This window comes from Okeania sp. SIO2C2, from assembly GCF_010692625.1.
Lineage (GTDB): Bacteria > Cyanobacteriota > Cyanobacteriia > Cyanobacteriales > Microcoleaceae > Okeania > Okeania hirsuta.
Genome location: NZ_JAAHGM010000051.1, coordinates 1 through 52,821, shown reverse-complemented (window position 1 = coordinate 52,821; position 52,821 = coordinate 1). Strand labels below are relative to the sequence as shown.

The window sequence follows — 52,821 nt, the reverse complement described above, 5'->3', positions numbered from 1 at the left end:
TTTGGGTGCTAGCGATCGCTTCCAAGTTTAGCTGGACAGAAAAAGCTTGCAACAATTCATCAAATGCCTTACGGTTTAGTCCCGTTAATGCCCTTAAGAGTCGGTCTTCTTTTAGCACTCGATTGATGTCCAGCATTTTTTCTTCTGATCTTTAAAACACTAATCTCTAGTTTACCTTATTAAGCGACAAGTCTAGTGATAAAATTATGGCGAAGCGATCGCCTCATTATCATAATAGAGTTGTCGCTAAATAAGGGAAAAAAATTACTCTAACCTAGACAGAGCAATAATTCCCAGCATTTTGGCCTTCCAATAGGTACAATCCTTACAGAACAAGGTTTTTGGGATTTTTTTAAGTTATAAAGCGACAAGTCTAATGAATAAAATACGCGCGTAGCACCTAAATGATTTTCTAGGGCTTGTCATCAAATAGCCTAATTGATAAAATGAGGATAATATGTAGTTCCAAGTTTAGAGCAACCAGATGACAGAAGCAGCCAAGTAAATTCCACCCAAAAAGTTCACCGAACGCTTGTCGTAACGAGTCGCAATAGCTCGATCTTGCTTCGATTTTTGGAAAAAGTTCTCTACCAGATGGCGTCCTTGATACAATACGCGATCATAATTATAGGGTTTAGTTCGGTTATTTTTTGATCCCACATTCCGCACGACAAAATGTAGTATGTAACAATGATAAATGTTCTATAATTCAGAGGCCATAGGTCAGAAAGGTTTGAGGCTTAAGGTTTGACCTTTGAAATTGAAAAATGCAGTTTTAGCCCGTGCCAAGTATAATCCCACAGCAGTGCAATCGCAAATTCTATTTATAGGGACAAACAAAACATAAAACTCTACAATACAAATACTTAAAGATATAAAACTCAGAGATTGAATGTATCACGAAATAGGGTAGTAAGAATAAGACACAACTATACTTTCTATTTTTCAACATAACCGATCAGTCTGAATACCTATAAACTACTCTCTCATACTTATTTCTATCCCTGGACTCCTTCCCATTTTTATCTGAATGTAGATCCATAATCTCTTAATAATTAATTTGACAAATAGTCTCTCAAATTATCCGATACCAACTCTACAGCAAAACTTATCGATATTTAGATTGTTCTGACAAAAAAGCTTTCTAGTTTTTAAGGATATAAAAAAATGATGGTTTAACCTTCCGGAGTTACAAGAATAATTGAGAATGTTAGTATTGTATAAATCGAAAAAGGTTCTTGAATAGCCTCAAACAAATAATGTTTCGGTAAATCTAAATAAATTAAATTGAGATAAAGCAGGTCAAAAAGAAACTTTTTACTTATAATATTGTCTAGATACACAGTAGATGAATGTGTAATCCGGTCAGCTTACCCATATTCATCGTTGGTACATTGTTGCCCAATTACTGCCATTGCAGATTTTCTAAATTTGGCATTCAACCGAATCAATACTTAAATCTATATTTTAGTGCTGATGATCAAATTATCCGGAAAGTACTCCTGAATTAGTTAATAGGTGGTTGAAGAGGAGATTTAAAGAGCAGGCCTCAGAAATCTGAGACTAACATAGATGAAGAGGCAAAAAAAATGAGTGTTATCTATTAGTAACTAAGCAGTCTAAGTTACTAATAGATAACACTTCAACTAGGCGTGCAAATTGCTAGTTCTGATAATCATAACCAGCACTACTTTGAGCTTTTTGATACCAACACCTTAAGGTTGCTACATCAGGGAAACCCAACACTCCTGCACAGAGAAAGTTTCCCAAATCTAAAATCCAAAATGGTAGAACACCAAATCCACAGTCGTCATTTCTTTCCCATTTATTCATAATCAAAAGCAAAGATCGGGAGTTTTGGCGGAGTAAATTCAGCAGAAGGATAAAAAATAAGTGACACAGGAATTTCATATTTCAATTACTCCCCTGGGAGAAGACGAATACTTTGTTCGGACAGAAAAAGTACCTATTGGTGGGTTAGTGGCTGAAGAAATTGTCGAATGGCCTATAGAACAATGGTTAGCCCAAGCACGTCACCTATTTCGCGATCCATTACTCGATCTCCTAGAAGGAAAGTCCAACACTCAGGTAGTTATCCCTAGTCAGGTTGTGGCCAGGTCTGGGGAAGTGGTAAGTCCAAGTTTAGTAGCATTAGGCCAACAAATGTATCAAGAGCTATTCAAAGACACCCTGAGAGATAGCTGGAGTTGCGCTCAAGGAATAGCTCATAATCGAGGAGAGGTATTACAGTTACGTCTGGGGACTAAAGACAGACGTATATCCAGTTTGCCTTGGGAGGTACTCCATGCAGGCGATCGCCCCCTTGCTACTGGTACTGATGTAATTTTCTCTCGCTATCAACCTAATACTTGCTTACCTAAACAAACCCGGACACGAACTCCAGAAGACCCATTAAAAATCTTAATGGCGATCGCTGCTCCTAGCGATAAAGATAGTCTGCAACTAGAAAAAGAATATGAGGCGTTGCAACAAGAACTACAAAGAAATAGTGGAGAAATTCAAATCCACCTGGATATTCTCAGGCAACCTGGACGAGAACAACTTACTCAACGTTTAGAGCAAGGAAAATATCAGGTTTTCCACTATGCAGGTCATAGCAACTGGGGTATTTCTGGTGGTGAAATATCTCTAGTTAGCAATATCACAGGGTTAACAGAAAGTCTTAGTGGTCGAGACTTAGCAGGGTTGTTAGTTAACAATGGTATTCAGATGGCGGTTTTCAATTCATGTCGAGGCGCTTACAACCACTTAGTTAACCCCACTGATGATGAAGTAGCGCTCAACTTAGCAGAAGCGCTAGTTAAACGAGGTATTCCGGGAGTGCTAGCAATGGCAGAACGTATTCCAGATGAGGTTTCCCTAAGTTTGACACGGCTTTTTTATCGAAATCTCAATCAAGGTTATCCCATAGACTTAAGTTTGAGTCGGGCACGACAAGGATTGATTTCTGCTTATGGTTCACACGAACTTTATTGGGCATTACCTGTTGTTTACCTGCATCAAGAGTTTGATGGTTGTCTGATTCAAAAACCCAGCAACTTGACAAATGAAACTGTTGAACGTCAAGAGGAATTTGTTGAGGAAAAAATTGCATCACCAAAGTCGCCAGAAGATTCAACTGGTGTAAAACCAAATATCGATTTAGAGAATATGGAGGAATTTCCTAGTGAACCTCAAACAGATAATCTTAATTGGCAGAATACCAATAATCAAGCTCAAGTAAAGACTCTCCAAGAGTTATTGCAAGAAAGAGAAATAAGAGAACAATTCAGTAATCAAAACAATGAAAAACAAGAAGAAATAGTAACACCAATTCAGTCAGTATTAACCACATCAAATACTGAGAAAAAGTCTCAGAAATTTTCCTGGAAAAAAATATTAGTATCTGCAGCATCATTAGTAATGTTAACCTTTGGTACTAATACAATTACTTTCAATAGACTGTCACAAGTGAATTCTCAATTGCTTCCTAACGCCCCAGACCCAGGGATTAATTATGACTATAATAGGGTTCGACTTGTTAATGTTAATGAAAAAAATAGTAGCATCCAAGAAGCACAGATACTGGCAATTAGACAGTTTAAGCAAAATGATATTCTGGCTGGCAAAATGGTTGTAGAAATATTACTAGAAAGAGGAGAATTAGCAAAAGCAGGAGAAGCGATCGCTGCTGTGCCTACTCAACTCAACGACCATCCAGAAATTAATTTTCTTAAAGGTCGATTAGTTTGGGAAATCTTCCAAGATGGAAATCAAAATAACCTGATAGATGAAGCTATAAGTTATTGGGAAAAGGCTGCTGACAAAAGTCCAGAAAAAATTCAATATCAAAATGCTTTAGGCTTTGCTTATTACACTAAAGGAGATATGGAAAAAGCTTATGGAGCTTGGTTAAAAGTATTGCATTTGTCAGGAGAAATTACTCCAGAAATGGAAAAAGTTCGTCCTGTTTATAATCATGACCGAAGACATTTATCTGTCAAGAAAAGAGAAGCTATGAATGCTTATGCTGGTCTGGGATTAATCATGCTAAAATCAGCTCAAAATTTACAAAAAACTCCTGATCAAGCTTTAAAATATGTTAGTAAAGTTATGAGAGAAGCTGGCAAAGAGTTTCATATCCAACAATTGCAAAAAAGTTGGTTGTGGTCTCCCATGGCTCGTCAAGATTGGGGTTTATTATTGAGACTTCGATATCACAAACAGCCAGTTCAACAGAATAAGCATTTTGAAGATATTGCTTAGTAGTAGATTAAAATTAGATATACTAACGGTTTATTTTTAAATTGGCTAATGACTAATTTAAAAAAGAGTCGGAATACAAGAGTGAGCAGCTGGAAAAATAATAAAGGAGGAGGTAGGAGAAAGGGAGAATTCAAATTTCTATCCACTCCTTGCTTCTCTACTTGAAAACTTCTTTAGGCATTCTCAAAAAAAGTAGAGTATTAAGCAGGCAAAAGAGTCAGATAATTTTTATTTTCTACTCCCTTCTAACTTCTACCACCGAAGGTTGATAATTATCAAAGACATCAAAATGACACAAAATTCTGAAAAAACTATCATTTTTTTTAACTCAGTTCCCGGTAGAATAGTTTCACATCTAATTGCTGTTTTATTCACTCTAAGTGGTGTTTGGTTATTTCAAAATCGACCAATACTTTCTTCAAAAACTATATCTATAACTCCCGATCCAATTAACCTGGAAAGATATGATAAAGAGCAACCAATTAATTATAGTGCCAATACTGTAGGAGCAGACAAACAACTAGCTATTGAACAATTTAATAAAAATGATATTCAAGCTGGAAAAAAAGCTGTAGAGTCTTTATTAAATAGAGGTGCTTTTAGAGAGGCAAAAGCAGCACTTAAGATTGTGTTAAAAGCAGGTAATAATGAGCAAAATGTTGACTCAGACATACTTTTTTTACAAGGTCGATTAGTTTGGGAATTAGCCCAATATGGAAATAGAAATTATACTGTAGATGAAGCTATATATTACTGGGAAAAAGCCGTCGCTCAACTCCCTGATTCTATTCCATATCAGAATGCTATAGGTTTTGCTTACTATACCAAAGGAGACCTGAAAAAAGCTTATGATTCTTGGTTAAAAGTATTAAAATTATCAGGAGAAATTGCACCAGAAACACAAATACTGCGTAACATTTCAATTGAGGCTTTACCAACTCCAGAAGTTGAACAAAAAGATGCTATTAATGCCTATGCAGGTATTGGATTAGTAATGATGAAATCTGCTCAAACTTATCAAGGAAATGAGCAAAGAGAACGCTGGTTGAGAGCTTTACAATATCGGACAAAAGTAATGAAAGAAGCTGCAATAGAATATCATATTCCCCAACTTAGACAAAACTGGTTATGGTCACGAGAAGCACTACGAGATTGGGATTTTCTAATGAGAATAGATTGGAATATATTGCAGAAACGAACTAATTAGATTTTGCTGAAAAAGTCTTTTGGTAAGGGTAGGAGTCAAGAGTCAGTCCTCAGGAGTCGGGACGAATGGGAATTATAGAACCCATTTGGTATCTATTTAAAAATAGAGGGTGAGATGGGGAGGTCAGGAGATAAAGAAAGATTTGGCAATGGCTGAAGATAGGACATTTTTTTATACCGAGATTAAGCGGATTTGATATCACAATCATTAGACCTCTCCAAAAATCAAATTCCCTTCTGCCTTCTGCCTTCCCTCTACATATTGATAACTAGCTTCACCTAAACAGAAAAACTCTTAATTTCTATCCATTCTCTCTCAGATAAAGGTTCTGTAATTAGCTGAATTTTAAAACATTTCATAGCTGCTCTAACTAATGCTTCAATAATCCGATTAATCATAACTTCTCTCCTATCGACGGCAGATAAAACAGATGTAAAAATATCAGAAACTCCAGGAGAAGGTTGAGAGTTAAAAACATAACTAAAAAATTCAACATCAGGCGTTAAAATCATAGAACCATGTTGTAATATTGCCCTACCCTTTCTCAATTGGGCACTACCGATTAATTTTCCACCATTAGGTAATATTAAATCTGCACCAGTAGAAGTGCCAAAACAGTTAGGGTTGTGGATATAACCTCTTCCCGCACTGCCATAAACTAAGTCCACACCGAGCGATCGCCACCCCACTATTAAAAATTCACAAATAGCCTGATAAGACTCAATACGACTGCCAGGAAAACCAGAAGTTATAACACTATAAGTTAAATCTCCCTGATGCAAAACCGCCCTGCCACCAGTAGGACGACGGACAATATCTATCGGTTTGCCTTGCCAAGTCAGATTTTGCCAATATTCAGGATAACGTCGTTGATGATAACCCAGAGAAATGGTCACAGGTTGCCAGGTGTAAAAGCGGAGAGTTGGTGGAATATTTCCTTGCAGATGTTGGTGTAGCAACCATTCATCTATTGCCATTTGTAACTTGCCGGTTGTCGTTAGTAAGGGAATAAGTCGCCAAAACATGATGGAAGAAGGAAGAAGGAATAAGGAATAAGGAAAAATCTGGCGTTGTCTGAGTTTTAAGCTTTTGATATGTCAAATACAATAATGGCGACTGCTATATTTCAGCGGACCAGTCTGCTGACCTGTTTGATTTCCATTTTCGAGTTTTCTAGCTTTAACTTTAGGTATTACAAGACAGTTATTAATAATTCTCTGAAGTAATTTTTGTGGCCTCATTTCTTTGAATACATATAATATCATGTTCGTTTAATAGCATGATAAAAAACTTTCTTCTGCTCTTCCCTCTTTTTTCCTCCCGACTTCTGACTCGGTCCTCCTCCGTCGTTATTTATCAGTATTCAACCGCACATGATATAAGTACATTTTTTTTACTATACTTATCATATCAAATTATTTTTGCAACCCATAAAAATCCTTTAGAAACCTTCCGTATTTCCAGTAAAATATCTGATAAATCTGTAATCAATGTTTTTTTCACATCTACCTCTAGGTCAAAAATTAGAATTATCACCAAATCATGTTCATATTTGGAGTAAAAATCTAAAATCACCTCCATCTGAAATTGAAGAATTATCAAAAATCTTATCCTCAGACGAAATAGATAGAGCCAAAAAATTTCATTTTGAACGAGATAAAAATCGTTTTATTATTGCCAGAGGAACACTCAGAAAAATCCTTAGCTGTTACTTAAATATTGAACCTAAAAAATTACAATTTACTTATAGTGAACGAGGCAAACCCTACTTACCAGATACCTCTATATTATTTAATTTATCTCACTCTCAAGATTTAGCTTTATATGCTATTACCACAGTTAATTTAATTGGTATTGACTTAGAATATATTCGCCCAATGAATGATGCTGAAGCCTTGGCAAAACGTTTCTTTACTTCCCAAGAATACAACCTTATTAGTCAGCTTCCTCCTCAACAACAACAAGAAATTTTCTTCAAAATATGGACTTGTAAAGAAGCCTATTTAAAAGCTACTGGAGATGGATTAGCAGGAGGATTGGAAAAAGTCGAAGTTTGTTTAAAACCAGAACAACCAATACAGTTTATTAGTATTAATGGAGATTTTCAAGAAGCTTCCCGTTGGTATTTACATCAGTTTATTCCTGAATCTAATTACATTGCTGCTGTAGTAGTGGCAGGGATAAATCAAAACTTGAGTTTTTGGCAGACAATAGAATTGGGTATTGAAGCTATGTTTAAAGACTGCACTCGCAGGTGGATATAATCTAGAAGGAAGTCAAGCCAATGTACAAGGTTTGACGCGCTTTAATTTTACTGATAGCTATCGCTTATACGACTTCATGTTATCAAGGTAAAATCATCAAAAAATCCCGTTATCAAAACTATATTTGTAGATGAACACAAGGCGGGGCGAAAATATAAAAGACATAGCAATTTTGGCGTTGCTGAATCAAGGCATGAAAATAAAAATTGAACAATCTGAAATAGTTATTATTCAATAGTTTAGCAATTACCAAAAAATACAAATCATACCCAAAATCAGCAACGCCGCAATTTTTTGGTAGGGATGCACTACCAAAATTTTGATTATGGTCAATTAAAAAGCATCACTATGAAGGTAAGTACTTGCTTCAGGATTCTGTTTTAGAATGTTGGGTTTCGGAGTACCTTAACCCAACCTACTTTTACTGAATTTCTACTACTACAAATCATATTAAATACTCAATATTTTTAAGAAAGTTTTAATGCACGAGAACTAAACGTTAATTAATAAATATGGATATCTGTATAAATACCTAGCTTTTTACAAAAAGAAATATTGTATAGCAAAAAAAACCGGATTATATTAATAATAATTAACATAATAATAGCAAAAATACGGATAAATAATGCTAATCTAATAACAAGTAAAAATCAGGGAGCCACCTAAAGAAGTACCGAATTTTAGGTGAGATGATTTAGCATAGGCTAGTAGTTGAGTAATAAATTGTATTTGGTACTAAACAAATAATTAGGGTGACTCCTTAGAACTAGCGGCTCTGGATGGAGGGCTAAGGAGAATAACATGAATAATATAATAATGGGGACTCAGCTTTTAGATGAGTCTGAAATGTCTGCTTTGAATTTAGGATTATTAAGTTTAGAAGAAAGCTTGAAAGTAATTGCTACAGATGGCAGTTTATTACCAATATTTGAAGTAGCTTTTGGTAATCAATTTGAGCGAGAAAAAGCAGAAGATTTGTGAGGGAAGTGGGAAGTAGAAAATTTAGAATGGTTGCCCAAGATTGATATTCGCTCCGCAGCAGAGATTAATAGTGCGAATGGTGCTTTTGCAGGAGCTAATAATACTATTTATTGAGCGAAAGAAGATACAGAAATTTAGCGTTTAGTTGTTAAGTAATTATAAAAGTTTTACTTAATGGAAAAATATTTTCATCAATTGATAATGGATAATTACCTCTGGTTAAAACCGTTCGGGAATTGAATATAAGGAAATCTCCTAGCACTTTTTTTTTCATAGAGCGGGGTGGCTTTTAACCAAGGAATGTAATTATTAATAATTAATAATTAATTATTCAGTAATTTATACCGTTTTGAAATGAAGCGGTATTATATTTCTCCATTTCAGGCTGTTTATTTCGTTAACATCAGATCATAATTAAGGAGAATATCATGGATCAAATCGACACTACAGGCATCGATAATATTAAGGAATCTCTAGAACAGATCAAACTCTTAACTGAAACAGTTAGTAAATTCGGTACTCTGGCAGAGCCATTAGCAATATTAGAGACAAGTTTGGGAAAGGTAATTGATTTAGGAAATCAAGTTGAAGAAAATTTAATTGAGCCAATTAACGAGTATTTTTCAGCAGACCCAAATGACACAACAGAAGAACTAATTGACAGACTCAATAATCTAGTACCAAATATAGATAATGCTCAATTTGATTCAGGACTGAATTTATTAACCTTTGATTTAAGTTTGTCTCCCATTCAAACAAAATCAATTAATCTAAATGGCGGTGATTTTAAGCTAGGATTTGATGGAGAAACTCAAATCGATCTAACAACTGGTTTAGATTTTAAGGCCACTGTCGGTTTAGACCTAAATAATCAACAAAATTCCTTTATTGATATTAATAAGTTATTAGGGACAGCTAGTGTTGATAATACGAATTCTCCCCTAAATGCAGATTTAGATGTTGGTTTTTTAGGGGCAAGTATTCAAGGGGGTACAGTTGATTTAGACGCATCAATTGAAGCGACCTTTAATGACCCTGGTGGCAACGGAAATAAGATTACACTCTCAGAATTAGAGATTGCAGAATCTGATTCAGAAAAACAAATTCAAAACCTGCAAGATTTAGTGAATTTGTCATCAACAGGTACAATTTTGGCAAATTTACCTGTGGAAGTAAAGTCTGGTGATGTTGTCTTGGGTTCTACTCCATCACAACCTGTAGAAATTACTCTAGGAGATGGCACAACAAATTTCTTTGAAACGGCACCACAACTTCAGCTTCCCGGTGATAAACTCTGGACAGATTTTACAAATATTACGGCTAAAGATTTTATTGGTATTGTTCGACAACTAGGTTCCTGGTTAGATCAACTTCGTCAATCTGATATCTATGGAATTGAAATTCCTTTTATAGATAATAAAACTTTGGGAGATTTACTTGATATTGGAACAGGTTTGGAAAACAGTTTTGTTAGCAAGTTGATTGATCAAGAAAAGATTCAACTCGATCCTGACGATCGTGATTCTACTGTTTATCAAGAAATCCTTAAATTTGCATCAGTTCAAGAACTCGCTACTCTTTTAGAAGAAATACTTCCAGGTACAAATATTAATGCTCAGTATGATAAGACGAGTGGTGAACTGACTTTTGATTTAACCCTTTCTCCCTTTGAAGGTTCCGAAGATGTCGAGTTGCCTTTAGATTTCGATCTGAATCTAGAACCTTTAGGTAATATTAGTAGTGAAGCGAATGTAACAGTTACACCTACGGGGACGCTCAATTTAACTTTTGGAATTGACTTAGATAAATTAACCCAAAATCTTACTGTCGATACAGAACTAAGTGACCTTAATAATGGCAATGGTATCTTTAATACAGTTGGTAACAACGACATCGAAATTACAGTACAAGATGATAATACTTTTCAAGTTAACTTGGACTCTGCTAATACAATTGGAGATGTAATTAATACTATTAATACAGCTGCAGCAGGTCAGGTTATTGCCAAGATTGATCCTAACAAAAATCGCATCATTTTAGAAGATCAAACCAGTGGAGATAAAGAATTAACTGTCAAGTCAATTAATAGTTCAGGTGCTGCATTTGTCCTTGGAATTTTAGGAACAGACTCTTCAGATTCCACTGAAGAACCCCCGGTTCAAGATGGTATAATAGAAGGTCAACTAATAGATACACGCTCATTTGGCGAGTCTATTTTTATTGACAATACCTCACTAGAAGCAGGTGTTGATATTAATGGCAATTTTGAAGCTGCAGCTAATTTAGGTTTGTTAGAAATTGAGGTAAATGATGGTCAAGCTAATATTAATTCCTCCGTTAATCTAGCTTTAGGCGAAACAACTGGAGATAATCGTCTCACCATTGATGAACTATATAATGCCATTGATAATAATGTCAATCAAATTATCACAAATCAAGACATTAATGGAACAGCTACTCTCAATTTACAAGATATTACTCTTCCCAACAATCCACTAAATATACCCATCGGTGATGATGCAAGTGTTACTGTTGAGATTAACGATATTACTCAACCCACAGAACCAGAGGTTACTGTAGAAGGATTTGAGAATATCTTTGATAATTTGAGTGAATTAGATTTCTCAACAGTTGTGGCTTACTTAACTGATGCAGTGGGTTTCTTAGGAAACTTAGCTGATGAAAATAACTTCCCACTTCTCAATGAAGAAATTCCTCTAATTAATCTGAGTATTAATGACGTACTAGATTATAGCGATCGCTTTGCCGACATCATAGAACAAATCTCTGAAAATCCAACAAATACAATTGAAACCCTAGAATCTGTTATTCAAGAAGCATTAGGAGAAATTTCGGGTAATTCCGAAGTCGATTTATCTTTGATTGATGATGTTTTGCGGGTCGATCTACAATTAGAAGCTGATTTTGAGGATAATTTAGGATTAAATATTGACCTACAGGATTTAACAAAATCTGCCGGAATAGACCTTCCAGAAGCCATTACCAATTTAATTGGTGTTGGTGCTTCAGCACAACTAAACTTAAAAGCAAATGCAGGTTATCAAATTGCTTTGGGATTTGATTTAAGTCAAGATAATCCCCAACCATTTTTGTTTGAAGGAAAACCAGAAGAAGGCGGAACAGGTTTAATTTTAGAAGCAAAAGCATCTGCAGACAATCTAGATTTTACAGCCAATGTAGGACCATTGAATCTATCTGTGGAAAATGGAACTGCATCCATTGCCGATCCTGATGGCAATCCAATTACCTTTACTGTTAATCTGAAAAATAGTGACGATGGACGACTATATTTAGGTACAGAAACCATTGACTTTGAGGCTGACCTGGGACAAGCAACTGCCAAAGCAAATCTACCGATCGATTTATCCCTGTCTACAACTACTGACCCCCTAGAAATTGTCATAGACGATCTTGAAGGGTTACTACTAGGAACGTCTACTCTCACTACAGACAACTTCACGTTGCCAGACTTTAGTAACCTGTTGGAATTACCTGATTTCAGTGTATCCAATCTGCTGAAAAATCCAGATACATTAATCAATGGAATAGATACCTTATTAGCCACCCTACAAGATGGACTCAATGGTGAAATCTTAGGGGTTTCTTTACCCATTGTCGGTGATGCGTTAGCTGAAACAGAAGCAAGTCAGTTTATCGAGGATTTCCGTGAAGATGTTCTTGAAGAATTGAGGCGTCAGATCAATAATGCAGGTGATAATGTTATTGAAGTTGTCCAAAAAGCATTATTTGATGTATTTGGAGCGAGTGGTTTAGGGTTATTACAAGACGGAGATGGTCAAGATGGAATTACCCTTGAAGATATTCTCGTCATAGAAACTGACGATGATATTCAGTTTGATATGAATCTAGGTCAAAATACTAATTTTGAAATTCCCGCCGGATTTGATATTGGCATTCCTGCATTAAATCTTGATGTGGATGCCAATGTCGATGTGGATCTAGATTGGAATTTAGACTTTGGTTTTGGTATCAATGAAGACCAGGGTTTCTATTTTAATACCTCAGATGAAGACGAACTAGAAGTTACCCTAAAAGCTGGTTTAAAATCTGATACTGAAGGTCAACCTGCTACAGCAACAGGAAAACTAGCCTTTTTGCAAGTTGATGTTACAGATCAGGACAGTCAATTGGGTGGTAAATTCACCATTGATATCCAAGACCCTAACTCAGATAATCAATTAACTTTAAATGAGTTAGTCTCTGGGGGTTCTCTCAGCAATTTGTTTGACACCGACCTTAAAGGTCTGGATGGTCAAGAAAATCCCGGTGCCAATGTTGATTTAGATTTAAAAGTCAGTTTTGAGGGAGATGCTAATTTTCCACAACTTGAGAGTAATTTCAAACTTGACTGGGAATTCGCTCCTGAAGGCAGTCAAAGTTTAGCAAATAGCGGTCAAAGTTTAGCAGATAGCGTTCAGAATAGTTCGCCTGATGTTGGCTTTTATGACATCCAACTTGATATGGGTAGTTTCCTGAATGACTTTGCAAAACCTATTCTAGGCACCATTAAGGATATTACTGACCCTCTTGACCCCATCATCAAGTTTATTGACGATCCCATTCCCCTAATTTCTGATTTGGCTGGTGATGTTGATTTACTCGATCTAGCAAAATTTTCAGGGTATGTCGATCCAAAAGTCATTGACACTGCAAGAAATTTTATCGGTGCAGTTAATAGGATTAATGAATTATTAGACGCAGAAGATTCAGGAAAAGTTTCATTTGGTGACTTTGTTTTAACTGGAGATGATTCCCAACTGGATGATTTAGATTTAAGCGACCCCAATGCTACCTTACCAAATCTTCAAGATTTGCAACTTGACCTTCCAGCACCAACATTTACCGCAGGTACACCAGACTTTGTCACTAAAGCAGAACAACAACCCGGTGGTGGATTAGAATTTCCGATCCTTGAGAACCCAGCATCCGTTTTTGGTCTTTTCCTCGGACAAGATGCTGATTTATTTACCTACGATATGCCAACCTTTGACTTTACTTTTGGTTATAGTCAACCCTTCCGAGTTTTAGGTGTGATTAAGTTTACTATAGGAGGTAGTTTAGGGGCAAAGTTGGATTACGATTTCGGTTATGACACTTTTGGACTGCGCAAGTTTGCTGAGGGAGGCAGTTTTGCCAATGTATTTGATGGATTTTTCCTTGATGATTTAGATAAAGATGGAGTTGATAAACCAGAAACTGTTCTGCAGGCACGTTTATTCGCTGAAGGTGGACTTGATGCTTTCATACTAGGAGGCGGTGTAGGTGGAGGACTCACTGGAACTGTCAACTTAGATTTGAATGATGTAAACGATGACGGTAAAGTTCGAGCTACTGAGATTGCTCAACTATTCGAGTGTGCTGAACACCAGGGTAATCAATTAGGAAAACTTGCTTACTTATTTGAGATTGAAGGAGATATCACCCTAGATTTCTATGCGTTTGTTGAGACTTTCTTCTCACGCAAAACATTTGAAATTGCAGAGTTTGAACTCTTCGAGTTTGAGTTATCACACCCAGATTGCTTTCCTATCCTCGCTGAAGATCTGGGAGGCGGAGTTTTACGTCTCAATATGGGAGATGCAGCACCCGATCGCCTATTTGGAGATACTGTTGATGGTAGTGAAATTTTCATCGTTAGTAGTCAGCAAGGGAACCAGGTAACTGTAGATGCAACTTTACCTAGCTTTGGTGATGCAACTGGTGATTATGAAACAGCAACAAATCTCAGTAAAATCTTGGCCAATGGTGCAAAAGAAAATGATTCAGTTACTATCAATGTTGATGTAAATGCAGAACTCTCTGGCGGTGATGGTAACGACATTTTGACTGGAGGTGGCGGTCAAGATACCATAAATGGAAATTCAGGAAACGACACTCTCCAAGGAAACGGCAATTCCGATGTGATTTCTGGAGATGCAGGAAACGATGATATTAACGGTGGTGCAGGAGAGGACATAGTTGATGGTGGTCTAGGAAACGATATTGTTGCCGGAGGTACTGACAACGATACAGTATCTGGTGGAGAGGGAGACGATCAACTATTGGGAGAAGCAGGAGACGACTTCTTTGAAACAGAAGCAGGTAATGATAACATTGATGGCGGTGATGATACTGACTTAATAGATTATCAGGAGGCAACACAAGCTGTAGTTGTAAATCTTGACGACAGCAAAGATTATCAAAATTCAGGTGGTATTGGTGATTTAGAGGATAGCTTTCAGATTGATGCTGCTACTGCCAAGGATGGTTTGGGAGGTGAAGACCAGATTTTCAATGTTGAAAATGTCATCGGTTCAGAATTTGATGATGTGATTATTGGCAACGCTAGTGATAACGAAATTACTGCACTGAATGGAAACGACCTCGTTATTGGCAACGCAGGAAACGATACAATTGATGGCGGAAACGGTGGAAATGTTGTTAGCTATCGTCGAGATCCGAGTTCAGTTAATGTTAGCCTTGAAGTCGGGGAAGCTACAGATGGTTGGGGAGATATAGATGCACTTTCCAACATTGAAAACGTCGTTGGTTCAGAATTTGACGACGAAATTACTGGCAATGTAGAAAAAAATATTATTACTGCTGGTGGTGGAGACGATACAGTTAATGGTCGAGAAGGCAACGACGAATTGTTTGGTGAAGCTGATAACGACCTCCTCAAAGGAGAACAAGGTAACGACTTCATCGACGGTGGAGAGGAAAACGATACAGTCACTTATGACAACTCACCCAATGGAGTAGTGGTCAATATCGACGAACAACAAGACTACGAAAACCCAGGAGGTTATCAGCACACAACCATTGTCACCGAAAAACCCATCCCCACCGATACCGAACCTGACTTTACCATTGAAAAGGGCACTGCTCAAGACGGTTTCGGCACCATAGACACTCTCAAAAACCTTGAAAATATCATCGGTTCAGAATTCAATGACGTTCTCATCGGCAACGAAAAAGACAACCGTATCGAAGGTCTTGCAGGCAACGACATAATGGTAGGCAACGCCGGAGACGACCAACTAGACGGAGGCAACGACAATGACACCGCCTCCTACCGCCGAGACCCAGACAAAGTCAACGTCAACCTCGAACAAAACCAAGCCAACGACGGCTTCGGAAGTACAGACGAAATCTTAAACACAGAAAATGTCATCGGTTCCGACTTCGACGACACCATTACAGGAGATGAAGTAGATAACATCATCCACAGTGGAACAGGAAACGACATCGTAGAAGCTCGCGACGGAGAAGACATCATCTTCGGCGAAGAAGGAACAGACGACATCAAAGGAGAAAACGGCAACGACTTCATCGTCGGAGGCAAAGACCCAGACAAACTAGACGGAGGCAACGACAACGACACCGCCTCCTACTTCACCTCCGAAAGTCGAGTCCACGTCAGCCTCTATGACGGCAAAGGTTGGGCAGGAGACGCCAAAAAAGATACCCTCACCAACATCGAAAACCTCGAAGGTTCAGAATACGAAGACCTACTCATCGGCGACAACCAAAACAATATCCTCAGCGGTTTAGATGGAGACGACCTGATCAAAGCTAAAGATGGAGATGACTTCATAGACGGAGGAGAAGGAAGCGATCGCCTCTACGGTCAAGACGGCAACGACACCCTAGAAGGTCAAGCAGGTAACGACCTCCTCAAAGGCGGCCAAGACCACGACCAACTAGACGGAGGAGAAGGCAACGACAACCTCCACGGTCAAACAGGTAAAGACACTCTTTCTGGAGGAGCAGGCAACGACAACCTCAAAGGAGGAGCAGGAGACGATGAATTAGACGGCCAAGCAGGCAACGACAACCTAGAAGGAGAAACAGGCGACGACAACCTCAAAGGAGGAGATGGAAACGACCAACTAGACGGAGGAGCAGGCAACGACAACCTCCAAGGAGAAGCAGGAGACGACCAACTATACGGAATGGGAGGTCAAGACAACCTCAATGGAGGAAGTGATGACGACCTCCTAGAAGGAAGAGCAGGCAACGACCAACTAGAAGGAGGAGAAGGCAACGACCGCATCTACGGCAACCAAGGAAACGATAACCTCTCTGGAGGAGAAGGCAACGACCTCCTCAAAGGTGGTTTTGACAAAGATACCCTTGATGGTGGAGCTGGAAACGACGAACTATTCGGTCAAATAGACAAAGACCTACTCAAAGGAGGAGAAGGCAACGACAACCTCTGGGGAGGAGGCAACGACGATCGCCTTTATGGAGAAGATGGAGACGACTACCTCAACGGCGAAGTAGGAAACGACACATTAGAAGGCAACGAAGGCAACGACCGCCTCTACGGAGAAGACGGAGACGACGAAATCAAAGGAAACACAGGTCGCGACTACCTAGATGGAGGAGCAGGAAACGACGAACTTTTAGGCAACGAAGACAATGACCGCATTTACGGTCGCGAAGGAGACGACATCCTGGAAGGAGGAACAGGTCAAGACATACTCGACGGTGGAGCAGACGACGACTTCATGTATGGAGAATCAGGAGGCGATCGTCTAGATGGAGGAGAAGGAGAAGACTACCTAGATGGAGGAGAAGGAGACGACCGACTCAAAGGTGAAGCAGGAGACGACCATCTGTTAGGTCAGTCTGGTCGAGATTATTTAGATGGAGGAGAAGGGGAAGACATACTCGAAGGAGGAGAAGAAGCAGACTTATTATTAGGTAAAGAAGGAGATGACCTACTCGAAGGTGGTGAGGGCGATGACGAATTAGACGGTGGAGCAGACGAAGACCAACTTTACGGTCAAGAAGGTAACGATACCCTGAAAGGAGGTACAGGTAACGACTATCTTGAAGGAGGTGAGGGCGATGACGAATTAGACGGTGGTGAAGGAAACGACCAACTATATGGTCAAGAAGGCAAAGACATCCTTTCTGGAGAAGAGGGTAACGACAACCTTTATGGAGGGGATGATGATGACCAACTAGAGGGAGGTACAGGAAACGACTTACTTTCTGGAGAGGAAGGTAATGATACTTTAGATGCTGGAGATGGTGATGACAACCTAGAAGGTGGTGAAGGTGATGACGAACTTACAGCAGGAAAAGGGGAAGACCAACTTTATGGTGAAGAAGGTAATGATACTTTAGATGCTGGAGTTGGTCACGACTATATTGAAGGTGGTGAAGGAGATGATGAAATTACAGCAGGTGAAGGTGATGACCAAGCTTACGGAGGTACAGGAAACGATAATATTAATGGTAATGCAGGTAACGACTTACTTGATGGTGAAGAGGGTGATGATGTTATTGAAGGTGAGGAAGGAGATGATTACATTATTGGTGGTGAAGGTGATGATGAGTTAAGTGCAGGTGCGGGTAATGACTTGTTGGAAGGTGGTGAGGGTAACGACTCCTTACATGGCAATGAGGGTGATAATATTCTCGATGGTGGGGAAGGTGATGATGAGTTACATGGTGGTAGTGGTAGCGATACATTTGTCTTGCAGCAAGGTGCAGGTTATGATTCAATTTATAATTTCCAAGTAGATGATGATTTCTTTGAGTTAATAGATTTGACTTTTGAGGAGTTGGAAATAGCTGAGGAAACAGAGTCGAGTGATAATACTGTGATTAGTGTTTTGGATAGTGGGGAACAACTTGCTTTTGTGGAGGGTGTGAATGCTGATGAGTTGACTGGTTTTTATTTCTTCCCTTTTAGTAGCGATGAGGAGGCACAGTTTGAAACTTTGGCAGAAGAGGAGGATATTACCTCTGATGCTGAGTCTCTAGAAACTGATGAGTCGGATGACGCTGTGGCAGAAGAGGATGATATTACTTCTGATTCTTCAGAAACTGATGAAACTGTGGCAGGGGAGGATGATATTACTTCTGATTCTTCAGAAACTGATGAGTCGGATGAAACTGTGGCAGGGGAGGATGATATTACTTCTGATTCTTCAGAAACTGATGAAACTGTGGCAGGGGAGGATGATATTACTTCTGATTCTCCAGAAACTGATGAAACTGTGGCAGAAGAGGAAGATGTTACTTCTGATTCTCCAGAAACTGATGAAACTGTGGCAGAAGAGGAAGATGTTACTTCTGATTCTGAATCTCAGGAAACTGAGAATGAAACTGTAGTAGAAGAGGATGATATTGCTTCTGAATCTGAATCTCCAGAAACTGATGAGTCGGATAATTCTGTGGCAGAGTCGGAAGATGTTACTTCTGATTCTGAATCTCCAGAAACTGATGAGTCGGATAATTCTGTGGCAGAGTCGGAAGATGTTACTTCTGATTCTGAATCTCAGGAAACTGAGAATGAAACTGTAGTAGAAGAGGATGATATTGCTTCTGAATCTGAATCTCCAGAAACTGATGAGTCGGATAATTCTGTGACAGAAGAAGCGATCGCTTCCAACGAATCCAAGGAAGAGAAAACTGATACTCTAACTGGTGAAGAAGTATCTACAGAAATAGATGACAAACTACTTAATGGTGGGTCTGACTCACCCTCAGACAATACAGATGAGTTTCTACTTGCTGGAGATGAGTTAGCTTCTATCCCTGAAATTGAAGTTCAAGAGTTAATTACATCATCTGATAATAATATGATTGAGGATGATATCACAACAGGTTCAAGGACTATTGAAACTGCCGAGCGTGATAGTCAAGATCCAGTTTTAGCAGCCATAGATACGAATGATATGGCACTGATTTAATTGACATTCTCGGAGAATTCTGGACTCAGGACTTAGGTCATATCAAATCCGTTTTATTGGACATAAAAAAATTATCCAATAGTCATAACTACGCTCATCTTTGTAATTCTCTCTCCTCCTGACTCCTGACTCCTGACTTCCCCTCCTGGGAGGGGGAGGGGCGAGGGGTGGGTTGACTCCTCCTAACTTAACCATTCTATGGCTGTTTAACTGGATTTGATATCATGCTGCGCTTGACCTGTTGCGTAGCGTTAACGCAGTTGTGCGCCAGCTAAACAAAAACTTTTTGTTTGTAGTATTGTTATAGCCCATGAAATATTTACTTTGTTTGCTAAATTTATACTACAAACTGACAAATTTTTGATAACTTTACTCACCACTAAATTATACACTCAACTCACACCCACAAAATCTCAGTCTTGCTCACATCTCCATCGAACAACTACTATTTTTTTCTCCTAACCATTGCTCCCCTAACCGCTGGAGAGCTATCATAACTGGTTGCACTTCTAACCCTTTATCCGTCAAAGAATATTCAACATGGGGAGGCACTTCCGGAAATACCTGCCTTGCTAACAAACCATACTTTTCTAACTCTCTGAGTCTTAACGTCAGTGTTTTTGAGCTAATTCCTGGCAGTGCTTCTAATAATTCGTGAGTTCGGCGATCACCACTCAACAACTGTTGCAAAATCAATACCGACCATTTACTACCCAATATTCCTAATACAAACTGAATCGGACAATTGTTGTTTAAACACAATATATCCCTCATTTTAACATCCGATTTGACATTCTTATTTTTAACTTTCATTTTTTTCTAACTCTTAAAAATTTATCTTTCTTCAATAATAACCTTTACCACTGAAAAAACAAAATTTTTTACTTTTTGTAACTAAAGATTTTTTCCGACCCTATATTGCAATTACAGTAGAAAGTATTAGGATGTAGATGGAGGTCAAAAATCCTCCTCTAGCTAAAAAACTAGAATCTATGTAGAAATAATCCACCTTAATTATGGAGTTTAAAAGTTAGGGATCGATAAGTTTGTTTTTCTTAACATCCCACAAATCAATCATTATATTTAACATTGTGAAAAAAAAAGAAACAAAACTAAATAAATAAATCCTGCCTCGTAACACGGCATAAATAAAACATTGGAGGAGAAAATTATGGTGAACCTATTAGGTCAAAAAAGCCCAAAAAAAGTAGATGTAACAGCTTTTGTCCTATGGTTTGAAGAAGTAGGAATTGCAGATATTCCATTAGTGGGAGGAAAAAACGCATCCCTGGGAGAAATGATTCAACAATTAACTCCCAAAGGTGTAAACGTTCCCAATGGATTCGCCACCACTGCTTACGCATATCGGTATTTCATCCAAAAAGCTGGATTAGAGAAAAAACTGCGAGAACTATTTGCTGATCTAGATGTAGAAGATGTCAGGAATTTACGGCAACGAGGCAAACAAGCTCGCACCCTCATCCTCGACACCCCATTTCCAGAAGAATTAGAATCAGCCATCGTCGCAGCATATCATCAAATGTGCGATCGCTACGGCACTTCTGCTGAATATTGTGACACACTAGAAGGCAACTCCAAACAAGAGTGCGAACGCTACACCAAAGAAGTTGACGTAGCAGTACGATCCAGCGCCACTGCTGAAGATTTACCAGATGCGAGTTTTGCCGGACAACAGGAAACCTACCTCAACATTTACGGTGATGAAGCAGTATTAGAAGCTTGCCACAAGTGTTTTGCCTCCATATTCACAGACCGCGCCATCTCCTACCGCACCATCAAAGGTTTCGACCACTTCGACATTGCTTTATCAGTGGGCGTGCAAAAAATGGTACGTTCAGACCTCGCCTCCTCCGGTGTCATGTTTTCCATCGATACTGAAACCGGATTCAAAAATGCTGCCCTGGTAACAGCAGCTTACGGTTTAGGTGAAAACGTCGTGCAAGGGGCAGTCAACCCAGACGAATACTTTGTTTTCAAACCCACCCTCAAACAAGACTTCCGCCCCATACTAGAAAAACGCCTGGGTACAAAAGAACTGAAGATGATTTATGACATCGGTGGTTCCAAACTTACCAAAAACGTGCCAGTGCCAGTTTCCGAAAGGGAAAAATATTGCATCAATGACGACGAAATATTGCAACTGGCAAAATGGGCCTGTGTTATTGAAGAACATTATTCTCAAGTGCGTGACCATTACACGCCAATGGATATTGAATGGGCAAAAGACGGTCTCACTGGCGAACTGTTCATTGTGCAAGCGCGTCCAGAAACAGTACAATCTCAAAAATCTGGCAGCATTCTCCGTAACTTCAAACTTAAAGGTAGCAGTGATGTATTAGTTCGCGGTCGCGCCGTGGGAGAAATGATTGGGCAAGGTGAAGCTCGTGTTATTCTTGACGTGCATAAAATTGACGAATTCATGCCAGGGGAAGTTTTGGTGACTAACAAAACCGACCCAGACTGGGAACCTATTATGAAAAAAGCTAGCGCTATAGTTACCAACCAAGGGGGACGCACTTGCCATGCTGCTATTATTGCGCGGGAGATGGGTATTCCAGCAATAGTTGGTTGTGGTGATGCTACTAAAGTGTTGATGACTGGTCAGGAAGTAACTGTTTCTTGTGCTGAGGGTGAAGAGGGCAAGGTTTATGAGGGTATGGTGCCGTTTGAGGTACAGGAAACTTTGTTAGGTGACTTACCTAAGACTCGCACTAAGATTTTGATGAACGTTGGCAACCCAGAGGAAGCTTTTGGTCTGTCTTCTATTCCTTGCGATGGTGTGGGGTTAGCACGGTTGGAATTTATTATTGCCAATCATATTAAAGCTCACCCATTAGCTTTAATTCACTATGATGAGTTGGACGATCCGTTAGTAAAACGGGAAGTTCGTAACTTGACTGGGTTGTACGAACAAAAACCTGATTTCTTTGTCGATAAACTGGCGCAAGGTGTAGGTACGATCGCTGCTGCTTTTTATCCTCATCCTGTAGTAGTGCGGATGAGTGATTTCAAGAGTAACGAATATGCGAACCTATTAGGTGGTCGTCAATTTGAACCTGGGGAAGAAAACCCCATGATTGGTTGGCGGGGTGCGTCTCGTTATTACGATCCAAAATATCGCGATGCTTATGCTTTGGAGTGTAAGGCGTTGAAGCGGGTACGGGATGAGATGGGTTTGACTAATGTAATTCCAATGATTCCGTTCTGTCGGACTCCTGATGAAGGTCGCAAGGTATTAGCGGAGATGGAGAAAAATGGTTTGAAACGAGGCGAGAATGGGTTGCAGGTGTATGTGATGTGCGAGTTGCCCAGTAATGTGATTTTTGCAGACGAATTTGCGCAAGTATTTGATGGTTTTTCTATCGGTTCTAACGATTTGACTCAGTTGACTTTGGGTTTAGACCGAGATTCGGCATTAGTAGCGCATATTTTTGACGAACGCAATGAAGCGGTACGTCGGATGGTGAAAATTGCCATTAAAGCTGCTAAGAAATACGATCGCAAGATTGGTATTTGCGGTCAAGCGCCAAGTGATTATCCAGAATTTGCCCGCTTCTTAGTTGAGGAAGGTATTGACTCGTTGAGTTTAAATCCCGATTCATTATTGAAGACTCTCTTGGATATTGGCAAGATGGAGGAGTCAGGTTCAGTGATGGATGACATTATGGATGTAGCGAGGGCGAAGTAATTTTACAGCGGTTTTTGTTTATGGCGATATAGTTCATTAATTTGAAAAGCGCTGTAGTAGACTGACACACTTTAAATGGTGCAATAAGTGTAGGTTGGGTTGAGGGACGAAACCCAACAAATATCTTTCTTCCCTACTCCCTATTGCACAGTTTTAGCTGTGTCGGTCTAGTAGGTTGTTGATAATTTATATCTTTGTCTAGAAACTAGCGATCGCTCCTTTCGTTAAAAAGATTCTAGTAAAAAGGAGCGATATTGTCTCTTTTTACTGATAACTGATAACTGATAACTGATAACTGAAATCTATTCTTCCTCATCAAAGACTGGCGGCCAAAGTTCAGAAATGGATATTTCCCAACCAGGGAATAGTTCAGGAATGCTCAATATGTCATCCCCTGTGAGTTCAATGGGTTCTCCTGTGGGGCGATAAATTATTACTGTTTCTTCATCAGGATCGATTAATATTGCGACTTGCACCCCCAGTTCGATATATTTTAGGAGTTTCTTTTTTAGAGGGGGAACTCTATCGCTTTGAGACTTGATTTCCACTGCTAGATCGGGTACCATTTCTGCAAAATAGCGGATGCTTCGTGGCAAGCGATCGGCTTTGACAAAAGATACGTCTGGTGCTTTGAGGTTGCTATCAGGTAAGATAAAACCACCAGCAGAGTCAAATACCCGCCCCAGACGACGGGGGTTTATCCAGGTATAAAGGGAAGCGCCTAAACGCATAGTTATTTCGCTTGATATTATATCTGATGGCCCCATAACTGATATTTTTCCACCTTCTAATTCTAATTGATAATCTAAACCAGCTTCGTTGAATAGCGTTTGTACTATTTCTAAGTCTTTGATAGTGACATCCGACATACTTCCTCAGCAATTATATGATGATATGATGATAGGTTGATTTGTATTTTAGCAGAAAATGCTACATATTGAAATCACGCCCCAAGTGACTATCCTCAATTTACCCGCTTCTTAGTTGAGGAAGGTATTGACTGTACACTCTCAAAAAAATTTTTTTATACATCAGTAAAAACTAGGTGAATTGATATCAATTTAATCAAAAAAATCAGTATTTTTGTGTAAAAATCGTTTTTTTTATTGTCTATTTTTACTTTATATATTTAAGTATCAGGTTGAATAAACCCCGCATATTATACCCCTTTCTTGACTAAAAATAACTGCTGTTATTACAGAATAATTACTTAAATTTTAAAATTTAAGCGATTAAAAGTTTCTGGCTGACTAGGTTAGCAAAAAATCTAGATTCACCAATCAAAAATAATTGACATTGTAGTGTTATAGTGAATATCAATTAGTTCAAATAAGTTTCCAGTTAATTGGTCGAGCCAAATTAATTATGGCACAAATTAACTATTCATCTGAGATGACAACAAAAATTGTGTAAAATTCTCAAAAAACTCAGCCTTAGATAAACTACCATCCTGGTTAACATCGCTGACTTTCCAGAAACTTTCAATCTCTTGCTCAGTATAACCAAGCTTCTTAAACTTAGATTCAATTTCAGACATTTCTAAAATACCATCTTTATTGACATCAATCTCTTCAAAAACTTGCAGTATAGAATCCTTAAAAAGTGCCTGAGAAAAAGCTTTACGAAGCCCATTTTCAATTACATCTAAAAACGAACTTTTTTTAGTTTCGGTCAACCAAGGGTCCAGAACCGTAAAATATCACGCTATGTGACGTTTTATATCAGTTTTATGAAGCAGCAGTTGATAATTTTTTAATATAAAAGATGTAGATATTGTGGTCAAGAACGGTTTTGGACGACGTTTAGCAAATGCTGGTGTCTTTGAGATATTTGAAATCGCAGGTTGGGATTTAATCTTGGCAATTTGGCCATACCTCATTCCTTACATTGAAAATTCCATTGAAACACCATCATTACTCCAAGAGAAAGTCGATACAGGTGAGCTTGGCCTGAAAACGGAAAAAGGTTTCTATGACTGGACTCCAGAATCATCAGAGGCTTTAAAAAAACGACTTTCTGATGCTTTAATTAAGATTGCTCAATGGTCATAAGTATCTAGGTTAAATTAACCTAACATTTAGAACTTTAATTTTTAAGTCTCAAATGTAATTTTTGCGAACAATTTTCTGGACAGGATTTGGAAAATATGTTGTAGGGAATAGGGAATAGGTAAAAAAAATCAAGTATTTTTCTATTTTAATCGATCATTAAGCAAATATAGCAGTCGCCATTACTGGCGCGAACATTCTCAAATATAGTCACAGCAAAAATTTAACTTCAGCCTTCAACCTTCAGCCTTAAGACTTCAGTTATGAAGCCAGTGTTTGTTCCGTTAGGATAGAACGCCAAATATTCTTGTAGGGACGTTCCATGGAACGTCCCTACTTTTTTTCGGAGATGTCTAGTAAGAGTAATTAATCGCCAACTACATCTTCACAGTTACAGTCTTAGTCTCTGTATACTGCTGTAAACCATACTCTCCCAACTCCCGACCAATACCAGACTGCTTAAAACCACCAAAAGGTGCAGCAGCATCAAACACATGATAACAATTTATCCAAACTGTACCCGCACGAACACTATGAGCTACAGCATGAGCCTTACCTACATCTCGCGTCCACACTCCAGCAGCTAAACCATACATCGTATCATTCGCCCTTTGTACCAGTTCATCAATATCCTTAAACTTAATGATGCTCATCACCGGACCAAAAATTTCTTCTCTGGCAATCTTCATCTCATCTTGCACGTCAGCAAATACAGTGGGTGCAATAAAATAACCGCGATCGCCTACTCTTGCCCCACCACATAACATCTGGGCACCATCCCGTTGACCAGATTCAATATAACCCATCACTTTATTAAACTGTTCCTCATCTACCTGAGGACCCTGTTCAGTATTATCTGCAAACGGGTCGCCCACCATCCGGCGTTTTGCCCGTTCCACACTCTTAGCAACAAACTCGTCATAACATTTCTCTTCCACAAATAAACGAGAACCCGCATTGCAACACTGACCTTGGTTAAAGAACAAACCAAAATGCGCTCCTTCAATAGCAGCATCCATATCTGCATCAGCAAACACAATATTAGGACTCTTGCCACCGAGTTCTAAAGTCACCCGCTTTAAGTTACTCTTGGCAGCAGCTTCCATGATTAAATGACCTACTTCTGTGGAACCTGTGAAAGCAACTTTATCAATATCGTGATGGTGGGAAATGGCAGCACCAGCAGTTGGGCCATAACCAGATAAAATATTTATTACACCAGGAGGAAAACCAGCTTCCACCGCTAACTCTCCCACCCGAAAAGCTGACAATGGTGTTTGTTCGGCAGTTTTCATTACTAATGTATTACCCATTGCTAATGCTGGGGCCAGTTTCCAAGCTTGCATTAATAGAGGGAAGTTCCAAGGAATGATTTGACCGACAACTCCTACTGGTTCGTGGCGGGTGTAACAGAAGTAGGAACCATTGATAGGGATAGTTTTGCCTTGAACTTTGTCCGCCCATCCTGCATAATAGCGATAACAGGCGATGGATAAACGTAAGTCTGCATTGAGAGAGTCATTGAGTGGCTTACCATTATCTAGGGTTTCCAGTCTTGCCAACTCTTCTATATTTTCTTCCATCAAATCTGCTAACTTGTATAGAAGTTCCCCTCGTTTAGTAGCGGACATTTTTGGCCAATCGCCACTGGTAAATGCTTTGCGGGCTGCGATTACGGCTTTGTCTACATCAGGTGCATCTGCTTCCGCAACGTCACAAATAACTTCTCCTGTTGCAGGGTTAATCGTTTCAAAGCGTTTGCCAGAGGCACTTTCTACCCACTCGTTATTAATTAGGAGCTTAGTGGGGCCAATTTTAGCTTTTTGTTCTGGTCTTGTAGCTGTTACCATAAATTTCTCCCTCACTTTGTTGTAAATATAACCTTTTTACCTCTTAGTAGTCTTTTGTCTAAAAAACTTTAGATATTTTTAAGAATACTAGGAGGCTTTTTTGCACTAAATGATGATTAGAGTCCGTACAGACAGCATTTTTGTGCGTCGGCAAGTCCTAGTAACAACCTCAAAAAATGGTAGTAATATCTCATTTCTACTTAATTGGGAGTGGTACGAGAAAAATGGCGACCTCAACTTTCCTAAAGCTGAAGACTACACCCCTGAACAAATAGCTGACATGAAAGCAAGATTAGACCCAATGTTAACAGCAGTCCCTCCACAAGGAACAAATACTGTAATTGTTGGTCACGACGATCTATTTGAAGCTTCAACAGGTATTTATCCTGATCCAATGGGTATAGCTTATGTTGTTAAACCTGATGGTAGTGGTAATTTCGAGTTGATTGCCAATGTACTTCCTGATGAATGGTTAAAATTGGGTGGAAGTTAGAAATCTTTGGTCTCAAAAATTAGCGATCGCCATAATTTGGCGATCTATTTATTTGTTGAGGTGTTATAGAACCCATTTGAGATCTATATAATTATGGTAGTCAAGTCTTTTCGCGCATTAATTTTGAGGAAAAATCAGCTCTAAGGAGTGTTGAATTTTTTGTATTATCTCTCCCCACATCTTCATCTCTTCCCTCCTGTCTCCTAACTCCTAACTAAAAAAACTTGATATTTATGAAGATACGATCGGGGGTTCTATAGTAGTAAGGAAGAAAGAAGAAGGAAAAATCTTGCATTGTCTAAGTTTGAGCCTACATTCCACACTTCAAAATGTAGTATAAAAAAATCAGGAATCAGAATTTCCTACGGAATGCTCCGTAAACAGAATTCAGGACAAAATAGTAGTGGTCATAACCGAAAACTTAAGATCGCCCGTGCTTCCCCTACTCAACCTTTAAGTCGATTCAATCGGTAAGCCCTAATTAAATGAGTGTATTATTATATAGATGTCAAAATTTAGAAATAACTTAAGCATTTGGCCATCAACTATTAGCTAGCCTCTGAAAGAGGAACTGCGGACTTCAGTTATTAAGGAGGAGGTAAAAACGATTGATAGATAATTAAAAGTTACTATTAGAATATGCTCTTTAAAAAGTATTCTGGAACATAAAAACTAGAGAGCAACTCCTCCTAAAATTAAACGACTGATAGAGAATTAAAAGTTACTATTAGAATATGCTCTTTAAAAAGTATTCCGGAACATAAAAACTAGAGATCAACCACTCCTAAAATTAAATGACTGATAGACACTTAAAAGTTACTATGAAAATATACTCCTTGAAAGAGTATTCTGGATTTGTTTAGCTTCTACTACATTCTCAACCAAAGATTCGTATTCTGAAGCTTTGATAAAATTTCTTTTTTCTCCTTTAAAGGTAATCAAGCTGATAGCTGATAGCTGATAGCTGACTGCTGAATGCTTACATATAAATTTTATGCAAATAACTCAATCTCTCCATGTTGCTCTGTTAGTTTCAGACCTGGAAAAAGCCGAATATTTCTATGGTCAAATTCTCAAACTCCCAAAAGTAGACCGCTCCCTTAATTTTCCCGGTACTTGGTATCAAGTTGGCAACTTCCAAATTCATCTGATAGTATCGGAAATAATACCCGATCTAGTTAACTCAGAAAAATTAGGTAGAAACCGACATTTAGCATTTTCTGTGGTTAATATAGATGCTGCAAAATCACAACTATTAGCCAATAATTGCCCAATTAAAATGAGTGCTTCTGGTCGCCCTGCCCTATTTACCCAAGACCCCGACGGTAATATTATAGAATTAAGTCAACAATAAGATAACCTGTGAAAATTATTGCCTATTCATATACAAACCCCCTGTTTGAAACTGCCCCAGACCCCATAACTTGGGGGTGGGAAGTTGACCGCATTTATCACGACTTAGGCGATCGCCAACAACTCCAACAACTCCTACTCGACTGCCAAACTCAAGCAGTTAATTATCTCTTAATTCGTAAACTTGAAGAATTAGGAGACTGTGTAGAAGAAGTATGCGATCGCCTTACAAAACTCCAATCTCTCAATATCCAAATTATTCCCCTCGACTCAGATATCAATATCAACCCCAACTCACCAAGCAATAACTCACCAAGAAAAATAGACCTACTCAGACTCCTCAACCAAATTCGCCAAAATCAACATAGTCGCAAAATTCGCACTGCCCACGCTCGCAACCGCATCAAAGCTATACCCCCCCCAGGTAAAGCACCCTACGGATATCGCCGAGGTAAGGACCGTTACACCATTGACAGAAGTGCTGCCCCCATTGTGAAAGACTTCTTTGAAAACTTCCTTCTGTTTGCTTCCTTGCGTGGTGCTGTGCGCCATATTCAGAAAAAATACGGCAAAAAAATCTCCGTTACCACTGGGCGACGTTGGTTAACTAACCCCGTTTATCGCGGTGACTTACAATATCAAAATAATGAAGTCATCTCTAATACTCATCTTCCCATAATTTCTAGAGAAGAATCTGCTCAAGTCGAACGTTTGCTCCGACGCAACCGCCGAATGCCACCGCGTACTGCCAGCGCTCCCCACTCTCTGGCAGGTTTAGTTGTCTGCACAGAATGTCAGTCTCCAATGATTACGGCAAAAGTTACTACTTTTCGCAAAGAGAAAGAATATCTATATTTGCGTCCCAAAAGTTGCTCCCGCAAACCCAAATGTAAAGCTTTAGCTTATCAACAAATTTTGGCAGAAACTATAGAAATAATTTGTCGAGATTTACCATCGGCGATCACTGCTTTAGAAATGCCAAATATGGATGGAATTAAGAGTAAAATTAAACAGGATATTTCTGATAAGCAAGATATTCTTTTTCAACTACCAAATCTCACGGAGAATGGCATTCTTGACCAAGAAACTGCTGAACTACGTACTTACAAAATTAGAACAGAAATTTCTCAATTACAAAGTCAATTTAACCAGTTACCGCCAGTCAATTTATTAGAAACTGCCAAAGCGGTTTGCATCACCCAATTTTGGTGGGATTTATCAGAGTCAGAAAGGAGATTTTACTTACGCGAATTTATTAGTAGAATTGAAATTATTCGTCAAGATTTAGATTGGCATTTACAAGTTATTTTTATTTTTTAGTTGTGTTATGGCAGAAGGAAGGAGGAAGAAGGAAGGAGTAAGAAGGAAGAAAGAAGAAGGAAGAAGGAAGAAAAAAAATTTGGCGTTGCCTGAGTCGTAATACCATAAAGGGGGTTTTAATGAATATAGGACCCATTTGAGATCTATATAATTATGGTAGTCAAGTCTTTTATCGCATCAATTTTGAGGAAAAATATGAAAAAGAAGTGTTGAATTTTTTGTATTATTTCTCCCCACATCTTCCCTCTTACCTCCTGTCTCCTGTCTTCCCCTCCTGGGAGGGGTTGGGGGTGGGTTGTCTCCTGACTCCTAGCTAAAAAAACGCGCATATTTATGAAGATACCAAATGGGTTCTATAGACTGTTTTAGCCAGTTTTTTATAGTAAGTATAAATTCTGGCTCAATGAATAAAGTTTTTATCTAAAATTAAAAGCAATAGCTGATGGCTGAATGCTTACCTTTCTTCTTCTTTCTTACCTCCTGACTCCTGTCTCCTGTCTCCTGTCTCCTGTCTCCTCAATAATTCATTTTTTAACACTATAAATCTTTTTTAATAAATTAAACCAGAAATTCCCCCCCATAGATATAGCTATGCCACTAATTAGCCAACCCAATATTTTTTTTAATCCTTCTAAATAAGTAATTGATTGACTTACTGAGGTGTTATTTGTTTGTTTTTGACCCCAACCAATAGGTAATTCTAAATTATCTAATGCTGCATTTACCTGATTTTGAATATCCCCTATTTCTAACTCACTTGGATTAGAATTATTATTGATTAATTCCTGGGAATAACTATTAATTGTCGCCCGCATTAAAGAATCTTTTGATAAATTATCAATCATATTTAATGTATCAATATTAGCAACTATAGCAATAGTAATACCAATCAAAAAAGCAACTCCTCTAGCATTACGCTGATAAACACCAGTCGCTCTTTCCATTCCACTATCAAACCATCTCTCAATTTCTTTCTGAAACTGATATAAAGCATTACCTGTTGCTGAAATTTTTGTTGTGGCTTGTTTGGCTAAAATATATAAACTTTTTTGTAAAGATTCAGGCAATAATTCAATCATTTCAATAGCTTTTTGATTAATTTTACCCTGATTACTTTGCAAATCTGCTTGCACAGCTTTTCCCATTTCCATTACCTCTCTCAAAAACTTTAATAAATTAGAGGCGCTTGGTTCCATTTCAGTTACTAAAACTTTTCTTTCATGGGTATTTGTTAATACTTGTTTGACTAAATTTATTTGGCTAATAAATTCTTGATGAGCTACATCTGGTAAATATTCTAGAGATTTTTCTGTGTATAAATCTAGTTTATTTAAAGTTCTATCTAACGTTAAATCAAGATTTGCCAAATTGTTTTGATAATCCTGAAAATTTTGATTCAACTCTTGATGCAAATTATCAAATTCAGCCTGAATCTTTTTCTGCTGACTGCTATCTTCTATATTCAATTTATCTAATATTTTCTTGATATTTAGCAAAATATTATCGGTAAAATCTCTTAATTTATCCTCACTAATCATTTGCATTAATTCTTGAAGTTTCAAAGTATCAATTAAGCTAGCAGCAAATGTATCTGACGGAATATAAGAAGGAGCAGTTTTTTCTGCATCAAAAATATTATTAATTCCAGTTACAGCTCGACTTAAATTACCAAGCATCTGAATTATTCTCCGAAATCCTCTTTCCAATGGACCTTTGCTACCACTATAGTTAAGGTTTTTAATTAATTGATTTTGATATAGAGAATTAGCTAGTTTTTGCACTTTTTCAATTTCTGTACTAGATTTAGAATTATTTTTACTGATATAGGGTTCACCAGCAATTAACTCTTCAATTGATTTTTTTAAATGAGTGGCTCGCCATTGCAAAATTATTGTCAAAATTGACTGGATTTCACTAGCTAGTAAGCTAAAAATAAGATAAATAAAAATTAAACCAATGGCAATATCTAAAATTACAGGTAAGTTCATATTAATTTGATTGATTTGAAGAAGGAAGAATTCAATAATTAATAATTAACAATTAATAATTAATAATTACCTCTTCTTATAAAGAAGAGGATTGGCTAAAAGGATTTTTTTTCTTCTCTTGGTCCATTGGATATGGCGCAGGTTTCGGAGCCATCCCACCCTTCGGGAAGCTACGCTAACGACCACTTTTTTCTCCATGAATGGAGAGGCTTTATACCTTAATTTTTCGGTAAGAAGGAAGGATGAGAAAGGAAGGAAGAAGGAAGAAAAAATGGATGGGGACTTATATAAAATCCGGTTATACAGTAATTGAAAATTACTTCATTTTAATACAGATTCTCTATTATACCAATTTGAAAAAATAATGTTACGGATAATAGGGGCAATTAAAATACTTTATAGGAGATGTCTCTTGGACTAAAAAGATGGCGTTGCTTAAATGTAATGATAATTAGACATCTACTCCACGCATAGGGAGTAGGCAGTAGGGGTAAAGAATTGATAATTTCTCCCTACTCTGTAGAGACGTTACATACAAGGTCCCTACTCCCTATTCCCTAAAATAGATATCTCCAGAAAATAAACTTGCCCTTTATTTAGCATAAGTTAGAGTTGTATAACTTGCTCACAAAATCATTTTTCATACTGTTTTCCTAGAAATTTATCCCCTTTTCCCTATTTCCTATCCCCTAAAATCTACAATATCTCACAACTCAAATAAGATTGCTATATCATTATTAGCGTACTGATAACTGAAGTAATCTTCTAATTTTGACTTTTTCATTGAATAAATGTTTAATAAAATATCCACCAACAAAAATACCCATATAGACTTACTTATAATTGCCAGTTTATTATTAGCAGCATTGTTACTATTTTCTACTAATTTAGACACATTACCTTTGCGAGATTGGGATGAAGGAATAGTCGCTCAAGTAGCTAGAGAAATAACCAGAAAAAATTGGAATTGGGTTTATCCAACTATCAATAATACTCCCTATTTGAACAAACCACCATTAGTACATTGGTCGATCGCTTTTGTCTACAATATCGCCGGAGTAAGTGAATTAACCGCACGTTTATTCCCTGCTTTATTCACAGCATTTTCTGTACCCTTAATTTATAGTATTGCTAGAGAATTATTTCGCCCCCGCACCCCCGCAATTTTCTCTGCTTTAGTCTACTTAACTTTATTGCCAGTCGTGCGACATGGACGTTTAGCAATGTTAGATGGGGCAGTACTTTGTTTTTTTCTACTAATGATTTGGTGCGTTTTACGATCGCGTCGTAACCTCCGTTATTCTCTAGCTATTGGTCTGAGTTTTGCCCTACTTTCCCTCACAAAAGGAATTATTTTAGGATTACTATTAGGAGCGATCGCTTTTTTCTTCCTCTTATGGGATACTCCCCGACTATTGCGTTGTAAATATTTTTGGGGCGGTATCTTACTCGGGATGCTCCCAGTATTTCTGTGGTACACAGCTCAATTTTTCCATTACGGAATAGAATTTTTCCATGCCAACTTTTTCCATCAATCTCTCAAACGTATTTGGCAACCCGTAGGCAGTCACGATGGACCTATTTGGTATTATTTATTGGAAATTCTAGAGTCTACTTTCCCCTGGCAGCTTTTCTGGTTTCCCGGATTATATCTGAGTTGGAAAAATCGGAATCTCAGTTGGGGAAAATTAGTCTTGGTCTGGAGCGGAATATATTTATTAGCTATTTCGTTAATGAATACCAAACTCCCCTGGTATGTACTACCTATTTATCCCGCTTTTGCTCTAGCAGTCGGTACTTATCTGACAGAAATTTGGCATCAATTTCCAGTAGATTTGGGATACATTCGGTTTCCAGCTTATCAATATCTTCATACTCAAGGTGAGAGTAAAAAACATCCTAAAGGTATCCCTACTATTTATCACCGTCTAGTAGTAGCCATTTTTGCACTGCTCGCCTTACTAGCTTGGGTTGCTTGGCTTGACTTCAGCGGTATTTTTCATCTGGGAGAGGAAAATCAGACAAAACTAGATTTGTACTTACGGTTAATCTCAGCAACTATTGCACTGACAATGACAATAGCAACCATATTATTAAACCAACAAGACCGTCAGTTTTTGTCAATCTTGATTTGGGGAACATATCTTTCACTCCTACTGTTTGTTAATTCCCCTCATTGGATCTTGGAATTGCAAGAAAACTATCCAGTCAAACCAGTCGGAGAAATGATTCAGAAATATACACCCCCCGGTCAGATAGTTTATTCCTTCGATACTAAAGACCGCCCCTCTTTGAATTTTTATAGCGATCGCCTCATCAAGCGTGTCGGACCACAAAAAATTCAACAACAATGGCAAAGTCAGTCTCAACCATATCTATTAGTTCAAGCATCAAATTTGAATAACCTTACCCTAGAAAATTTGAAAGTTTTGAACACTGTCAAAGGATGGGCATTAGTCACAAGAGAAAGCAAAAATTGAAAGTTCAAAAAATTTGAAGAAGGAAGAGGGAATAGGGAATAAGGAAGAGGGAATCAGGAAGAATAAATGGATGGGGACTCAAATTTAAACCAATTGTAAACACCCCCGTTGACAGTGAGGAATTAAACCCAAAATAAAAAGATAAAATTATTATTTATTTTCCCCCCCCCGTATCTATTAGAAAACTTGGCGTTGGTAAAAAGAGGCATGATACCAACCGTGAAAAAAGAATGTTACGAATAGTAAGAGGAATAAAAAGACACGTGCAGGATATTCCCTTTGACAAAAAAGATGATTTGCGACCTGAAAAATGGTATTGAAGCCATTCCCATACGACTCTTGACTTCCGCTCCTGGGAGGGGCGCGCGGGTGGGTTGACTCCCAAGAAATATCCTAGCTATTTGTAGCAAACATTTATCAATTTGGTATGATATCCTGTCCGCATAAGAGCACGAACAAAAAACTTTCTCCTTCTACTACTCTTTCTTCTTCTTTCTTTCCTCCTGACTAGGTCCGACTGACTTCCGCTCCTGGGAGGGGCGCGCGGGTGGGTTGACTCCTAAATAATTAAGATTAATATCATACACGCGCTTCACCAACGCCGAAAACTTTTTCCATCAAAATACAGCTTTCATGCTCCTTGATTTCCTCAAATACTTTGACTCCTTTATATTCATAAGTCTGATAATTTAGAGAAACTCTATCCTCAAATCCATACTTCCGACAAATATACTGCGATATATTTCCAGTAGCTTCTACTATTGCTGTGGAAAATCCTCCTTGAGCTGCCATCTTCAGATTATTTTCAACTAATTTATTACTAATCTTTCTGCCTCTATATTGTTCTCTAGCTCCCAAGAAAAAGACATGAAATATCTTGCTATTAACGACTTTTTTCTCCATTTCGTACTGCTCATTTAGTTCTTTTAAAAATTGGAAAACAACCTCAAATTTTTGAGTAAGATTTTTATCGATTTCTTCATAAGATTCCTTTGATAAACTCTCTGAATTGACATCCTCCCGACGCTGCTCTCACGAGACAGCGCGGGATTCCCTAGCATCACTGTTAGAGACTTTCTGTTTCTGCCGCACCTGCCTTCCGAGACTTACTCTCTTCGGGTCTTACAGTCGCTCCACAGACTGACACTGCGAGTCCCGCAGCCAAAATGTTTATGCTTGCATTTATATCACGATCGTGGTGAGTACCACACTCAGGACAATCCCAATTTCTAATATTTAGAGGCAATTTTTCCACTACATAACCACAATTGGAACAACGTTTTGAACTAGGAAAATATCTATCAATCTTGATTAATTCCCGTCCATACCAATTAGCTTTGTACTCTAATTGCCTGACTAATTCAGACCAGTTGGCATCACTTATTGCTCTAGCTAATTTGTGATTCTTGACCATGTTTTTTACTGCCAAGTCCTCAACTACAACAGTTTGATTTTCTCTGATTAATTGAGTGGTCAGCTTATGGGTGTAATCAAGCCTTGAATCTTTAATTTTTGCGTGTATCCTGGCTACTTTCAGCCTAGCCTTTTGATAGTTATTAGAGTTTATCTTTTTCTTTTGGGTTTAATACCCCCCGTCTAAACAGTATTAATAATTGATTGGGATTTAAGTCCCCATATACTTCTTCCTTCTTCCTTCTTCAATAAAATAAATAGTATAAATCAATAACTACTGACTGTTTTGATTATTCAACAGTTCTTTTTCTTGCACCCACTCTAATACTCCATCAAATATACCCAATTTAAAATCAAACTTACTTAGAGAAGCGATCGCCCCTCCAAACAATATGACACTCCCGATCGCCACAACTATAGGTAAATACTGCCTGCTCAGATCGCGACGTAATCTTGCTAGAGGTCTACTTTGCCTTCTCAGCATTTGTCCAATATCTAGCTGTTGGAGAGCGAGGGGGTCTCTGACATAATGGCCACTCCAACTAATTACCAGATGAGAATGACAATATGGACAAGTAAATAGCCCATTAAATACTTCTAGTGGTCGTGTGGCACTGGAGCGATTACAAATTGGGCAGGTAACAGAATGACTCTTAGATGTGGGAGCGCTCATACTTATTTTTATTCAATCAACGAAATTTTTCACTACTCACCTAGATGAGTTTTTTTGATCTGCAATTTTGATTATCTTGCCTATTCTTTTATAGTTTAGCCTTAATTTCTACTGCATAAAAGTTAACTATTCACGAAAATTATCAATCTTCCATTTTTGGAGATAGCCTAATTGTTTACCATAGGTAAAATTGTATTGCAAGGGGGTAATCGTAATATATTTTTCACGCATTGCCTGGACATCTGTTGATAACTTTTCTACTGAGGAGCGGTCGTTGGTTTCTTCCACATCTTCCTGTACCTCTCCAGCTAACCAATAATAAGTTTTGCCTCGTGGATCGACCCGTTTTTCAAATATATCTATATAGCGACGAACTCCTTGACGGGTAATTTTTACCCCTGCTATTTCTGCTTCTTTAACTGCTGGAATATTTACATTTAGCAACATAACATTAGCTAAAGGTTCATTTTCAATTTTTTTCATCAAACTTTGAGCAAAATTGACAGCAACTTCAAAGTTTCTAGAAGTATAACTACCAAGACTAAAAGCAATACTAGGAATATTTTCCACAACTCCTTCCATCGCAGCAGAAACAGTACCAGAATATAAAATATCTGTTCCTAAATTGGGACCATGATTAATTCCTGCTAATACTAAATCTGGCTGGGTTTCTAGTAAGGCAAATAAGGCTAGTTTTACACAGTCGGCAGGAGTACCAGAGCAGGCCCAAGCTGTGACGGTGTCATCAAAAATTGACTTGACTATTTCTGCCCGAATAGGTTGATGTAATGTTAAACCATGACCTGTGGCTGAACGTTCTTTGTCAGGACAAACTACAAAAACTTCATGGCCTACCGCTGCTAAACCATTAGCCAAACTTCGGATACCTTCTGCAAAAATGCCATCGTCGTTACTAATTAAAAGTTTCATTTGGATTGATTTTTGAAAAATAAAAAAGATTGAAGCAAGAACTATTCAATCGCCAAACACAATTCTATAGCAGTCGAGGCAAAGGGCGTGGACAGATCAAAAGCTTAAAACTTAGACAACGCAAGATTTTTCCTTCGCAAGATTTTTCCTTGTTGACAAATTAATCAAAGGGGCGTGTATATTGGGGGTCTGGAACCCTTGCTGTGTGGGACTTCTATATCGGAACTCTTTCCCAAACCAAATCCCTTATGAGTAAACGACAAAAATCGAAAAAATTCAACTTTCCCAAACCAAATCCCAAGTAAGCTCCACCCGTCACTTTTCTTTCCCAAACCAAATCCCTAGGGATTAAAACATACCACCTACTCCAGCACAACTACGGTTAACGCCTCAACAAACTTCATCCTGAGCAGTACTCCAAGAAAAGCCCGGGGGAATGAAAAATCGGGTTGAACTTTGACAAAAAATCAGATAGAATAATTATATTGGGGTTTACTTGCCCATATACATGACTATTTATTCAACTAAAAAAAGATTCTACAGTTAAAAGCACAAAAAAATAAAAAAACCATACTATCGCGAACACCTTGATCAACTACATCCCGAGAAGCACCCAAAAAAAGCCCGGCCGACTCAAAAATTGAGTTGAACTTTAACAAAAAATCAGATAGAATAATTATATTGGGGTTTACTTGCCCATATACATGACTATTTATTCAACTAAAAAATATTCTACAGTTAAAAGCACAAAAAAAATAACAAACCATGGCAACCCAACTAACAGAAATAGAAACTCAACTAACAGAACTACGCCAAACAGCAACAGAAGCGATCGCCACAACAGAAAACCTAGAAAAACTAGAAGAACTAAGAATTAACTACCTGGGCAAAAAAGGCCAAGTATCCAAAATCCTGGGAGGCATGGGCAAACTCAGCCCAGAAGAACGACCAAAAGTAGGAGCGATCGCCAACGAAGTCAAACAAGCCATCCAGAGCAACCTAGACCAAAAGCGGACAAACCTCAAAACAGCAGAAATAGCAGCCAAACTCCAAGCCGAAACCCTAGATGTATCCATGCCAGGAGTATATCGTCCCCAAGGAAAAATCCATCCACTCAACAACCTCATAGACCGTGCCCTAGAAATATTCATTGGCTTAGGCTACACAGTGGCCACAGGTCCAGAAATGGAAACCGACTACTACAACTTTGAAGCCTTAAATACACCACCAGACCACCCTGCCAGAGATATGCAAGATACCTTCTACCTACCAGACGGTAACTTAATGCGGACCCATACCTCCTCAGTCCAGATCCGTTACATGAAAAACCACGAACCCCCCATGCGAATTATAGCCCCCGGTCGTGTTTATCGACGCGACACAGTAGACGCCACCCACGCAGCAGTATTCCATCAACTCGAACTATTAGCAGTAGACGAAGGACTAAGATTTTCAGACCTCAAAGGAACCATCAAAGAATTCCTCAGACAAATGTTCGGAGACCTCCCCATTCGTTTCCGTGCCAGCTACTTCCCATTCACCGAACCCTCAGCAGAAGTAGATTTGCAGTGGAATGGCAAATGGTTAGAAGTATTAGGATGTGGAATGGTAGACCCCAACGTATTAGAAGCAGTAGGTTATGATCCAGAAAAATATACAGGTTTTGCCGCAGGTTTTGGCGTAGAAAGATTTGCCATGGTTTTGCATCAAATAGATGATATTCGGCGAGTTTATGCCAGCGACTTACGTTTTTTGCAGCAGTTTTAAATAGCGATCGGCATTGCCCCCTAAATCCCCCAAAATTGGGGGACTTTTAGAAGCAAATTGACTCTTGTTCCCCCCAAAGTTGGAGAGCTAGGGGGGCAAAATTCAGTTGAAATAATGGTCGATTTTACACCTAACGCACCGGGTGCTGTGGGATGGGGTTTTAGTAACGTACCTGCCTAAGTTCTATATCCTAATATATGTTGGGTTTCGTTCCTCAACCCAACCTACTGAGCTTGAAATTACTTTTAACTTTTGACAAAATATGCGTCAACCAGTGGCATTGCTAACATTAATACTAACGATCGCCCTCGGTGTTCCCAAAAGAGCGATCGCTACAACCATGAAAATAGCTCAAACATCTCAAGAAACTGCTAGTTTATGTCGTCAAGTTAATGACGAACAAGGTTTAATCGTTCAAAAAAGACCGACCCCAAATTCTCCCACAGTAGGCACCGTAGATGCAAATCAACAAGTGAAATTAATAGAAGGTTATCGCAATATTAGAGGTCCAGCAGGTCGTACTTGGGTAGAAATTACTGCTCCTATTTCAGGGTTTGTTTCTAGAGGTTTTCCAGGCAATGAAAATAATTTAATAGAATGTTCTGAAGTAGCTACAGAAACTCCAACGGAACCTTCCGATCAAAATACTTCTGTTGATAATTTGCCCACAGAAACACCGTCTCCTAATGAGTCCACATCACAAGTAGATCGAAATTTATGTCGTCAAATTGATAGTAAAAAAGCACCACGCGGTTTAGCAGTACGGACAAATGCTACTAGACGATCCGAATATAAAGGAAAAGTTCCTGTTAATAGTCAGCTTACCCTTGTGGAAAATTATCGTTTAATTCCCGACCGAAATGGAGAAAAACGTAAGTGGGTAGAAATTACTTCTCCTCTATCTGGGTTTGTTTCTGCTGGGAATTTGGTTGAGTGTGATTAGCTGATATTAGGACTTAAACAATTGTTGAGCTTTGATATAACTTAAACTCTCTTTATCAGAGGTAAATAAATCAGTATTGTTAATCAACCAATCAAAAAAAACGGAAAGAAATAGCTTTACGAAAAGTCTCTATTACTTCAGTAAAAGTATTCAAAGGTTTATATCAAATCCGGTAGCATCGGTGTTATTCAATATTAAAGATAAGAGTCTATATTGTAGGGGCGAATGGCTATTCGTCCTTAAGCATTGTATGACAATCAGCGGATTTAATATTATTTCCTCATTGCCTGTTAGACTTACCTATTATTCTGCTTCCCAATCTTCAATTTTTAACCCTTAAATTAGGCTAAATTCTCTAACATTATGAGTAACTAATATTAAATTATTTACTAAAGCAATAGAAGCAATTTGAATATCGTTGATAATTTTCGTAATTTTACCTAATTTTAGTTAACTGCAAATTTTGTTAAAGGTCGCACTTATGGTGGATGAAACCCTAATACAATTTTATTTTTAGGAATACCTGCTCTAACTAAATCTAACGCAATTCCATCTTCTAATCCATCCTCGTGAATCCAGATTTTCTCATTAATAATTTCCAAGTAAACCACACAACCATGAACTCTTTTTCCTTTCAAATATCCTACTGTTAATAATAAATAATTTTTGTAGTTTTGACCAACAATCAACTTTCGTTCTAAGTTATACCATTTCTCTCTAATAATGCGCTTAATAATTCTGACCCAAACCTGAATTTTACTAATAGCTGTTATCTTTTATTAAGCGCAACTTCATGGAGAAATGGTATTACCGTGAGCATAGGGTAAATTAGCATATTCTCCCAAAATTTTAGTAATAATTTGATGATAATTAGGGCTTGCTGATTAAATATCAAAGCATTGACTGATATTGGTTTCAGCCTTTTTTTGTCGAAAAAAGTGCAAGTTTTTCGGTCGCTCAAGCTCAAAAAGCTAGTATTTTGGGATGATTATGGCAGAAAAATCAAGGGATAATTCTTCCTACTGCCTCCTCGCTCATTCCCCATTTCTCCTGTCTCCTGTCTCCTGTCTCCTGCCTCCTGTCTCCTGTCTCCTACCCCTACCAACAGACTTTATTCAGCAAACCCTAATTATTTATGGTATCCATTCACAAATAACCTCCTATTTGGCGTCAAAAGTTATTAAACTCAGCCGTTGATTTTTTAATAAAATTTGACCAATAGGTTCAGTAAAAAACTCTTCGAAAATACTTTCTGCAATTGCTAAATATAATAACCGCTCAGGATCAACATCTTGTATAATGTTGTAGTATAGAATATATTGACCTTACCCTTGGAGGGACATGATATAAATCCCTAGGCTATTGACAATATTAAGTGTGCTTAAATAGTTTTAAATTAGAATAATAATTTCGACCTATTTCATCCATATAGTCGTAGATAATCCCTTAATTATAACCCAGTATTAATCTACAAATTAATAAGTTTTTTTTAGAGCACAGATAGTATTTAATTCTATTAAAAACCTTAATCCTAATAGCTACTAATTTACAAAATCCAACCACCTTAATTAATCACTATTAGTTGTTAAATTTTGTTTCCTCTCCCTCAACTTCAACAATATTTCATCATGTACTTCCCGCGTAATAGGATATAAATAAGCCAACAATAATCCAACCACTAAAAACACAGTGGGTAACGGACCAATTGCCACTCGAATTGCCAAAAGAGCAGACTCCGGTTGAATAGGTGGAGTCTCCCCAGGAATACTTTCAATAAACCCAGCAATATCCAAAGCTACCCCTACCAAAAACAATCCAATAGCTAACCCTACCTTCTGCAAAAAAACCATAAAAGAATAAAAAATTCCCTCCCTTCTTTGCCCAGTATTTAACTCATCCAAATCAATAACATCAGGAATCATTGACCAAGGAACTAAATAAGCAATTGACACTCCAAAGCCAGCCATTATTGCCAAAAAATACAATAAACCAACCTGTCCAGGTTGAATAAAAAATAACCCACCCTGAGCAATTATCCACAAACAAACACCCATAAAATAAACAGCTTTCTTCCCCAGTTTTTTACTAACAAAACTCCAAACAAATAACATAGTTAAAGCAGTACCTTGAACAGCGATCGCTACTTGAGGAAAAGTCGCTTCTAGTAATCCCATCCAATTAATTACAAAATAAGGCAAAATCGAAGCAGTTAATTGCACCCCCAACCAAGAACACAGATAAATTCCAATTACAAATAGAAACGGACCATTACTAAAAGCCACTCGAATTTGTTCAACAATAGGTAAATTAGTATTATTATCTTCCTCCTGTTTTTTATTAACAGAAAGTGTCCGTTTACGAGTCCCCAAAAAACACCAATAAATAGGTAAAACAGCAATTATTGCACAGACAATACCCAAAACTATATATTGTTGAATAGGATTATCTGGGAAAATAGAAAAAATTAATTGAGCAAGAACTAAAGAAAGAATACTACCACTAATAGAAAAAGCAAATCGGAAACTATTTAAACTTGTTCGTTCATGGTAATTTTGTGTTAACTCAGGAGTCAAAGCAGCGTAGGGAAGATTGACAACTGTATAAGCAAGATTAAATAAAATAGCAATTATCACATAATACCAAAATAAAAAAGATTGATTCGTACTAGGAACTATCCACTGCAAAAAAAATAAAATCCCAAAAGGAATAGCACCAAAAACCATCCAAGGATAACGTCTACCCCAAGGATGAACAGTGCGATCGCTCATCACTCCAATTATCGGGTCATTAATAGCATCAGAAATTTTACCAATCATCAAAATACTACCCGCAATACCAGCAGGTAAACCAGCAACATTAGTAAAAAAAAACAGCAAGAAAAATACCTGGATATTAGCACAAATTGCCGGACCCAAATCCCCAGCACCATAAGCTAATTTCGTCCAGAAGTTAAGTTTTTCAGTTTGAGGGGAAAAGTTATTCATAAGATATCTCCAAAAAATAGGGAGCAGGGAGTAGAAAGTTTTCATTAACATAAAATACAGAAATTTTGGCTTAAAAGCAGAAGGCAGAAGTTTTGTAGTTTACCTTTGTGAAAACCGTTATAAATACTCAAAACTTAGGTTTAATATAATAGGACTGACCCACGAGGCACGAAAAAGTAGTGCTTGAAATTACTTCCGGTGTCGGTCGCTGCGGACGGAAATACCTTCTACTACATAAGTCCTGATAATAGAGTTGTCGCTAAATAAAGGGAAAAAATCACTCTAACCTAGACAGAGCAATAATTCCACGCATTTTTGCCATCCAATAGCTACAATCCTTGCAAAACAAGGTTTTTGGGATTTTTTTAAGTTATAAAGCGACAACTCTAATACATATCTCTAGAAAATAGGGAATAAGCAACAGGAAGAAATATTTGAATATTTATGGATAAGAACTTGAGTAAAAGCACTAATACCAAAACGTTTTTCGCCCTTCCGCTCTAACCCTTCCGCTCTAACCCTTCTGCTCTAACCCTTCCGCTCTAACCCTTCTTCCTTACCTTCAAAAGCTAAAATCAATCAACCACAGTGCCAAAACCCCCAATACACCAACCCCTATCAGAATAGTAAGCACATAAGATTGACCTTTACCAGAGACCCCATACTTCAAACCCTCCCCACTAAAAATCGTTGCCAAACCAACTAAATTAACAACTCCATCAACAATATAACGGTCAACCCAAGCATTTAACCTTGAAAGTTGGCTAACCGCAAATACCACAGTTACATCGTAGAAACGATCGATATAGAAATCATAAGCAAGCAAATCTTGAACAAAACGCAAAGGAGCATATACTGGTCGAGACCAAATTCTGCCTAACTCCATGATGCTACCAAAAATAACACCAATCAAACCAGATGCAACTAACAAAATCACAACAGCTATATTAATATAACCCCAGTCAGGCAATAGTGATAACCGTTGCATCATTATCGGTGTGAGTAGAGTAGTAATAATTAACGATACCATCGGTACAGCCATTGGCCAGGGAACCTCTGGTGCGCGTTTTGTTTTCGGTTGAGTTTCACCCAAGAACACCAAACGGTAAACACGGGTTAAATTTAAAGCAGTCAAGAAATTAACAAATAACAAAACAGGTACAACCCAAGGATCGATAATCCAAAACACATCTAAACCTTGTCGTAATGCCCAGAAACCCCCTAAAGGTAATAATCCGATTAAACCTGCAGTACCTACTAAGAAAGAAGTTGTCGTAACTGGCATTCGAGACCCCAAACCCCCCATTTCTGTAAGGTCTTGGCTATTTGTAGTCAAAATTACTCCTCCAGCACTCATAAATAATAGCGCTTTAGCAATGCAATGAGCTAAAAGTAATAGTAAGCCAAAACCAGTCCATTGTGTACCAACAGAAATAAACACTAAACCGAGGTAAGCACTGGTAGAATGAGACAAAGCACGCTTAAGGTCAATTTGAGCTAAAGCAACAAGAGAAGCTCCGATCGCAGTTATAGTTCCGATCACCACTAATACATCTAGAGCTATAGGAGCAATAATTAAAATCGGCTGCATTTGGATCAGTACATAAGCTCCCATGGCAACCACCACAGTATTCCGCAAAATTGAAGCTGGGTTTGGCCCTTCCATTGCCTTATCCAACCATAGATGCAGAGGAAATTGAGCGCATTTACCTATTGGCCCCGCAATCAAAGCCAACCCTAACAAATTACCAGTAATAGGAGAAAGTTCTACTCTTTCAGCCCATTCATATAGGTCAGTAAAATTCATACTGCCAGCCAAAGCTGATATGGCAACTACTCCCATCAGTAGTAAAACATCTCCGACTCGCTTCGTTAAAAACGCATCTCTAGCTGCTGTTACGACCAGGGGTTGAGCATACCAGAAACCTACTAACAAATAAGTAGAGAGAGTCAGCATTTCTAGCAAAGTATAGGAAATGAACAAAGAGTCACTAATTGTTAAGCCACTCATTGCTGCCTCAAAAAATCCCATTAGTCCAAAAAATCTGGCTAGTGCCCAATCCTTTTCTAAATATCCCAAAGCATAAAGTTGGGCTAATAGACTGAAACCCGTCACAACAGTCATTGCTCCAACGGTTACAGATGAGATATTAAAGGCAAAAGATAAGTTGAGGTCTGCCGTTTGTAGCCAGTTGAATATGATTTCTCGTGGTTCTTGGTGACAAACAGCTTGATAAACAATGGAACCATGAATAAAGGCCAATAACGTCATCAAGATATTAAAATAAGCTGCTGGCCGTGGTCCCGTGCGTCGAATTATCCCTGTTGACCAGGGTAAAGTCAAAATTGATCCAATTAAACCATAAAAAGGTATCCACCAACAGTTTTGAGTCAGAAATTCCATGATTTATTATTTATTTACCTTTACTGTTAAAAATAAATATATATTATTAATATAGGTTCAACTTATTATAAGTATATGTACTGATTTTTTTGCTACTTACAGACCATGGTTCCAAAAGTAATAAAAAAAAATTTAGGATTGGTATCTGGAGGCTGAGGATCGCTAGAATTAGTAATTAAGTCATTAAGTCCAAAGATTTCAAGCTTAGCTAATTTATTTTTATAAATACCTGCAATTATGAATTATGATGATAGTTGCTATTGTCAACGATGCCATGTTTCTCTATGCTAAAACTATAGCATTTGATAGATTTAATCATAATAATGGGAATTCCCTTGAAAACTATCTAGAGACAACACTGGCCTCAATGCTTAAGTTAACTATTGGTCAATAGGAGGAAAATAAATGCCAATTGCTGTGGGAATGATTGAAACTAGAGGGTTTCCAGCGGTAGTAGAGGCTGCTGATGCTATGGTTAAAGCAGCTAGAGTTACTCTGGTCGGTTACGAGAAAATTGGTAGTGCTCGTGTAACAGTAATTGTCCGAGGAGATGTATCAGAAGTACAAGCTTCTGTTGCTGCAGGTATAGAATCAGCCAAACGAGTTAACGGTGGTGAGGTAGTATCAACTCATATCATTGCTCGTCCCCACGAAAACTTAGAGTATGTATTGCCAATTCGATATACTGAAGAAGTCGATCAGTTCCGAACTTATTAGTTAGCAAGACTCATTTGAGGCAGTGAGAATTACTACAAGTATTTTGACTAGAACTGGTTGATAAAAAGTTTTTTTTGCAGATAACTGCAAATATAATGATTAAAATCTTAGAGCTAAGTAACTTTGCAGATCAAAAATCTACATCTGTGACTAATAATGCTTGACTTTCACAAGCTTTAGGATCGTGCTTTAGGTTCTGTAAGAAAAAACACCAACTTTACCCTAAGATCTTAGGGCAATCATTATTTAAGAGATTGCCCATTCCAGGGAAAGCCTTCAAAAATTATCATCTAAAATTCTAGTAAATTTAGGAATTAATCACTCCCCAACTTAGAGCATTATTTGGAAAAGCAATTATTATTCCAAATAGCCATAGCTAGAATAAAGTCAATACATATACAAGTAAAGCAAAAGAATATCACGGAGTAAGAATAATGTCAATTGCCGTCGGGATGGTAGAAACCCTAGGCTTTCCAGCAGTCGTAGAAGCAGCAGATGCAATGGTGAAAGCTGCACGAGTCACCCTTGTTGGCTATGAAAAGATTGGTAGTGGTCGGGTAACTGTAATCATTCGCGGAGATGTATCAGAAGTACAAGCTTCAGTAGCAGCAGGAGTTGATAACGTCAAGCGGGTGAATGGAGGCCAAACAATGTCTACCCATATCATCGCTCGTCCCCATGAAAACCTAGAGTATGTTTTACCTATTCGTTATACAGAAGAAGTAGAACAATTTCGTGACAGCACCAACGCTGTTCGTCCAGTAAATAGACCATAACTTGATTGCGGATAGCAGGTTTTGAGATTGAACTGAAAAAGAGAATTTACCTAGTGCCGCTACGCGGAAGTTAAAAGTCAAAAGTCAAAAGTCAAAAGTCAAAAGTATTGATTGGTAAGGCTTTTAGGATTTTGTAGCTGGTTAGTTATTTCTGCCATCCTGTACTAGAAAGTGGTTCCTAGAGTAAAACAGCAGTAGTTCATTAATTGACAATTGATAATGGATAATTGATAATTACCTCTGGTTAAAACCGTTACGGAATTGAATATAAGGAAATATTATTTCTTTTTTTTCCTTAAAAGGGGAGGCTTTAAACCAGAATAATTAATAATTAATAATTAATTATTCGGTAAATTTCCAACTTTTAAAAGCTGTGTTCCTGGGAGTGAGGATTTTATTATCTACAAGAGTTAAATGGAGTATACCTTCAACAGATATAATTCCATTCGTAAACTTCTGGAGTTTATTGAATCCTCAATCCTGACTGTAGAACTGTAAAATAGTTTTTGTTTTTAGTCTGATCGCTGAAAGCTGAAATTTTTCACATCTGAAAAATATCTTAGGATGCAGCAGTCAATATATCAAAGCCCCCAGCAATTATCAGTCAATATTTACTTAAAGCTGAAGGGTATTATGTTATGGCACTCAGGTATGAGCGTGACATCCTACAGAATAGAAAAATTTAGCCCTTCTAGGTAAAAACAGGAAATATTAGCGAGCATTAGCGATTAAATTCTAGCACATAATCAAACTGAGAGTGAAAAAAACTTTTCAGATTTCAATCTAAAATCTAATATCTGAAATCATGTAATTAAATTAGAGATCATGCAAATTGCCAAAGTTCGTGGCACTGTTGTTAGCACCCAAAAAGAGCCTAGTTTACAAGGAACAAAGCTACTTATGCTGCAATTCATAGACGAAGAAGGCCATCCATTGCCTAAATATGAAGTAGCTGCCGATAATGTCGGAGCCGGAATAGATGAATGGGTTCTGGTTAGTCGAGGCGGAGCAGCTCGTGAAATACCTCGTAGTGAACAACTGCCTATAGATGCCAGAGTAGTCGCAATTATTGACACAATCACAGTGGACAATAGCATGATCTACGGTAAAAAAGACCAATATCGTTAAACAGTCCATTAACTACCAATAGCTTGAACTGTTGGATGTTGAAATCTTGAACTGCAAGAAATTTATTTAGTACACTAACATCCAACAATTAGCTGAAGGAGAAAAAAAAATATGCCACACCGCAACGAAGCGGCTCCACCAACCCCCTGGTCAAAAAGTTTGGCACAGCCAAAGATAGATAATACCTCCTATGTTCACTCCATGTCTAATGTTATTGGAGATGTTCGCATGGGATCCCATGTATTAGTAGCTCCCGGTACATCCATTCGTGCTGACGAAGGTACTCCCTTCTTTATCGGCGCAGGAAGCAATATCCAAGATGGTGTAGTAATACATGGCCTAGAACAAGGAAGAGTAGTAGGAGATGACAACCAAAGCTATTCTGTATGGATAGGTAAAGATGTTTCTATCACCCACAAAGCACTAATTCACGGCCCCTGCTATATCGGAGATGAATCTTTTATCGGCTTTCGCTCTACAGTATTTAACGCCCGTATTGGTGAAGGCTGTATCGTGATGCTCCATGCTCTCATCCAAGACGTAGAAATTGCTCCTGGTAAGTATGTACCTTCAGGAGCAATTATTACAAATCAACAGCAAGCAGACCGTTTGCCAGATGTACAACCAGCCGATCTGGAATTTAGCCATCATGTGGTGGGAATTAACGAATCTTTACGACAAGGTTATCTCTGTGCAAAAAATACATCCTGTATTACCCCTATTAAAACTGACATGAATAATAATTACGGTAACGGTAACGGTTACAGTTACAAATCTTCTTTAGTACCAACTGGCTCTTTAACCCCAGAAGTAGTTGCTCAAGTAAGACAGCTAGTATCTCAAGGATACGATATTGGCACAGAACACGCTGATGTTCGTCGCTTCAAAACTGGTTCCTGGAAAACTTGTTCTCCAATTCAAAGCAAAAATTCCTCAGAAGTAGTAGCAGCTCTAGAAGCTTGTGTAGAAGAACACGCTGGAGAATATGTACGTCTGTTTGGTATTGACCCCAAAGCCAAACGCCGCATTTCTCCAATTATGATTCAACGGCCTGATGGCAAAAAAATCCCTCAAAAATCGACTACTGGTAACTATAGTGTTCCCGCTGCTTTTGGCGGTCAACTTTCTACAACAAATACCACAGGATTAACTCAAGAAGTTGTAGAGCAAGTAAACTCTTTGCTATCTCAAGGATACAAAATTAGCACTGAGTATGCTAATGAACGTCGCTTTAAAACTAGCTCTTGGCAAAATGGTCCGACTATTTCAGAAAGCAGTGCCTCACAAGTATTACCAGCTATAGAGCAGTTTTTGGCAGAACATAGCGGTGAATATGTACGTTTGATTGGTGTTGACCCTGTAGCTAGACGTCGTGTTGTAGAAACATTAGTTCAACAGCCTGGCGATCGCCCTATTAATCAATCTGCTGTTGCCTCTTTCACTGCTAACACTCCTGCAAATAGCCAAGGTAGTGCGGTCAAGATAGGATTAAGTCAGGACGTTTTAGCTCAAGTAGGTTCACTATTTAATCAAGGACATCGCATCGGCATAGAACACGCTAATACACGTCGTTTTAAGACTAGCTCTTGGCAGAGTGCTCCGATATCAGCACAGACTACTGCACAAGCAATAGAGGAGTTAGAAGCAGCTTTGGCACAGTATAGTGGGGAATATGTACGCTTAATTGGTGTCGATCCTGCTGCCAAACGTCGGGTGTTGGAAGTATTGATTCAGGAGCCAAATGGCAAACGCCAAGGAGTTGCTACAGCTTCTAATGGAGCAGGCAATAGTCAGCCTCCTATTTATAATACTACTGCTCAAACCAGTCAAGGTAGTGCGAATATAGGATTAAGTCAGGACGTTTTAGCTCAAGTAGGTTCACTATTTAATCAAGGATATCGCGTCAGCATAGAACACGCTAATGCACGTCGCTTTAAGACCAGTTCTTGGCAGAGCGCTCCAATATCAGCACAAACCACTGCACAAGCAATAGAGGAATTAGAAGCAGCTTTGGCACATTATAGTGGGGAATATGTACGTTTAATTGGTGTTGATACCGCTGCCAAACGTCGGGTGTTGGAAGTATTGATTCAGGAGCCAAATGGCAAACGCCAAGGAGTTGCTACAGCTCAAGCTACAACTTCTAATGGAGCAGGCAATAGTTATCAACCATCATATAATAGTGTAACAGCTACTGCTAGTACCCAGAAGCTAACTCAAGAGGTTGTAGAACAAGTTCGCTCTTTGATTGCGAGTGGCTACAAAATAGGTACAGAGTATGCAGACCAACGCCGTTTCAAGACTAGCTCTTGGAAAACTGATACTCAAATTAATGGCAAACGTGATGCTGATGTTTTCCCAGCTATTGAGGAAACTCTAGCTCAACACGAGGGAGAATATGTCCGCTTAATTGGTATCGATCCTCAAGCTAAACGCCGTGTTTTAGAAATGATTATTCAGCAACCTAACGGTAAGGCTAAGTAAAAAAAACCAGAAAGTCAAAAGTTACAACTTTGAACTTTTGACTTTCTGTCGGATATTTGAAAGGAGTATTTATGCAGTTTACACCACTACAACCAATTGATAATACTGAACCTTTTGTTAGTGGTGATGTAAAAATTGAGCCGAATGTTGCGATCGCATCTGGGGTCATTCTCCAAGCTGCTGCTGATTGTCAGATAGTTATTGCTACAGGGGTTTGTATTGGTATGGGAGTTATTCTTCATGCTTACCAGGGCAACATTAAAGTTGAGTCGGGAGTCACCATTGGTGCAGGAGTGTTAGTAGTTGGTAAGAGTAAAATAGGGGCTAATGCTTGTATTGGTTCAGTGGCAACGATTATAGAGCATGATGTTGAACCAAATCAAGTTGTACAACCTACTTCTATTATAGGAGAGTCTGGACGACAAATCTTAGAAAATTCTACTACAGCTCCATCTCAACCTCCATCTCAAACAGTTTTAACACCACACATAACAACCACTACTAAAAGTAATGATGATTTGTCAGTAGACCCGGAATTAAGCAGTAGTTCTGAATTGAGTGAAGAAAATCTTTCTCAAACAAGTACTTTTAATCCTCTAATTAATCATCAGGAATTAGGCAGTAGTTCTGAATTGGATGAAGAAAATATTGCTCAAACAAGTACTTTTAATCCTCTAATTAATCATCAGGAATTAGGCAGTAGTTCTGAATTGGATGAAGAAAATATTGCTCAAACAAGTACTTTTAATCCTCTAATTAATCATCAGGAATTAAGCAGTAGTTCTGAATTGAGCGAAGAAAAAATCTCTCAGAAAAGTACTTTTAATTATCCAGATAATCATCAGGAATTAAGCAATAGTCCTGAATTTAGTGAAGAAGAAATATCTCAAAAGAGTACTTTTAATTATCCAGATAATCATCAGGAATTAGGCAGTAGTTCTGAATTGAGTGAAGAAAATATTGCTCAAACAAGTACTTTTAATTATCCAGATAATCATCAGGAATTAGGCAGTAGTTCTGAATTGGATGAAGAAAATATTGCTCAGAAAAGTACTTTTAAGTATCCAGGTAATCATCAAGGACTAAACAGTAATTATCAATTTTTCAAAAAAACTGAACCTGAAAATGATAATTCTAATGCCCTTGTTAATCAAGAATTAACAAATAATTCTTCATCACCAGACCAAGAAAAAGCTAAAAATGAAGAAGAAACTCAAAATAAAATTGAGCAGGCTAAAACTCAACTACAAGAAGAAGCACCTGAAACCACGAAAACTCCAATCTACGGACAAGATTATGTAAATAGGATGATGAAAACTTTATTTCCTCATAAAAATTCTCTTAGCTCTCCTCCCGATGAAGAAGATTAGAAAAGTCATATTGGGTTAGTAAGGGAAACACAGAGGTAGTAGATGCCGAGAATTATAGCAATTTTTGTTACTTTTGACTGATGTTAGTTGAGATAAACTAAAAAATCTGATTTAGAGCAGGATATTTGTAGCAGATAAACAGCAGTCGGATAATTGACAATATAACTATTTTTTGATACAAGAAGGCTTGCTAATTTCAAAAAAAATATAATATAATTTGAGAAATGTAGAGAACTAGCTGACAAAACTTTACTCTCATCCAGGGACAAAAAATTATTCAAAGTCTCTTTCAAGTAAAGTCCAATCAGCTCAACTATATTAATTTATATTTTTGATTTTATATAAAAAAATCCTGAACTAGCTCTAAAGACCATCACCTTTGAAAAACCTAGCCAAAGAAAGGACATTTCTACAAATTTTCCACCATGCGCACTGCCTACCAATATAAATTAAGGCCCAATAAAGAACAGTTAGCCACAATAAAAATGTGGTTAGAATTGTTGCGTCGGCAGTACAACTATAGGTTAGGAGAGCGGTTTT

The 52,821-nt window shown here is 38.1% G+C and carries 39 protein-coding genes and 2 pseudogenes; 21 read left to right on the top strand and 20 right to left on the bottom strand.

Annotated features, from left to right (window positions below):
- Positions 1-471: 471 nt before the first annotated feature.
- Both F6K18_RS27685 and F6K18_RS27680 read right to left on the bottom strand, forming a co-directional pair.
- Positions 472-660, bottom strand: coding sequence for a hypothetical protein (locus tag F6K18_RS27685; RefSeq protein WP_375341358.1), 189 nt, complete (start codon positions 658-660; stop codon positions 472-474).
- Positions 661-1,662: 1,002 nt separating this feature from the next.
- A complete protein-coding gene (locus F6K18_RS27680; protein WP_287525573.1) occupies positions 1,663-1,833 on the bottom strand; it encodes a hypothetical protein in 171 nt (56 codons plus the stop codon).
- Between the two features lie 60 nt (positions 1,834-1,893).
- Here F6K18_RS27680 and F6K18_RS27675 point away from each other — a divergent pair, with 60 nt between their 5' ends.
- Entirely contained in the window at positions 1,894-4,266 is a 2,373-nt protein-coding gene (locus F6K18_RS27675) for a CHAT domain-containing protein (protein WP_287525571.1), read from the top strand.
- Positions 4,267-4,555: 289 nt separating this feature from the next.
- The gene (locus F6K18_RS27670; RefSeq protein ID WP_287525569.1) at positions 4,556-5,473 is read left to right on the top strand and encodes a hypothetical protein; all 918 of its coding nucleotides are present in this window, start codon (positions 4,556-4,558) and stop codon (positions 5,471-5,473) included.
- A 278-nt stretch (positions 5,474-5,751) separates the two neighbouring features.
- On the opposite strand, the gene F6K18_RS27665 is transcribed toward F6K18_RS27670, so the two are convergent.
- Together F6K18_RS27665 and F6K18_RS27660 are read right to left on the bottom strand one after the other, a co-directional pair.
- Positions 5,752-6,450, bottom strand: coding sequence for a lipoate--protein ligase family protein (locus tag F6K18_RS27665; RefSeq protein ID WP_287276151.1), 699 nt, complete (start codon positions 6,448-6,450; stop codon positions 5,752-5,754).
- A 120-nt stretch (positions 6,451-6,570) separates the two neighbouring features.
- Positions 6,571-6,738 (bottom strand): hypothetical protein, encoded by a 168-nt coding sequence (locus F6K18_RS27660; protein WP_287525565.1) that lies wholly within the window; start codon positions 6,736-6,738, stop codon positions 6,571-6,573.
- Between the two features lie 225 nt (positions 6,739-6,963).
- Between F6K18_RS27660 and F6K18_RS27655 the strand changes: the two genes are divergently transcribed.
- The 3 genes from F6K18_RS27655 to F6K18_RS27645 all read left to right on the top strand — a co-directional run bounded on the left by F6K18_RS27655 (position 6,964) and on the right by F6K18_RS27645 (position 19,451).
- Positions 6,964-7,737, top strand: a complete 774-nt coding sequence (locus F6K18_RS27655) for a 4'-phosphopantetheinyl transferase superfamily protein (protein ID WP_287525563.1) — start codon at positions 6,964-6,966, stop codon at positions 7,735-7,737.
- Between the two features lie 801 nt (positions 7,738-8,538).
- Entirely contained in the window at positions 8,539-8,718 is a 180-nt protein-coding gene (locus tag F6K18_RS27650) for a hypothetical protein (protein ID WP_287525561.1), read from the top strand.
- Between the two features lie 428 nt (positions 8,719-9,146).
- Positions 9,147-19,451, top strand: a complete 10,305-nt coding sequence (locus F6K18_RS27645; RefSeq protein ID WP_287525559.1) for a hypothetical protein — start codon at positions 9,147-9,149, stop codon at positions 19,449-19,451.
- 42 nt (positions 19,452-19,493) lie between these two features.
- On the opposite strand, the gene F6K18_RS27640 is transcribed toward F6K18_RS27645, so the two are convergent.
- Both F6K18_RS27640 and F6K18_RS27635 read right to left on the bottom strand, forming a co-directional pair.
- The gene (locus tag F6K18_RS27640; RefSeq protein ID WP_161564503.1) at positions 19,494-19,646 is read right to left on the bottom strand and encodes a hypothetical protein; all 153 of its coding nucleotides are present in this window, start codon (positions 19,644-19,646) and stop codon (positions 19,494-19,496) included.
- Positions 19,647-19,874: 228 nt separating this feature from the next.
- On the bottom strand, positions 19,875-20,264 hold the full coding sequence (locus F6K18_RS27635; RefSeq protein WP_375341357.1) for a winged helix-turn-helix transcriptional regulator: 390 nt from the start codon (positions 20,262-20,264) through the stop codon (positions 19,875-19,877).
- A gap of 358 nt (positions 20,265-20,622) precedes the next feature.
- On the opposite strand from F6K18_RS27635, the gene ppsA reads away from it, so the two are divergent.
- Positions 20,623-23,160: a phosphoenolpyruvate synthase gene (gene ppsA, locus F6K18_RS27630; protein WP_287525557.1), complete on the top strand. Its 2,538-nt coding sequence runs from the start codon at positions 20,623-20,625 to the stop codon at positions 23,158-23,160.
- A gap of 302 nt (positions 23,161-23,462) precedes the next feature.
- On the opposite strand, the gene F6K18_RS27625 is transcribed toward ppsA, so the two are convergent.
- The gene (locus tag F6K18_RS27625; RefSeq protein WP_287525555.1) at positions 23,463-24,029 is read right to left on the bottom strand and encodes a Uma2 family endonuclease; all 567 of its coding nucleotides are present in this window, start codon (positions 24,027-24,029) and stop codon (positions 23,463-23,465) included.
- 506 nt (positions 24,030-24,535) lie between these two features.
- Positions 24,536-24,835, bottom strand: coding sequence for an EF-hand domain-containing protein (locus F6K18_RS27620; protein WP_287525553.1), 300 nt, complete (start codon positions 24,833-24,835; stop codon positions 24,536-24,538).
- Between the two features lie 82 nt (positions 24,836-24,917).
- Between F6K18_RS27620 and F6K18_RS27615 the strand changes: the two genes are divergently transcribed.
- On the top strand, positions 24,918-25,211 hold the full coding sequence (locus F6K18_RS27615) for a 3-hydroxyacyl-CoA dehydrogenase family protein (protein WP_287525581.1): 294 nt from the start codon (positions 24,918-24,920) through the stop codon (positions 25,209-25,211).
- A gap of 374 nt (positions 25,212-25,585) precedes the next feature.
- Here F6K18_RS27615 and F6K18_RS27610 read toward each other — a convergent pair whose 3' ends face one another.
- Positions 25,586-27,058, bottom strand: a complete 1,473-nt coding sequence (locus F6K18_RS27610; RefSeq protein WP_287525551.1) for an aldehyde dehydrogenase family protein — start codon at positions 27,056-27,058, stop codon at positions 25,586-25,588.
- Positions 27,059-27,167: 109 nt separating this feature from the next.
- On the opposite strand from F6K18_RS27610, the gene F6K18_RS27605 reads away from it, so the two are divergent.
- The 3 genes from F6K18_RS27605 (at position 27,168) to F6K18_RS27595 (ending at position 30,224) form a co-directional block, all read left to right on the top strand.
- Positions 27,168-27,551: a hypothetical protein gene (locus tag F6K18_RS27605; RefSeq protein ID WP_287525549.1), complete on the top strand. Its 384-nt coding sequence runs from the start codon at positions 27,168-27,170 to the stop codon at positions 27,549-27,551.
- Between the two features lie 994 nt (positions 27,552-28,545).
- Entirely contained in the window at positions 28,546-28,905 is a 360-nt protein-coding gene (locus F6K18_RS27600) for a VOC family protein (RefSeq protein WP_287525547.1), read from the top strand.
- Positions 28,906-28,913: 8 nt separating this feature from the next.
- Positions 28,914-30,224, top strand: coding sequence for a recombinase family protein (locus tag F6K18_RS27595; RefSeq protein WP_287525545.1), 1,311 nt, complete (start codon positions 28,914-28,916; stop codon positions 30,222-30,224).
- 143 nt (positions 30,225-30,367) lie between these two features.
- On the opposite strand, the gene F6K18_RS27590 is transcribed toward F6K18_RS27595, so the two are convergent.
- Complete coding sequence (locus tag F6K18_RS27590) at positions 30,368-30,553, bottom strand: hypothetical protein (RefSeq protein ID WP_287525543.1); 186 nt, start codon at positions 30,551-30,553, stop codon at positions 30,368-30,370.
- A gap of 195 nt (positions 30,554-30,748) precedes the next feature.
- Complete coding sequence (locus tag F6K18_RS27585) at positions 30,749-32,212, bottom strand: hypothetical protein (RefSeq protein ID WP_287525541.1); 1,464 nt, start codon at positions 32,210-32,212, stop codon at positions 30,749-30,751.
- Between the two features lie 791 nt (positions 32,213-33,003).
- On the opposite strand from F6K18_RS27585, the gene F6K18_RS27580 reads away from it, so the two are divergent.
- Positions 33,004-34,692, top strand: coding sequence for a glycosyltransferase family 39 protein (locus F6K18_RS27580; RefSeq protein WP_287525539.1), 1,689 nt, complete (start codon positions 33,004-33,006; stop codon positions 34,690-34,692).
- Between the two features lie 476 nt (positions 34,693-35,168).
- On the opposite strand, the gene F6K18_RS27575 is transcribed toward F6K18_RS27580, so the two are convergent.
- From F6K18_RS27575 to surE, 5 genes and pseudogenes are all read right to left on the bottom strand, one after another.
- The gene (locus tag F6K18_RS27575) at positions 35,169-35,291 is read right to left on the bottom strand and encodes a hypothetical protein (RefSeq protein ID WP_287525537.1); all 123 of its coding nucleotides are present in this window, start codon (positions 35,289-35,291) and stop codon (positions 35,169-35,171) included.
- Positions 35,272-35,595, bottom strand: a complete 324-nt coding sequence (locus F6K18_RS27570; RefSeq protein WP_287525535.1) for a hypothetical protein — start codon at positions 35,593-35,595, stop codon at positions 35,272-35,274. Before F6K18_RS27570 ends, F6K18_RS27575 begins: the two co-directional genes overlap by 20 nt.
- Before the next feature lie 163 nt (positions 35,596-35,758).
- Positions 35,759-36,265, bottom strand: a pseudogene (locus F6K18_RS27565) (RNA-guided endonuclease TnpB family protein); the annotation flags it as partial.
- 114 nt (positions 36,266-36,379) lie between these two features.
- Positions 36,380-36,778, bottom strand: a complete 399-nt coding sequence (locus F6K18_RS27560) for a hypothetical protein (RefSeq protein ID WP_124144806.1) — start codon at positions 36,776-36,778, stop codon at positions 36,380-36,382.
- Positions 36,779-36,904: 126 nt separating this feature from the next.
- On the bottom strand, positions 36,905-37,708 hold the full coding sequence (gene surE / locus F6K18_RS27555; RefSeq protein ID WP_287525533.1) for a 5'/3'-nucleotidase SurE: 804 nt from the start codon (positions 37,706-37,708) through the stop codon (positions 36,905-36,907).
- A gap of 765 nt (positions 37,709-38,473) precedes the next feature.
- Between surE and pheS the strand changes: the two genes are divergently transcribed.
- Together pheS and F6K18_RS27545 are read left to right on the top strand one after the other, a co-directional pair.
- Positions 38,474-39,475 (top strand): phenylalanine--tRNA ligase subunit alpha, encoded by a 1,002-nt coding sequence (pheS, locus tag F6K18_RS27550; RefSeq protein WP_287525531.1) that lies wholly within the window; start codon positions 38,474-38,476, stop codon positions 39,473-39,475.
- Between the two features lie 262 nt (positions 39,476-39,737).
- Positions 39,738-40,418, top strand: coding sequence for an SH3 domain-containing protein (locus F6K18_RS27545; protein WP_287525529.1), 681 nt, complete (start codon positions 39,738-39,740; stop codon positions 40,416-40,418).
- A gap of 479 nt (positions 40,419-40,897) precedes the next feature.
- Here F6K18_RS27545 and F6K18_RS27540 read toward each other — a convergent pair whose 3' ends face one another.
- The 4 genes from F6K18_RS27540 to F6K18_RS27530 all read right to left on the bottom strand — a co-directional run bounded on the left by F6K18_RS27540 (position 40,898) and on the right by F6K18_RS27530 (position 45,809).
- Entirely contained in the window at positions 40,898-41,140 is a 243-nt protein-coding gene (locus F6K18_RS27540) for an element excision factor XisI family protein (RefSeq protein WP_287525579.1), read from the bottom strand.
- A 438-nt stretch (positions 41,141-41,578) separates the two neighbouring features.
- Positions 41,579-41,734, bottom strand: a complete 156-nt coding sequence (locus F6K18_RS36920) for an element excision factor XisH family protein (RefSeq protein WP_353735197.1) — start codon at positions 41,732-41,734, stop codon at positions 41,579-41,581.
- Between the two features lie 252 nt (positions 41,735-41,986).
- Positions 41,987-43,402 (bottom strand): MFS transporter, encoded by a 1,416-nt coding sequence (locus F6K18_RS27535; RefSeq protein ID WP_353735196.1) that lies wholly within the window; start codon positions 43,400-43,402, stop codon positions 41,987-41,989.
- 562 nt (positions 43,403-43,964) lie between these two features.
- Positions 43,965-45,809 (bottom strand): NAD(P)H-quinone oxidoreductase subunit F, encoded by a 1,845-nt coding sequence (locus F6K18_RS27530; RefSeq protein ID WP_287525577.1) that lies wholly within the window; start codon positions 45,807-45,809, stop codon positions 43,965-43,967.
- 241 nt (positions 45,810-46,050) lie between these two features.
- On the opposite strand from F6K18_RS27530, the gene F6K18_RS27525 reads away from it, so the two are divergent.
- From F6K18_RS27525 to F6K18_RS27490, 8 genes and pseudogenes are all read left to right on the top strand, one after another.
- On the top strand, positions 46,051-46,200 hold the full coding sequence (locus tag F6K18_RS27525; RefSeq protein ID WP_161564658.1) for a hypothetical protein: 150 nt from the start codon (positions 46,051-46,053) through the stop codon (positions 46,198-46,200).
- Positions 46,201-46,211: 11 nt separating this feature from the next.
- On the top strand, positions 46,212-46,523 hold the full coding sequence (locus F6K18_RS27520) for a carbon dioxide-concentrating mechanism protein CcmK (RefSeq protein ID WP_124146612.1): 312 nt from the start codon (positions 46,212-46,214) through the stop codon (positions 46,521-46,523).
- Positions 46,524-46,957: 434 nt separating this feature from the next.
- Positions 46,958-47,299, top strand: a complete 342-nt coding sequence (locus tag F6K18_RS27515) for a carbon dioxide-concentrating mechanism protein CcmK (RefSeq protein ID WP_124146613.1) — start codon at positions 46,958-46,960, stop codon at positions 47,297-47,299.
- A gap of 825 nt (positions 47,300-48,124) precedes the next feature.
- Positions 48,125-48,427, top strand: a complete 303-nt coding sequence (locus F6K18_RS27510) for a EutN/CcmL family microcompartment protein (RefSeq protein WP_287525524.1) — start codon at positions 48,125-48,127, stop codon at positions 48,425-48,427.
- A 111-nt stretch (positions 48,428-48,538) separates the two neighbouring features.
- A pseudogene (locus F6K18_RS27505) lies at positions 48,539-50,167 on the top strand (ribulose bisphosphate carboxylase small subunit); the annotation flags it as partial.
- On the top strand, positions 50,141-50,911 hold the full coding sequence (locus F6K18_RS37395; RefSeq protein WP_287525575.1) for a ribulose bisphosphate carboxylase small subunit: 771 nt from the start codon (positions 50,141-50,143) through the stop codon (positions 50,909-50,911). The pseudogene F6K18_RS27505 and the gene F6K18_RS37395, both read left to right, overlap by 27 nt.
- A gap of 71 nt (positions 50,912-50,982) precedes the next feature.
- A complete protein-coding gene (locus tag F6K18_RS27495) occupies positions 50,983-52,281 on the top strand; it encodes a hypothetical protein (RefSeq protein WP_287525522.1) in 1,299 nt (432 codons plus the stop codon).
- A 425-nt stretch (positions 52,282-52,706) separates the two neighbouring features.
- On the top strand, positions 52,707-52,821 hold a 115-nt coding region (locus tag F6K18_RS27490), incomplete at its 3' end, for a helix-turn-helix domain-containing protein (protein ID WP_287523231.1).

Bases quoted from the DNA above. Each gene is read 5' to 3' on its own strand.
- F6K18_RS27680 (WP_287525573.1), bottom strand. From the start codon at position 1,833: ATGAATAAATGGGAAAGAAATGACGACTGTGGATTTGGTGTTCTACCA.
- F6K18_RS27670 (WP_287525569.1), top strand. From the start codon at position 4,556: ATGACACAAAATTCTGAAAAAACTATCATTTTTTTTAACTCAGTTCCC.
- F6K18_RS27665 (WP_287276151.1), bottom strand. From the start codon at position 6,450: ATGGCAATAGATGAATGGTTGCTACACCAACATCTGCAAGGAAATATT.
- F6K18_RS27660 (WP_287525565.1), bottom strand. From the start codon at position 6,738: ATGATATTATATGTATTCAAAGAAATGAGGCCACAAAAATTACTTCAG.
- F6K18_RS27655 (WP_287525563.1), top strand. From the start codon at position 6,964: ATGTTTTTTTCACATCTACCTCTAGGTCAAAAATTAGAATTATCACCA.
- F6K18_RS27650 (WP_287525561.1), top strand. From the start codon at position 8,539: ATGAATAATATAATAATGGGGACTCAGCTTTTAGATGAGTCTGAAATG.
- F6K18_RS27645 (WP_287525559.1), top strand. From the start codon at position 9,147: ATGGATCAAATCGACACTACAGGCATCGATAATATTAAGGAATCTCTA.
- F6K18_RS27640 (WP_161564503.1), bottom strand. From the start codon at position 19,646: ATGGTTAAGTTAGGAGGAGTCAACCCACCCCTCGCCCCTCCCCCTCCC.
- F6K18_RS27635 (WP_375341357.1), bottom strand. From the start codon at position 20,264: ATGAAAGTTAAAAATAAGAATGTCAAATCGGATGTTAAAATGAGGGAT.
- ppsA (WP_287525557.1), top strand. From the start codon at position 20,623: ATGGTGAACCTATTAGGTCAAAAAAGCCCAAAAAAAGTAGATGTAACA.
- F6K18_RS27625 (WP_287525555.1), bottom strand. From the start codon at position 24,029: ATGTCGGATGTCACTATCAAAGACTTAGAAATAGTACAAACGCTATTC.
- F6K18_RS27610 (WP_287525551.1), bottom strand. From the start codon at position 27,058: ATGGTAACAGCTACAAGACCAGAACAAAAAGCTAAAATTGGCCCCACT.
- F6K18_RS27605 (WP_287525549.1), top strand. From the start codon at position 27,168: ATGATGATTAGAGTCCGTACAGACAGCATTTTTGTGCGTCGGCAAGTC.
- F6K18_RS27600 (WP_287525547.1), top strand. From the start codon at position 28,546: ATGCAAATAACTCAATCTCTCCATGTTGCTCTGTTAGTTTCAGACCTG.
- F6K18_RS27590 (WP_287525543.1), bottom strand. From the start codon at position 30,553: ATGCGCGTTTTTTTAGCTAGGAGTCAGGAGACAACCCACCCCCAACCC.
- F6K18_RS27585 (WP_287525541.1), bottom strand. From the start codon at position 32,212: ATGAACTTACCTGTAATTTTAGATATTGCCATTGGTTTAATTTTTATT.
- F6K18_RS27580 (WP_287525539.1), top strand. From the start codon at position 33,004: ATGTTTAATAAAATATCCACCAACAAAAATACCCATATAGACTTACTT.
- F6K18_RS27570 (WP_287525535.1), bottom strand. From the start codon at position 35,595: ATGGAGAAAAAAGTCGTTAATAGCAAGATATTTCATGTCTTTTTCTTG.
- F6K18_RS27560 (WP_124144806.1), bottom strand. From the start codon at position 36,778: ATGAGCGCTCCCACATCTAAGAGTCATTCTGTTACCTGCCCAATTTGT.
- surE (WP_287525533.1), bottom strand. From the start codon at position 37,708: ATGAAACTTTTAATTAGTAACGACGATGGCATTTTTGCAGAAGGTATC.
- pheS (WP_287525531.1), top strand. From the start codon at position 38,474: ATGGCAACCCAACTAACAGAAATAGAAACTCAACTAACAGAACTACGC.
- F6K18_RS27545 (WP_287525529.1), top strand. From the start codon at position 39,738: ATGCGTCAACCAGTGGCATTGCTAACATTAATACTAACGATCGCCCTC.
- F6K18_RS27535 (WP_353735196.1), bottom strand. From the start codon at position 43,402: ATGAATAACTTTTCCCCTCAAACTGAAAAACTTAACTTCTGGACGAAA.
- F6K18_RS27525 (WP_161564658.1), top strand. From the start codon at position 46,051: ATGATGATAGTTGCTATTGTCAACGATGCCATGTTTCTCTATGCTAAA.
- F6K18_RS27520 (WP_124146612.1), top strand. From the start codon at position 46,212: ATGCCAATTGCTGTGGGAATGATTGAAACTAGAGGGTTTCCAGCGGTA.
- F6K18_RS27515 (WP_124146613.1), top strand. From the start codon at position 46,958: ATGTCAATTGCCGTCGGGATGGTAGAAACCCTAGGCTTTCCAGCAGTC.
- F6K18_RS27510 (WP_287525524.1), top strand. From the start codon at position 48,125: ATGCAAATTGCCAAAGTTCGTGGCACTGTTGTTAGCACCCAAAAAGAG.
- F6K18_RS27495 (WP_287525522.1), top strand. From the start codon at position 50,983: ATGCAGTTTACACCACTACAACCAATTGATAATACTGAACCTTTTGTT.